General features: G+C 65.3%; 58 protein-coding genes (1 of these 58 only partly in view). 22 read left to right on the top strand and 36 right to left on the bottom strand.

All coding sequences use genetic code 11. The features are described from left to right. A protein-coding gene (locus KF707C_RS00290; RefSeq protein ID WP_003458119.1) for a methionine ABC transporter permease crosses the window boundary here: on the top strand, positions 1-420 show its 3' portion. It extends 246 nt beyond the left edge of the window; only the last 420 of its 666 coding nucleotides appear in the window; its start codon lies off the left edge, out of view; it ends in the stop codon at positions 418-420. 55 nt (positions 421-475) lie between these two features. Beyond that, a complete protein-coding gene (locus tag KF707C_RS00285) occupies positions 476-1,252 on the top strand; it encodes a MetQ/NlpA family ABC transporter substrate-binding protein (protein ID WP_003458118.1) in 777 nt (258 codons plus the stop codon). 68 nt (positions 1,253-1,320) lie between these two features. Here the strand turns inward: KF707C_RS00285 and KF707C_RS00280 are convergent, their stop codons facing one another. The 5 genes from KF707C_RS00280 to KF707C_RS00260 are packed head-to-tail and all read right to left on the bottom strand — an operon-like array spanning position 1,321 to position 5,274. Next, complete coding sequence (locus KF707C_RS00280; protein ID WP_036994653.1) at positions 1,321-1,956, bottom strand: SCO family protein; 636 nt, start codon at positions 1,954-1,956, stop codon at positions 1,321-1,323. After that, a complete protein-coding gene (gene cyoE, locus KF707C_RS00275; protein ID WP_003458116.1) occupies positions 1,953-2,858 on the bottom strand; it encodes a heme o synthase in 906 nt (301 codons plus the stop codon). The genes KF707C_RS00280 and cyoE overlap by 4 nt, the downstream gene beginning before the upstream one ends. A gap of 11 nt (positions 2,859-2,869) precedes the next feature. Next, complete coding sequence (locus KF707C_RS00270; protein WP_003458115.1) at positions 2,870-3,955, bottom strand: COX15/CtaA family protein; 1,086 nt, start codon at positions 3,953-3,955, stop codon at positions 2,870-2,872. Positions 3,956-3,992: 37 nt separating this feature from the next. Next, a complete protein-coding gene (locus KF707C_RS00265; protein WP_003458114.1) occupies positions 3,993-4,574 on the bottom strand; it encodes a hypothetical protein in 582 nt (193 codons plus the stop codon). Next, positions 4,549-5,274, bottom strand: a complete 726-nt coding sequence (locus tag KF707C_RS00260) for an SURF1 family protein (RefSeq protein ID WP_003458113.1) — start codon at positions 5,272-5,274, stop codon at positions 4,549-4,551. The genes KF707C_RS00265 and KF707C_RS00260 overlap by 26 nt, the downstream gene beginning before the upstream one ends. Positions 5,275-5,343: 69 nt before the next feature. Between KF707C_RS00260 and KF707C_RS00255 the strand changes: the two genes are divergently transcribed. Next, a complete protein-coding gene (locus KF707C_RS00255) occupies positions 5,344-5,547 on the top strand; it encodes a twin transmembrane helix small protein (RefSeq protein WP_003458112.1) in 204 nt (67 codons plus the stop codon). Between the two features lie 50 nt (positions 5,548-5,597). Here KF707C_RS00255 and KF707C_RS00250 read toward each other — a convergent pair whose 3' ends face one another. The 4 genes from KF707C_RS00250 to coxB are packed head-to-tail and all read right to left on the bottom strand — an operon-like array spanning position 5,598 to position 9,821. Further along, positions 5,598-6,485 carry a cytochrome c oxidase subunit 3 gene (locus KF707C_RS00250; protein ID WP_003458111.1) on the bottom strand — a complete coding sequence of 296 codons (888 nt, stop codon included), beginning with the start codon at positions 6,483-6,485 and terminating at the stop codon, positions 5,598-5,600. A 25-nt stretch (positions 6,486-6,510) separates the two neighbouring features. Next, entirely contained in the window at positions 6,511-7,056 is a 546-nt protein-coding gene (locus tag KF707C_RS00245) for a cytochrome c oxidase assembly protein (protein ID WP_003458110.1), read from the bottom strand. An 18-nt stretch (positions 7,057-7,074) separates the two neighbouring features. Further along, positions 7,075-8,664 (bottom strand): cytochrome c oxidase subunit I, encoded by a 1,590-nt coding sequence (ctaD, locus tag KF707C_RS00240; RefSeq protein WP_003458109.1) that lies wholly within the window; start codon positions 8,662-8,664, stop codon positions 7,075-7,077. A 29-nt stretch (positions 8,665-8,693) separates the two neighbouring features. Then, positions 8,694-9,821, bottom strand: a complete 1,128-nt coding sequence (gene coxB, locus KF707C_RS00235; protein WP_162497248.1) for a cytochrome c oxidase subunit II — start codon at positions 9,819-9,821, stop codon at positions 8,694-8,696. Between the two features lie 375 nt (positions 9,822-10,196). On the opposite strand from coxB, the gene KF707C_RS00230 reads away from it, so the two are divergent. Further along, positions 10,197-10,856, top strand: coding sequence for a hypothetical protein (locus KF707C_RS00230; protein WP_003458106.1), 660 nt, complete (start codon positions 10,197-10,199; stop codon positions 10,854-10,856). A 53-nt stretch (positions 10,857-10,909) separates the two neighbouring features. Here the strand turns inward: KF707C_RS00230 and KF707C_RS00225 are convergent, their stop codons facing one another. The 6 genes from KF707C_RS00225 to KF707C_RS00200 form a co-directional block, all read right to left on the bottom strand. Continuing rightward, positions 10,910-11,617 (bottom strand): carbonic anhydrase, encoded by a 708-nt coding sequence (locus KF707C_RS00225; protein ID WP_003458105.1) that lies wholly within the window; start codon positions 11,615-11,617, stop codon positions 10,910-10,912. A gap of 111 nt (positions 11,618-11,728) precedes the next feature. Next, positions 11,729-12,787 (bottom strand): PA0069 family radical SAM protein, encoded by a 1,059-nt coding sequence (locus tag KF707C_RS00220; RefSeq protein WP_003458104.1) that lies wholly within the window; start codon positions 12,785-12,787, stop codon positions 11,729-11,731. A 96-nt stretch (positions 12,788-12,883) separates the two neighbouring features. Continuing rightward, positions 12,884-13,663: a DUF3658 domain-containing protein gene (locus KF707C_RS00215; RefSeq protein WP_003458103.1), complete on the bottom strand. Its 780-nt coding sequence runs from the start codon at positions 13,661-13,663 to the stop codon at positions 12,884-12,886. Between the two features lie 21 nt (positions 13,664-13,684). Continuing rightward, the gene (locus KF707C_RS00210; protein WP_003458102.1) at positions 13,685-13,951 is read right to left on the bottom strand and encodes a YheV family putative zinc ribbon protein; all 267 of its coding nucleotides are present in this window, start codon (positions 13,949-13,951) and stop codon (positions 13,685-13,687) included. Continuing rightward, on the bottom strand, positions 13,948-15,996 hold the full coding sequence (prlC, locus tag KF707C_RS00205; protein WP_003458101.1) for an oligopeptidase A: 2,049 nt from the start codon (positions 15,994-15,996) through the stop codon (positions 13,948-13,950). The genes KF707C_RS00210 and prlC overlap by 4 nt, the downstream gene beginning before the upstream one ends. Before the next feature lie 91 nt (positions 15,997-16,087). Beyond that, complete coding sequence (locus tag KF707C_RS00200; RefSeq protein ID WP_036994647.1) at positions 16,088-16,282, bottom strand: hypothetical protein; 195 nt, start codon at positions 16,280-16,282, stop codon at positions 16,088-16,090. Positions 16,283-16,447: 165 nt separating this feature from the next. Between KF707C_RS00200 and KF707C_RS00195 the strand changes: the two genes are divergently transcribed. Then, the gene (locus tag KF707C_RS00195) at positions 16,448-16,993 is read left to right on the top strand and encodes a gamma carbonic anhydrase family protein (protein WP_003458099.1); all 546 of its coding nucleotides are present in this window, start codon (positions 16,448-16,450) and stop codon (positions 16,991-16,993) included. A gap of 7 nt (positions 16,994-17,000) precedes the next feature. Then, positions 17,001-17,645, top strand: coding sequence for an HAD family hydrolase (locus tag KF707C_RS00190; RefSeq protein WP_003458098.1), 645 nt, complete (start codon positions 17,001-17,003; stop codon positions 17,643-17,645). Between the two features lie 12 nt (positions 17,646-17,657). Here KF707C_RS00190 and KF707C_RS00185 read toward each other — a convergent pair whose 3' ends face one another. Both KF707C_RS00185 and KF707C_RS00180 read right to left on the bottom strand, forming a co-directional pair. Next, positions 17,658-17,891, bottom strand: a complete 234-nt coding sequence (locus KF707C_RS00185) for a DUF1161 domain-containing protein (RefSeq protein ID WP_003458096.1) — start codon at positions 17,889-17,891, stop codon at positions 17,658-17,660. Between the two features lie 58 nt (positions 17,892-17,949). Further along, positions 17,950-19,026, bottom strand: a complete 1,077-nt coding sequence (locus KF707C_RS00180; RefSeq protein WP_003458094.1) for an aminopeptidase — start codon at positions 19,024-19,026, stop codon at positions 17,950-17,952. Between the two features lie 52 nt (positions 19,027-19,078). Between KF707C_RS00180 and KF707C_RS00175 the strand changes: the two genes are divergently transcribed. Next, positions 19,079-19,495, top strand: coding sequence for a PA0061/PA0062 family lipoprotein (locus KF707C_RS00175; RefSeq protein ID WP_003458092.1), 417 nt, complete (start codon positions 19,079-19,081; stop codon positions 19,493-19,495). A gap of 54 nt (positions 19,496-19,549) precedes the next feature. Continuing rightward, positions 19,550-19,978 (top strand): PA0061/PA0062 family lipoprotein, encoded by a 429-nt coding sequence (locus KF707C_RS00170; RefSeq protein WP_003458090.1) that lies wholly within the window; start codon positions 19,550-19,552, stop codon positions 19,976-19,978. 9 nt (positions 19,979-19,987) lie between these two features. Here KF707C_RS00170 and KF707C_RS00165 read toward each other — a convergent pair whose 3' ends face one another. The 4 genes from KF707C_RS00165 to KF707C_RS00150 all read right to left on the bottom strand — a co-directional run bounded on the left by KF707C_RS00165 (position 19,988) and on the right by KF707C_RS00150 (position 22,670). After that, positions 19,988-20,986, bottom strand: coding sequence for an LLM class flavin-dependent oxidoreductase (locus KF707C_RS00165; RefSeq protein WP_003458088.1), 999 nt, complete (start codon positions 20,984-20,986; stop codon positions 19,988-19,990). Positions 20,987-21,154: 168 nt separating this feature from the next. Continuing rightward, entirely contained in the window at positions 21,155-21,379 is a 225-nt protein-coding gene (locus tag KF707C_RS00160; protein ID WP_003458087.1) for a DUF1161 domain-containing protein, read from the bottom strand. Positions 21,380-21,502: 123 nt separating this feature from the next. Then, the gene (locus KF707C_RS00155; protein ID WP_003458084.1) at positions 21,503-21,718 is read right to left on the bottom strand and encodes a dodecin; all 216 of its coding nucleotides are present in this window, start codon (positions 21,716-21,718) and stop codon (positions 21,503-21,505) included. A 64-nt stretch (positions 21,719-21,782) separates the two neighbouring features. Continuing rightward, positions 21,783-22,670 (bottom strand): LysR family transcriptional regulator, encoded by an 888-nt coding sequence (locus tag KF707C_RS00150; protein ID WP_003458077.1) that lies wholly within the window; start codon positions 22,668-22,670, stop codon positions 21,783-21,785. 108 nt (positions 22,671-22,778) lie between these two features. On the opposite strand from KF707C_RS00150, the gene trpB reads away from it, so the two are divergent. After that, the gene (gene trpB / locus KF707C_RS00145) at positions 22,779-23,990 is read left to right on the top strand and encodes a tryptophan synthase subunit beta (RefSeq protein WP_003458076.1); all 1,212 of its coding nucleotides are present in this window, start codon (positions 22,779-22,781) and stop codon (positions 23,988-23,990) included. After that, positions 23,987-24,796 (top strand): tryptophan synthase subunit alpha, encoded by an 810-nt coding sequence (trpA, locus tag KF707C_RS00140; RefSeq protein WP_003458075.1) that lies wholly within the window; start codon positions 23,987-23,989, stop codon positions 24,794-24,796. Before trpB ends, trpA begins: the two co-directional genes overlap by 4 nt. A 135-nt stretch (positions 24,797-24,931) precedes the next feature. On the opposite strand, the gene KF707C_RS00135 is transcribed toward trpA, so the two are convergent. Both KF707C_RS00135 and KF707C_RS00130 read right to left on the bottom strand, forming a co-directional pair. After that, entirely contained in the window at positions 24,932-25,300 is a 369-nt protein-coding gene (locus KF707C_RS00135) for a DOPA 4,5-dioxygenase family protein (RefSeq protein WP_003458073.1), read from the bottom strand. Further along, entirely contained in the window at positions 25,297-26,250 is a 954-nt protein-coding gene (locus KF707C_RS00130; protein ID WP_003458071.1) for a choline sulfate utilization transcriptional regulator, read from the bottom strand. The genes KF707C_RS00135 and KF707C_RS00130 overlap by 4 nt, the downstream gene beginning before the upstream one ends. Positions 26,251-26,361: 111 nt before the next feature. Here KF707C_RS00130 and betC point away from each other — a divergent pair, with 111 nt between their 5' ends. Next, the gene (gene betC / locus KF707C_RS00125) at positions 26,362-27,867 is read left to right on the top strand and encodes a choline-sulfatase (protein WP_003458069.1); all 1,506 of its coding nucleotides are present in this window, start codon (positions 26,362-26,364) and stop codon (positions 27,865-27,867) included. Between the two features lie 107 nt (positions 27,868-27,974). Next, complete coding sequence (gene choX / locus KF707C_RS00120; protein ID WP_003458067.1) at positions 27,975-28,904, top strand: choline ABC transporter substrate-binding protein; 930 nt, start codon at positions 27,975-27,977, stop codon at positions 28,902-28,904. A gap of 48 nt (positions 28,905-28,952) precedes the next feature. Here the strand turns inward: choX and aroE are convergent, their stop codons facing one another. Together aroE and hemF are read right to left on the bottom strand one after the other, a co-directional pair. After that, positions 28,953-29,777: a shikimate dehydrogenase gene (aroE, locus tag KF707C_RS00115; protein ID WP_003458065.1), complete on the bottom strand. Its 825-nt coding sequence runs from the start codon at positions 29,775-29,777 to the stop codon at positions 28,953-28,955. Then, positions 29,777-30,697, bottom strand: coding sequence for an oxygen-dependent coproporphyrinogen oxidase (gene hemF, locus KF707C_RS00110; protein WP_003458063.1), 921 nt, complete (start codon positions 30,695-30,697; stop codon positions 29,777-29,779). Before hemF ends, aroE begins: the two co-directional genes overlap by 1 nt. 130 nt (positions 30,698-30,827) lie before the next feature. On the opposite strand from hemF, the gene KF707C_RS00105 reads away from it, so the two are divergent. Then, a complete protein-coding gene (locus KF707C_RS00105) occupies positions 30,828-31,805 on the top strand; it encodes an NADPH:quinone reductase (RefSeq protein WP_003458061.1) in 978 nt (325 codons plus the stop codon). Here KF707C_RS00105 and KF707C_RS00100 read toward each other — a convergent pair. From KF707C_RS00100 to KF707C_RS00090, 3 genes are all read right to left on the bottom strand, one after another. Continuing rightward, positions 31,795-32,349: an L-threonylcarbamoyladenylate synthase gene (locus KF707C_RS00100; protein WP_003458060.1), complete on the bottom strand. Its 555-nt coding sequence runs from the start codon at positions 32,347-32,349 to the stop codon at positions 31,795-31,797. The genes KF707C_RS00105 and KF707C_RS00100 overlap by 11 nt on opposite strands. 41 nt (positions 32,350-32,390) lie before the next feature. Then, complete coding sequence (gene dprA, locus KF707C_RS00095; protein ID WP_003458059.1) at positions 32,391-33,485, bottom strand: DNA-processing protein DprA; 1,095 nt, start codon at positions 33,483-33,485, stop codon at positions 32,391-32,393. 83 nt (positions 33,486-33,568) lie between these two features. Beyond that, positions 33,569-34,594: a LysM peptidoglycan-binding domain-containing protein gene (locus tag KF707C_RS00090; RefSeq protein WP_003458058.1), complete on the bottom strand. Its 1,026-nt coding sequence runs from the start codon at positions 34,592-34,594 to the stop codon at positions 33,569-33,571. Positions 34,595-34,735: 141 nt separating this feature from the next. Between KF707C_RS00090 and def the strand changes: the two genes are divergently transcribed. From def to KF707C_RS00065, 5 genes are read left to right on the top strand one after another with little or no spacing between them, the layout of a single operon-like run. After that, a complete protein-coding gene (gene def / locus KF707C_RS00085; RefSeq protein WP_003458057.1) occupies positions 34,736-35,242 on the top strand; it encodes a peptide deformylase in 507 nt (168 codons plus the stop codon). Positions 35,243-35,298: 56 nt separating this feature from the next. Next, positions 35,299-36,243, top strand: a complete 945-nt coding sequence (gene fmt / locus KF707C_RS00080) for a methionyl-tRNA formyltransferase (protein ID WP_003458056.1) — start codon at positions 35,299-35,301, stop codon at positions 36,241-36,243. Continuing rightward, positions 36,240-37,553 (top strand): 16S rRNA (cytosine(967)-C(5))-methyltransferase RsmB, encoded by a 1,314-nt coding sequence (gene rsmB / locus KF707C_RS00075; protein WP_003458055.1) that lies wholly within the window; start codon positions 36,240-36,242, stop codon positions 37,551-37,553. The genes fmt and rsmB overlap by 4 nt, the downstream gene beginning before the upstream one ends. A gap of 11 nt (positions 37,554-37,564) precedes the next feature. Then, positions 37,565-38,938, top strand: coding sequence for a Trk system potassium transporter TrkA (trkA, locus tag KF707C_RS00070; protein ID WP_003458054.1), 1,374 nt, complete (start codon positions 37,565-37,567; stop codon positions 38,936-38,938). 12 nt (positions 38,939-38,950) lie between these two features. Next, a complete protein-coding gene (locus KF707C_RS00065; protein ID WP_003458053.1) occupies positions 38,951-39,274 on the top strand; it encodes a tetratricopeptide repeat protein in 324 nt (107 codons plus the stop codon). A gap of 91 nt (positions 39,275-39,365) precedes the next feature. Here KF707C_RS00065 and KF707C_RS00060 read toward each other — a convergent pair whose 3' ends face one another. From KF707C_RS00060 to KF707C_RS00050, 3 genes are all read right to left on the bottom strand, one after another. Beyond that, entirely contained in the window at positions 39,366-39,632 is a 267-nt protein-coding gene (locus KF707C_RS00060; protein WP_036994641.1) for a PilZ domain-containing protein, read from the bottom strand. Between the two features lie 108 nt (positions 39,633-39,740). Continuing rightward, positions 39,741-40,628 (bottom strand): lysophospholipid acyltransferase, encoded by an 888-nt coding sequence (locus KF707C_RS00055; RefSeq protein WP_003458051.1) that lies wholly within the window; start codon positions 40,626-40,628, stop codon positions 39,741-39,743. Positions 40,629-40,684: 56 nt separating this feature from the next. Next, positions 40,685-41,236, bottom strand: a complete 552-nt coding sequence (locus KF707C_RS00050; protein WP_003458049.1) for a DNA-3-methyladenine glycosylase I — start codon at positions 41,234-41,236, stop codon at positions 40,685-40,687. Positions 41,237-41,467: 231 nt separating this feature from the next. Between KF707C_RS00050 and glyQ the strand changes: the two genes are divergently transcribed. The 4 genes from glyQ to KF707C_RS00030 are packed head-to-tail and all read left to right on the top strand — an operon-like array spanning position 41,468 to position 45,870. Next, on the top strand, positions 41,468-42,415 hold the full coding sequence (glyQ, locus tag KF707C_RS00045; RefSeq protein WP_003458047.1) for a glycine--tRNA ligase subunit alpha: 948 nt from the start codon (positions 41,468-41,470) through the stop codon (positions 42,413-42,415). Further along, positions 42,412-44,457 carry a glycine--tRNA ligase subunit beta gene (gene glyS, locus KF707C_RS00040; protein ID WP_003458045.1) on the top strand — a complete coding sequence of 682 codons (2,046 nt, stop codon included), beginning with the start codon at positions 42,412-42,414 and terminating at the stop codon, positions 44,455-44,457. Before glyQ ends, glyS begins: the two co-directional genes overlap by 4 nt. Positions 44,458-44,500: 43 nt before the next feature. Then, positions 44,501-45,073, top strand: a complete 573-nt coding sequence (gmhB, locus tag KF707C_RS00035; RefSeq protein ID WP_108703085.1) for a D-glycero-beta-D-manno-heptose 1,7-bisphosphate 7-phosphatase — start codon at positions 44,501-44,503, stop codon at positions 45,071-45,073. A gap of 14 nt (positions 45,074-45,087) precedes the next feature. Then, complete coding sequence (locus tag KF707C_RS00030) at positions 45,088-45,870, top strand: lysophospholipid acyltransferase family protein (RefSeq protein WP_036994639.1); 783 nt, start codon at positions 45,088-45,090, stop codon at positions 45,868-45,870. A gap of 116 nt (positions 45,871-45,986) precedes the next feature. On the opposite strand, the gene KF707C_RS00025 is transcribed toward KF707C_RS00030, so the two are convergent. From KF707C_RS00025 to dnaA, 5 genes are all read right to left on the bottom strand, one after another. After that, positions 45,987-46,178, bottom strand: a complete 192-nt coding sequence (locus tag KF707C_RS00025) for a hypothetical protein (protein ID WP_003458040.1) — start codon at positions 46,176-46,178, stop codon at positions 45,987-45,989. 1,480 nt (positions 46,179-47,658) lie between these two features. Next, the gene (gyrB, locus tag KF707C_RS00020) at positions 47,659-50,079 is read right to left on the bottom strand and encodes a DNA topoisomerase (ATP-hydrolyzing) subunit B (protein ID WP_003458036.1); all 2,421 of its coding nucleotides are present in this window, start codon (positions 50,077-50,079) and stop codon (positions 47,659-47,661) included. Further along, positions 50,076-51,182 (bottom strand): DNA replication/repair protein RecF, encoded by a 1,107-nt coding sequence (recF, locus tag KF707C_RS00015; RefSeq protein ID WP_003458034.1) that lies wholly within the window; start codon positions 51,180-51,182, stop codon positions 50,076-50,078. Before recF ends, gyrB begins: the two co-directional genes overlap by 4 nt. Positions 51,183-51,189: 7 nt before the next feature. Continuing rightward, positions 51,190-52,293: a DNA polymerase III subunit beta gene (dnaN, locus tag KF707C_RS00010; RefSeq protein WP_003458032.1), complete on the bottom strand. Its 1,104-nt coding sequence runs from the start codon at positions 52,291-52,293 to the stop codon at positions 51,190-51,192. Between the two features lie 29 nt (positions 52,294-52,322). Then, positions 52,323-53,783, bottom strand: coding sequence for a chromosomal replication initiator protein DnaA (gene dnaA / locus KF707C_RS00005; protein ID WP_036994635.1), 1,461 nt, complete (start codon positions 53,781-53,783; stop codon positions 52,323-52,325). Positions 53,784-54,309: the final 526 nt, after the last annotated feature.

Raw genomic sequence — 54,309 nt, 5'->3', positions numbered from 1 at the left:
ACGGTGCTCATCACCGGCACCTCCCTCGGGGTCGCCGGCGCCATCCCGCCGCTGGTGGTGGGGGCCACGCCCTTCTTCGCGCGCCTGGTGGAAACCGCGCTGCGGGAAGTGGATCGCGGCATCCTCGAAGCCACCCAGGCCATGGGCGCCACCACCGGCCAGATCATCTGGAACGCCCTGCTGCCGGAGGCCCGTCCGGGCATCTTCGCCGCCATCACCGTCACCGCCATCACCCTCGTGTCCTACACCGCCATGGCCGGTGTGGTGGGAGCCGGCGGGCTCGGCGACCTGGCCATCCGCTTCGGCTACCAGCGCTTCCAGACCGACGTGATGGTGGTCACCGTGGTCCTGCTGCTGGTACTCGTACAGATCCTGCAGACCGTCGGCGACCGGCTGGTGGTCCACTTCTCCCGTAAATGACCCGGGGTCGGCGCCATCCGCGCCGCCCCACAAGACTGCCCACAAGGAGCCGAACATGAAGAAACTGCTGGTGGCCTTCGCCGCTTTCTCCGCCCTCACCGCCCAGGCCGGCACCCTCAAGGTCGCCGCCACCCCGGTGCCCCACGCCGAGATCCTCGAGTTCATCAAGCCGCAGCTGGCCAAGGAAGGCGTGGACCTCCAGGTGAAGGTCTTCACCGACTACGTCCAGCCCAACGTGCAGGTGGCCGAAAAGCGCCTGGACGCCAACTTCTTCCAGCACCAGCCCTACCTGGACGAGTTCAACAAGGCCCGCCAGACCCAGGTCAAGCTGGTCTCCGTCACCGGCGTGCACGTGGAGCCCTTCGGCGCCTACTCCAGCAAGGTGAAGTCCCTGGCGGAACTGCCGGAAGGCGCCCAGGTGGTGATCCCCAACGACGCCACCAACGGCGGCCGCGCCCTGCTGCTGCTGGACAAGGCCGGCGTGATCAAGCTGAAGGCCGACGCCGGCATCACCGCCACGCCGAAGGACATCGCCGAGAACGCCAAGGGCCTGAAGATCCGCGAACTGGAAGCCGCCACCCTGCCGCGCGTGCTGAACCAGGTCGACCTCGCCCTGATCAACACCAACTACGCCCTGGAAGCCAAGCTGAACCCCACCCAGGACGCCCTGGTGATCGAAGGCTCCGATTCGCCCTACGTGAACATCCTGGTGTCCCGCGAGGACAACAAGGCCAGCGAGGACATGCAGAAACTGGCCAAGGCCCTGCACAGCCCCGAGGTGAAGAAGTTCATCGAGGAGAAGTACAAGGGTGCCGTGGTACCGGCGTTCTGATCGCTGCCCGCTGAATGAAAAATCCCGCTCACTCGAGCGGGATTTTTTTTGTGGCTCCGGCGCGCCGGTCAGGCCTTGGGCGCCAGCAAGGCGGGCAACTGCTCCTTGAGCTTCTGGTTGTTCAACGGCGCACGGATGAAACCGCGCTGGGTGCCGTCGGGGCCCAGGATCACGAGGTTGCCACTGTGGTCGACGGTGTAGTTGGGCTTGCTGGTGTCCGCCGGAATGAAGGGGATGCTCACGGCGTTGGACAGTTTCTGCAGTGTGGGCAGGTCGGCGGTGAGGCCGACGAAGGCCGGGTCGAAGTAGCCCAGGTACTGTTTGAGCTTCTCGGGCGTGTCGCGGTTGGGGTCGACGCTGACCAGGATCACCCGCAGGTTGTTGCGTGCGGCCTCCGGCAGCAGGCCCTTGAGCTCGCGCATCTGCGCCAGGGTGGTCGGGCAGATGTCGGGGCAGAAGGTGTAGCCGAAGAACACCAGGCTCCATTGGTCCTTGAACTGGTCGACCGGTACGGGCTGGCCGTCCTGGTTGGTCATTTCCAGGCTGGGCAGGGTGCGCGGCTGCGGCAGCAGGACGATGCCCGCATCCAGCAGCTTGGTGGGGTCTGCCTGGCCCTGGCCGGACAGCACGCGGTGCACGGTGAGGCCGAGCACCACGGCGACGAGGGCGACGAGGACGAAGACGGTTTTCTGCACTCTGGTCATAGGTTCAGCATCAGGTAATGGTCCATCAGGAGGGCGATGAACAGCAGGAAAAGGTAGGCGATAGAGTACTTGAAGGTCCTGATCGCCGCGTGTGGTCTGCTGTCACGGTACAGCACCCAGGCCCACTGCAGGAAGCGGCCGCCGAGCGCCAGCGCGGCCACCAGGTAGAGCGGGCCGCTCATGTGGATGGCGTAGGGCAGCAGGCTCACGGCGAACATCACCAGGGTGTAGAGCAGGATATGCACCTTGGTGTACTGCTCGCCATGGGTCACCGGCAGCATGGGGATGTCCGCCTTGGCGTACTCGGCCTTCCGATGGATGGCCAGGGCCCAGAAGTGCGGCGGGGTCCAGGCGAAGATGATCAGCACCAGCAGCAGCGGCTCGGCGGACAGGTGGCCGGTCACTGCCACCCAGCCCAGCAGCGGCGGCGCGGCGCCGGCCAGGCCGCCGATGACGATGTTCTGCGGCGTGGCGCGTTTGAGAAAGCCCGTGTAGAGCACCGCGTAGCCCACCAGGGACGCCAGGGTCAGCCAGGCGGTCAGCTCGTTGGTGAAGGCCAGCAGCAGGGCCTGGCCGGCGACCGCGAGGACGAAGGCGAAGGCCAGGGCCGCCGCCGGCGAGACCCGGCCGTTCACCACCGGACGCTTGAGGGTACGGGCCATGATGGAGTCGATGCGCCGATCCACCACGTGGTTGACCGCCGCCGCCGCACCGGCACACAGGCCGATGCCGAGGTTGCCGAAGAGCAGCACCTGCCAGGGCACCCCGGCGCGGGTGGCGAGGAACATGCCCACCAGGGAGGTGATGAGCATCAGCACCACCACCTTGGGCTTGGTCAGTTCCAGGTAGTCCCGCCAGCTGGCGTGGGCCTGGCTGTGTCCCTGGCTGAGTGGAATGGCCATGGCGTCTCTCCTTATTTGCTGTGCGAGGTCAGAACCGCAGGAGCGAGCCCTGCTCGCGAACCATCGCTGCCGGCCCTATCGCGAGCGGCGCTCGCTCCTACCGGGCGACTGGCAGCGCGCACCCGGTAGTTCACTGAAACCAGCACCAGCAGCAGCAGGGCGCCGCCGCCGTTATGGGCCACCGCCACCGGCAGCGGCAGGTGGAAGACCACGTTGCTGATGCCCAGCCCCACCTGCAGGCAGAGAGCGGCCAGGACCACTCCGGCCAGGCCCTTGAGGCCGACGCTGCGCAACTGCCAGGCCAGGGCCAGCAGCGCCAGGGTCACCAGCACGGCGCCCAGGCGATGGGTCATGTGGATGGCGGTGCGGGCGTCGCTGTCCAGCTGGCCACCGAGGTAGTTGGGGCCGATGTGCTGGGTGAGGTGGAAGCCGTTGGCGAAATCCATCTGCGGCCACCACTGGCCATGGCAGGTGGGCAGGTCGACGCAGGCCACCGCCGCGTAGTTGGAGCTGACCCAGCCGCCCAGGGCGACCTGCCCGATCACCAGTGCCAGGCCCAGCGCCGCCCAGCGCCGGACCCTCGCGGGCAGGGCGAGGGGCGCGAAGGCACCGGACAGCCGCAGGCAGAGCAGCCAGAGCAGGGACAGGGTGGTGAAGCCCCCCAGCAGGTGCGCCGTCACCACCTGGGGCCAGAGCTGCAGGGTCACCGTCCACATGCCGAAGGCCGCCTGGGCCACCACCACCGCCACCAGCAGGAGCGGCAGCTTCACCGGCTGTCCCGGCTCGTGGCGACGACGCAGGGCGTGGAGGGCGAGCCCGAGGATCACCAGGCCCAGGGTGCCGGCGAAGTAACGATGGACCATTTCATTCCAGCCCTTCTCCGCCTCCACCGGGGCATGGGGGAAGAGGGCCTCGGCATGGGCCAGCTGGGCTTCCGTCTTGGGCACGCCGATGAAGCCGTAGCAGCCCGGCCAGTCGGGACAGCCCAGGCCAGCGTGGGTCAGGCGGGTGTAGGCGCCCAGCAGGACCACCACCACCGCCAGCAGGGTGGCGAACAGCGCGAGGCGGAATCCGGGCCGGTTCTTGTCGTTATCCACAGCAACCGCTCCTCACCTTTCCGGGGAAAGGGGTCGTTCAACCAATGTTGGAAAGCTTCAGCAGGTGGCGCAGGTCGTTGAGTATCTGCTTGCCCCTGGTGGCGCCGTCGTAGCGCAGCACCAGGTTGCCGTGGGGGTCGACTATCCAGAGCTGAGCGCCCTCCGGTGCGGCGGCGGCCTTGTGGTAGGCGGCGGCGTCGAGGCCGAGCCGCCGCAGCTGCGGATACTCCTGGCGCAGGGTCTCGGCATAGTCCGCCGGCACGACCGTGGTCGCCAGGGAATGGCTGGCACGGGAGGCCTCCCGCCCCAGGCCGATATGGATCTGCCGGGCCAGGTAGACCAGTTGCTGGCAGTCGGCCTGGCAGCCGGCGGGGGCGGTGACCAGCAGTTGCCAGCCGCCTCCGGACACCGCGCCCCGGACGCCGATGTCGGCGCCGGTCAGGCCGTTGCCGACGAGCGTGCCATGGAAGCTGCGCCCCTCCGGCACCCAGAACTGGAACTTGTACATCGCGGAGGCGAGGACCATCGGCCCGATCACCACCATCAGGATCAGCAGCAATTGCAGGCGGCCCCGTCGGCGGGCGGGCGGGGCATCAGGCATGGCGAGTGCTGGGTTCATGGTCGTTCTCCCGTCCTTTGCGCAGTCCGTAATAGATGAAGAGGCCCAGCAGTGCGGTCGCCAGGGCGAACCATTGCACGGCATAGCCGAGGTGTTTTTCCGGCCCCATGGCCACCACCGCCCAGTCGGTGCGGTAGGCCGCCGGGCCACCTTCCAGGCGCAGCTCCAGGGGCAGCCCGGTGCGCGCCAGGTGCTGCCAGAGGGCGGCGGCATCCACCTGGTTGACCAGTTGCGGCCAGTCGCTGGCGGCCGATGGCTTGAGTTCGAACGCGGCCCCCGGTGGCACGTAGACCCAGGCGATCAGGCGCTGCGGGCCTTCGGGGGTCTGGAAGCGGGGTGGCTCGCGCCGATCCGGCCAGGGCAACCAGCCCCGATTGACCAGCACCCAGCGGCCACTGGCGTCCTGGAAGGGTTGCAGCAGTTCCACGCCGGCGCGGCCATCACGGATGCGGCTGTCCAGCAACAGGCTGTGGCGGGGGTCGAAATGGCCTTCGAGACGCACCCGAAGCCAGGCGGGATCGGCGCTGGACGCCAGGTTCTCGAGGTCGACGGGGGAGGCGACGCGGCGCAGTTCGGCAGCTGCCAGCAGGGCGCGCTTCTCCTCGGCGCGGGACAATTGCCAGAACCCGAGGCCGATCAGCACCGGCAGCAGGGCGAGGACCACCAGGGCAGGACCAAGTCCCGGCCTGAAGCCGTTCATGACCGCCCCCCGTGAACCTGAACAGGGCTGGCTATACTGCACGACATCCCCCTTCCCCCGGAGTCACGCATGCTCAAGGCCGCGATCGTCCTCCTGCTGCTTGCCACCCTGATCAGTCTTTTCAGCGGCCTGTTCTTCCTGGTCAAGGATGAGGGTCGCAGCTCCCGGGTGGTCAATGCGCTGACCGTTCGTGTTGTCCTGGCCGCCCTGACCCTGGCGCTCATCGCCTGGGGCTTCTACAGCGGCCAACTCGTGTCCCATGTCACCTGGTGATCCCTGAAGGCCGGACGATTCCCCCCGTCCGGCCGTCTCGTCCAGCCGCGCTAAAGCACATACACAAAGATGAACAGCCCGATCCACACCACGTCCACGAAGTGCCAGTACCAGCTGGCGGCCTCGAAGCCGAAGTGGTGGTCGGCGTTGAAGTGCCCCCGCAGGATGCGCACCAGCATCACCGTGAGGATGATCGCCCCCAGGGTCACGTGGGCGCCGTGGAAGCCGGTGAGCATGAAGAAGGTCGCGCCGTAGATGCCCGAGCCCAGGGTCAGCCCCAGCTCCTGGTAGGCATGCACGTATTCCTCGGCCTGGAAGAAGATGAACACCGCTCCCAGGAGGATGGTCAGGGCCAGCCAGATCTTCAGCGGCCCCCGCTTGTTCTTGCGCAAGGCGTGGTGGGCGAAGGTCACGGTGAAGCTGGAGGTGACCAGGAGGATGGTGTTGATCAGCGGCAGGTGCCAGGGATCGATCACCGCCTTGGGTGGCGGGAACAGCTTGGAGTCCGGGTTCTCCAGCAGCGGCCAGGCGTACTGGAAGCCGGGCCAGAGCATGTTGGTGACCCCCTTGTCACCCTCGCCCCCCAACCAGGGGCCGGCGAAATGGCGGATGTAGAAGAGGGCGCCGAAGAAGGCGGCGAAGAACATCACTTCGGAGAAGATGAACCAGCTCATGCCCCAGCGGAAGGAACGGTCCATCTGGGCGCTGTAGAGGCCGCCACGGCTCTCGCGGATGACGTTGCCGAACCAGCCGAAGAGCATGTAGGCCAGCAGCAGGCCGCCGACGAAGAAGATGATCGGCCCGTTGGACTCGGGGCGCCCGGCCTTGAGGTCGTTGAACCAGGTGCCCACGCCGTAGACGGTCACCAGGAGCCCCAGGGTGGCGATGATCGGCCACTTGCTCTGGGACGGGACGTAGTAGTGCTCGTGACTTGCCATCGTTGTTGTTCTCCTTATCGGCCCGTCAGCCGCCATTCCTGGCGACGGGTGGCTTGCGGGCGGTGATATCGAACAGCGTGTAAGCGAGGGTCAGGTGATGCACATCCGCCGGCAGGTCGCGGTCGACGATGAAACGCACCGGCATCTCGATGCGCTCGCCGGGTTGCAGGACCTGCTGGGTGAAGCAGAAGCATTCGGTCTTGTGGAAGAAGGCGGCGGCCTTAGACGGCGCCACGCTGGGAATGGCCTGGGCCGTCATCGGCTTGTCGCTGGGGTTGTAGGCGACGAACAGCATCTCGTTGCTGGCCCCCGGATGCACCACCAGGTCATCGGCCCTGGGGCGGAACTCCCAGCTCATCCCCGCCGCGTTGGTGGCGAGGAACTGCACCCGCACCTGGCGCTGCTGGTCCTCGCTCTGGACGCCCTGATAGGCCCCGGCGGTCTTGCCGTTGATGCCGAACGCCTGGCACATCACGTCATAGATGGGCACCAGGGCGAAGCCGAAGCCGAACATCGCCACCACCAGCAGCAGCAGGCGAACCACCAGGCGGCGCACAGGCATCTCACTCATGGCAGCAGCTCCAGGCCGTCATTTCACTTCCGGCGGCGTCGTGAAGGTGTGGTAGGGCGCCGGCGACGGCACGGTCCACTCCAGTCCCTCGGCGCCGTCCCAGGGCTTGGCCGGGGCAGGCTTGCCGCCGCGGATGCACTTGATGACGATGAAGAGGAAGAGGAACTGGGTCGCGCCGAAGGTGAAGGCGCCGAGCGACGAGATCATGTTGAAGTCGGCGAACTGCAGGTTGTAGTCCGGAATCCGCCGTGGCATGCCCGCCAGCCCCACGAAGTGCATGGGGAAGAACGCCAGGTTCATGCCGATGAAGCTCATCCAGAAATGCAGCTTGCCCAGGGTCTCGTCGTACATGTGGCCGGTCCATTTCGGCAGCCAGTAATAGGCCGAGGCGAAGATGCCGAAAATGGCGCCAGGCACCAGCACGTAGTGGAAGTGGGCCACCACGAAGTAGGTGTCGTGGTACTGGAAGTCCGCCGGGGCGATGGCCAGCATCAGCCCGGAAAAGCCGCCGATGGTGAAGAGGATGACGAAGGCCACGGCGAACAGCATGGGCGTCTCGAAGGTCATCGAGCCTTCCCACATGGTGGTCACCCAGTTGAACACCTTCACCCCGGTGGGCACGGCGATCAGCATGGTGGCGAACATGAAGAACAGCTCGCCGGTCAGCGGGATGCCCACGGTGAACATGTGGTGCGCCCAGACGATGAAGGACAGGAAGGCGATGGACGCGGTGGCGTAGACCATCGAGGTGTAGCCGAACAGCGGCTTGCGGGCGAAGGCCGGGATGATCGAGCTGACCGCGCCGAAGGCGGGCAGGATCATGATGTACACCTCGGGGTGGCCGAAGAACCAGAACACGTGCTGGAAGAGCACCGGGTCACCGCCACCGGCCGCGTTGAAGAAGCTGGTGCCGAAGTGGATGTCCATCAGCATCATGGTCACGCAGCCCGCCAGCACCGGCATCACCGCGATCAGCAGGAAGGCGGTGATCAGCCAGGTCCAGACGAACAGCGGCATCTTCATCAGGGTCATGCCCGGGGCACGCAGGTTGAGGATGGTGGCGATCACGTTGATCGCCCCCATGATCGAACTGATGCCCATCAGGTGGATGGCGAAGATGAAGAAGGTGACGCTTTCCGGCGCGTAGGTGGTGGACAGCGGGGCATAGAAGGTCCAGCCGAAGTTCGGCCCGCCCCCCTCGGAGAACAGGGTGCTCACCAGCAGGCCGAAGGCCGCCGGCAACAGCCAGAAGCTGAAGTTGTTCATCCTCGGCAGGGCCATGTCCGGCGCACCGATCATCAGCGGGATCATCCAGTTGGCCAGGCCGACGAAGGCCGGCATCACCGCGCCGAAGACCATGATCAGGCCGTGCATGGTGGTCATCTGGTTGAAGAACTCCGGCTGCACGATCTGCAGGCCCGGCTGGAACAGTTCGGCGCGGATCACCATCGCCATGGATCCGCCCAGCAGGAACATGGCGAAGCTGAACCACAGGTACAGCGAGCCGATGTCCTTGTGGTTGGTGGTCAGCACCCAACGCATCAGACCCTTGGCGGGGCCGTGGTGGTGATCATGTCCGGCATGATCCTGGTCGATCACTGCGCTCATGTCAGTCTCCCTATAGGCCGGTGTCGTCTTCATTGGCTTTCCGCCTGCTTCAGGGCCAGCACTTCCTTGGGCGTCACCATGTCGCCCGTGTTGTTGCCCCAGGCGTTGCGCTCGTAGGTGATGACAGCGGCGATATCGACTTCCGACAGTTGCTTGCCGAAGGCCGCCATGGAGGTGCCGGGCTTGCCGTGGAAGACGATGTTCAGGTGGTCGGCCTTCGGCCCGGTGGCGATCTTCGAACCCTTGAGCGCCGGGAACATGGGCGGCATGCCCTGGCCCTCGGGCTGGTGACAGGCGGCGCAGGAGGTGTGGTAGACCTTGTCGCCACGGGCCACCAGTTCATCCAGCGTCCACTCCTTGTCGGTCAGCTCCTTGAGCTTGGCGGTCTCTTCCTTGCGCGCGGCCAGCCACTTGGCGAAGTCCTCCTGGGACTTGGCCTCCACCACGATGGGCATGAAGCCATGGTCCTTGCCGCACAGCTCGGTGCACTGGCCACGGTAGAGGCCGGGCTTCTCGATGCGCGTCCAGGACTCGTTGACGAAGCCGGGAATGGCGTCCTTCTTCACCGCCAGGGCCGGCACCCACCAGGAGTGGATCACGTCGGCGGCGGTGATCAGGAAACGCACCTTGGTGCCCACGGGCACCACCAGCGGCTGGTCGACCTCCAGCAGGTAGTGCTCGTCCTTCGGCGCCTTGTTGTGGATCTGCTCGCTGGGCGTGGCCAGGTTGCTGAAGAACTCCACGTCCTGGCCCAGGTACTTGTAGTGCCATTTCCACTGGTAGCCGGTGATCTGCACATCCAACCCGGACTCGGAGGTGTCGTAGATGTCGATCAGGGTCTTGGTGGCGGGAATCGCCATCAACACCAGGATGACAAAGGGCACGACGGTCCAGAGGATTTCCACCGTGGTGCTTTCGTGGAAATGCGCCGGCTGCTGGCCGGTGGAGCGGCGGTGGATGATCATCGACCAGAACATGGCACCGAACACGATCACGCCGATGACGACGCAGATCCAGAAGATGGTCATGTGCAGATCGAAGACGGTGCGGCTGACCTCGGTGGCACCGGGCGTCATGTTGACAGTCCAGGCCGCCTGGGCCTGGGAGAGAACAGACCACAGCAGGAGTCCCATCCAGACTCGTGGATGTCGCATCATTGCGGGTTCCCCTTCTCGTTCTTGTTATCCCGCCGGCTGGGCCAACGGACTGGGGACGGCTGTCCAGACTACCAAGCTCGGACCGCCGACCTCGGCACGCAGGTGCACAGTCGGGTTCCATCAGGTACTGCCTTTCGAGTCGGAGTATAGACAGGGACCTTCACCGCGCAACGCGCCGGAGGAAATAGCTGAAAGGCCCTGGGGCTTGCCCTGGAGGTCGCCATTGGCGAGGGGGAGGCACCAGTGGCAAAGTGCCGTTATAGCTGCGCCGAATAACTGTGAAGGGATTATGACAATCCGGTCTTAGCAGTTCTTCAGGGCAAGCTAAGTTCTGTTCTTCACTTTCACAACGCCATGTCCTACCCGGGAGCAGTCATGAATACCGCCGCACTGCGTGAAGTCATCCAGCGCGCCCTCCAGAACGAAGCCGCCTCCACCCAGCTCAAGGCCATACTCGAACATCAGGTCGCCAGCCTCCACCCCGCCATCCGCCTGCCGGACGAAGATGCCGAAGGCGTGCTCGCCCGCTTTATCGCCGGCTATGTGGAACAGGTACCGGATGTCCTGGAGGCCGCGACCAACGTCGCCCGGGAGGCGGGCATCGAGGACGAAATCAGGCCGGTGCTGAAGGTAGCCGAGCAATTCTTCCTCCAGCCTCCCGCCCTGATGGCCGGGCACGAAGGCCTGGAAGGCCTGCTGGACGAGGCGTACCTGGCCCATCGCCTGGTGGAGGAGGTCAACGATCGCTACATCGTCCACTTCGGTCAGCCGCTGATCCCGCTGGACACCACGGTGGCCAACCTCATCGCCCACCAGCTGATCGGCGAGCCCTTCGCCAACGAACTGGACGAGGCCGTGCACCACGCCGTGGAAGGCCTGCTGGACGAGGAAGCGTTCGACCAGCCCTCGGCCCAGGCCTATCGCCAGCGCCTCAACGACCCGAAGGTGGACGCCGCCTGGAAGCGCTGGCCCTGCATGTCCCGGCAACTGGGTGTGGAACTGCAGCTGAACCAGGCCCCGCGCACCGCCGGCTGAGCGGGGATCGCGCAACGAAGAAGGGGCTGCACCTGCAGCCCCTTCCTCTTCGATCAGTCCACCTGGTAGCGCGGACGCGGCGTGGCCATGGGCAGCGGGCCATCGCCGATGGGGCGGAAGCGGCCCAGTTCGGCGTCGTAGGCCTTGATCACCGAGGTCTCGATATCGTAGACCCAGCCGTGGATGAACAACTGGCCGCTGGCCAGGCGTGCCGCCACCGAGGGGTGGGTCCGCAGGTGGTCGAGCTGGGCCACCACGTTCTCCTCGGTCAGCACCTCCAGGGACTCATGGTTGGCGCACCCGCAGTTTTCCTGCACCACCACCTTGGCCACTTCGGCGTGACGCAGCCAGGCCTTGACGGTGGGCATGCGCTCGAGGGTCTGGGGGTCCATCACCGCCTTCATGGCGCCGCAGTCGGAATGCCCGCAAATGATGATGTGGTGCACGCCCAGGGCCATCACCGCGAATTCGATGGCGGTGGATACGCCGCCGTTCATCTGGCCATAGGGTGGAACCACGTTGCCGACGTTACGGGTGACGAACAGGTCGCCCGGGGAGCTCTGGGTGATGAGCTCGGGCACGATCCGAGAATCCGCGCAGGTGATGAACATGGCGCGGGGCTTCTGTTCATGAGCCAGTTTCTTGAACAGCTCTTCCTGCTGGGGGAAGACCTCGTCGCGGAAGCGCTGGAAGCCCTCGACAATGGTCCGCAGCGCCTCTTCGGCGCTTTCACTCCGCTGCTTGTCGTGCTCGTTGCTCATGCTGACAACCTCTGTGATCGTAGGAAGATTCTTTTTATGCCGCGCATTATCCACGCTTCGCAGGCACTTGGATTCCTACAGGACAGCCAAAACCACCCCGCGAGTCACACCTCAAAGTAACGCCATCTGTCCGCCCGGCGGACAGAAGCGTGACCTGTCCAGTTCCTGGTCCATGCGCCGGTCCAGTCCGAGCTTGCGCAAGGCCACGGCGAAGCGCTGGGCCAGCAACTCCGCGAACGGGCCCTGGCCGCGAAAGCGGTGACCGAAGCGGCTGTCGTAGACCTCGCCGCCCCGGCACTGGCGGATGATGCTCATGACGTGGGCGGCGCGCTGGGGGTAGTGGGCCTCCAGCCACTCCTCGAACAACGGCGCCACTTCACGGGGCAGACGCAGCAGCATGTAGGACGCCTGCCGCGCACCGGCGTCCCGGGCCGCCTCCAGCAGGCTTTCCAGTTCCATGTCGTTGATCATCGGAATCATCGGCGAGCAGAGCACGCCCACCGGCACCCGGTTCTCCCGCAACACGCGGATCGCGCCCAATCGCGCCGAGGGCGCGGCGGCACGGGGTTCGAGCGTGCGCTTGAGTTCGTCGTCCAGGGTGGTGAGGCTGATCAGCACCTTCACCAGCTTCTGCTCCGCCAGTTGGGTGAGCAGGTCCAGGTCCCTCAAGACCAGCGAGCCCTTGGTGACTATGGTCAGGGGATGGCGGTAGCGCAGCAGCACCTCCAGGGTCTGGCGGGTCAGCCGGTGCTCCCGCTCGATGGGCTGGTAGGGATCGGTGTTGGACCCCAGGTTGATGGGCGCACACTGGTAGCCGGGCCTGGACAGCTGCTGTTCGAGCAGGGCGACGGCATTGGTCTTGGCGATCAGCCGGGTCTCGAAATCCAGGCCCGGGGACAGGTCCCAGTAGGCGTGGCTGGGACGTGCGTAGCAGTAGATGCAGCCGTGCTCGCAGCCGCGATAGGGATTCACCGAGCGATCGAACGGCAGGTCCGGCGACTGGTTGCGAGTGATGATGCTCTTGGCGGTTTCCAGTCGCACCTCGGTGGCGCGGCTGGGCGGGACTTCCTGGAACCAGCCGTCGTCCAGGGCCACAGAGGTGGTGGGTGCGAAGCGATTGAGGGGATTGCTGCCGGTACCGCGGCCACGGGGCGGGAGGATGACGGACATGACGGGACGCTCCGAATATACTGTATGAATAAACAGTATTCTCTTGCGACGTCCTGCGCCAGCCGGATTTCGTCGGAAATTCAGCCCTCGCGAGCGTCAGCCCGTCAGGCGCACCCGAAGGCCGCCGTAGCCGTTCGATGCCGGCTCACCGTCGATCTCGACCCGGCCCTGGGCGGCCAGCTCCCGCGCCCGCCAGAACAGGAAGAAATCGCTGGCGAAGAAGCCGTCGCAGCCGGCCATCACCCCAGCCATCACCCGGCCCAAAGGGCGCCATTCGGCGGTGCAGTGGCCCAGCAGGTCGGCATCGATGAGGCTGAAGTCCTCGCCATGGAAGGCGCCATCCCGCCAGCGACGAATGCCCGCGCCCTCCGCCAGTACGCCGCGCCATTGCGCCACCAGTTGCTGGCGGCGCTCCAGCCCTACCAGCTTCGGCAGATACAACCCGGCGAGTTCGGCCGGCCGATGCATGGCCACCGCGCGACGGTTGGCCACACGGCTGTCGCCGGTGCCGCAGGGCACCTCCCAGAGCGGCAGTTCGCTGTGTTCCAGCGCGGCGGCGACCCGCGCCAGCAGCAACTGCTCGGAAGCACTGTCGCCATGCCAGACGGTGACCGCCTGGCTCTGCCCGGCCAGGCCGGCGAGCCACCGCGCATCCTCGTCCAGGCCGGCTTCGAAGTCCGGCGCAGGCTGCACCGCCTCGGGCCAGACCGCGCGCCAGAACGCCGCGCGACGGGTGCAGGGCGGTTGCTCGATGCCCTTCAGCGGACCGACCGCAAGGTCGTCGAGCAGCACCCGCAAACACTCGAGGGGGACGGTTTCGCCGAGGGCGAACGCGACGCCCTCCACCGCGTTGTCACCACAGACCAGATGCCACATGCGCCCTCCTTGGCGACCACCTTACTCGGCGGGCTTCTTCAGCTTGGGGTTGGGGAAGAACTGTACCGCCTGCACCTTGGGGTCGGCTGCCTTGGGCTTCGCCTGGTTCACCCGGGTCCCCAGCTCCTTGGGTACCGATTGGCCCTGGGCATTGAGGGTGTCGGCGTAGCCGCAGTTGACGCACTGGCGGTGCGGCACGCCGTCCTCGTCCCACATCTGGATCTTGTCCATCTCGCTGCAGGCGGGGCACACGGCCCCGGCGATGAATCGCTTGGGCGTGGCGCTCATGCCGCGTCCTCCGTCAGGCCGCTGTGGCGCAGCAGGGCGTCGATGGAGGGCTCGCGACCGCGGAAGTCGACGAACAGCACCATAGGCTCCTGGGAGCCGCCACGGGCGAGGATGGCATCGCGGAAGGCGCGGCCGGTGGCCGGGTTGAGCACACCTTCCTCCTCGAAGCGGGAGAAGGCGTCGGCGGACAGCACCTCGGCCCACTTGTAGCTGTAGTAACCGGCGGCGTAACCGCCGGCGAAGATGTGGGCGAAGCTGTTGGCGAAGCGGTTGAACGCCGGCGGGCGCATCACCGCCACTTCGTCACGCACGGCTTCCAGCACATCCAGCACGCCGCGGCCGTCGCCGTGGGTGGCGTGCAGCTCGAAGTCGAACAGGGAGAACTCCAGCTGGCGCACCATCATCAGGCCGGACTGGAAGTTCTTCGCCGCCAGCATCTTGTCCAGCAGGTCCTGGGGCAGGGGCTCGCCGGTCTGGTAGTGGCCGGAGATCAGCGCCAGGCCTTCCGGCTCCCAGCACCAGTTCTCCATGAACTGGCTGGGCAGCTCCACCGCGTCCCAGGCCACGCCGTTGATGCCGGAGGCACCGGCGTGTTCGACGCGGGTCAGCAGGTGGTGCAGGCCGTGGCCGAACTCGTGGAACAGGGTGGTGACCTCATCGTGGGTCAGCAGCGCGGGCTTGTCGCCGACGGCGGGCGTGAAGTTGCACACCAGGTTGGCCACCGGCGCGATCAGTTCGCCACGGGCGTTGCGGCGCTTGTCGCGGGCGCCGTCCATCCAGGCGCCACCGCGCTTGTTGGCGCGGGCGTAGAGGTCGAAGAAGAAGCGGCCGACGTGCTGGCCGTCCTCGCTGATCTCGAACAGGCGCACGTCCGGGTGCCAGGTGTCGAAGCCGCTGAGCTCGCGGATCTCGATGCCGTAGAGCTTCTGCACGATGGCGAACAGGCCGGCGAGCACCTTGTCGACGGGGAAGTAGGCGCGCAGGACTTCCTGGGAAATGCTGTAGCGCTGCTCACGCAGTTTCTCGCTGAAATAACCGACGTCCCAGCTCTTCAGGTCGGCGACTCCGCGCTCGGCGGCGAAGGCCTTGAGCTCGTCCAGGTCCTTGGCGGCGAAAGGCTTGCTGCGCTGGGCCAGGTCGCGGAGGAAGCCGAGCACCTGCGGGGTGTTCTCGGCCATCTTGGTGGCCAGGGACAGCTCGGAGAAATGGGCGAAACCCAGCAGCCGCGCCAGCTCCTGGCGCAGGTCGAGGATCTCGGCCATCACCGGGCCGTTGTCGTTCTGCCCGGCGTTGGGGCCCTGGTCGGAAGCGCGGGTGCTGTAGGCGGTGTAGACCTCTTCGCGCAGGGCGCGGTCGTCGGCGTAGGTCATCACCGCGTAGTAGCTGGGGAACTCCAGGGTGATCAGCCAGCCGTCCAGTCCCTTGGCCTCGGCGGCCTGCTTCATCTGCGCCCTGGCCGAGTCGGTGAGGCCGGCGAGGGCGGCTTCGTCGGTGACCTGCTTGGTCCAGGCCTGGGTGGCGTCCAGCAACTGGTTGGAGAAGCGGCTGCCCAGCTCGGAGAGCTTCATCTGGATTTCGCCGTAGCGCTGCTGCTGGTCCGTCGGCAGGTCGATGCCGGACAGGCGGAAGTCACGCAGGGCATGGTCGAGGATGGTCTTCTGGGCCACATCGAAACCGGCGGCACCGGGGCTTGCGGCCAGGGCCTCGTAGGCCTGGAACAGGGCGCGGTTCTGGCCAATTTCCGTCCAGTATTCGGACAGTTTGGGCAGGCAGGCCTCATAGGCGCTGCGAAGCTCGGCGTTGTTGCACACGGCGTTGAGGTGGCTCACCGGGCTCCAGGCACGGCCCAGGCGCTCGCCCAGTTCGTCCAGCGCCAGCACCAGGCCCTGCCAGGTGGGGGTGCCATCCTGTTGCGCCAGCAGCGCGGCGATGGCGGCCCGGTTGTCGGCGAGGATCTGGTCCACCGCCGGCTCGACGTGCTCGGGCTTGATGGCGGAGTAGGGCGGCAGGTCGAAGTCCTGCAGGAGGGGATTGCTGGAACTCACGGCATTCACCTGTTGCGTCTGGAAAAGTTGATGGCTCGGAGGAAAGCTTTCGGGCGGAACGATGGAGGGGGCGCCAGGCCCCCTCGTTCAATCACTGTCTCTGTCTGGACCGGGACATGGACCAGGCACCATTCTTGGGCAGGCCGCTGACACCCCGGGCGACTTTCTCGATCTCGCCTCCGCGACGCAGGAAGGCGGCAACCTGGGCCGCGAGGGATTCGCGGGTTTCCAGCGCCGCTTCAGATTCGACCTGACGCGCGGAGGATCTGATTCGCAGGGTAGACATGACACTCTCCTTCTCCAAAGGCGGCCCGCCAGCATGCCCGATAAACGGTACCTCTGGCGGGAAAGAGAAAGTCAGCCCCAATGACCATCGCCGTAGGACGTTTCTCCGAGTCCTAGGCAGCCATCTTAATTACAATCGACGCCTGGCGCAGCCACAGGAAAAGCTATGAAACCGATAAGAACCTACCAGGGCATCACTCCAGAGCTGGGCGAGCGGGTCTTCGTCGATGCCTCCGCAGTGGTCATCGGCGATGTCCGACTGGGCGACGACAGCTCCGTCTGGCCCCTGGTGACCATTCGCGGCGACATGCACCGCATCCGCATCGGCGCCCGCACCAGCGTGCAGGATGGCAGCGTGCTGCACATCACCCATGCCGGCCCCTTCAACCCGGACGGCTACCCGCTGGAGATCGGCGACGACGTGACCATCGGCCACAAGGCGCTGCTGCATGGCTGCAGCGTGGGCAGCCGCGTGCTGATCGGCATGGGCAGCATCGTCATGGACGGCGCGGTGATCGAGGACGACGTGGTGCTCGGCGCCGGCAGCCTGGTCCCGCCGGGCAAGCGCCTGGAGAGCGGCTTCCTTTACGTGGGCAGCCCGGTGAAACAGGCCCGTCCCCTGACCGAGAAGGAAAAGGCCTTCTTCACCTACAGCGCCGCCAACTACGTGAAGCTGAAGGACCTGCATATCGCCGAGGGCCAGGGAGACTGATCACCCCATGAACTACCGCAACATCCTCTTCGACCTCGACGGCACCCTCACCGACCCTCGCGAGGGCATCACACGCTCGGTGCAGTACGCCCTGGCCAAGCTGGACATCCATGAGCCGGACCTGGCCAGCCTGGAGCACTTCATCGGCCCGCCGCTGCTGCAATGCTTCATGCAGACCTACCACCTCAGCGAGGCGCGGGCCTGGGAGGCGGTGAACCATTACCGCGACCGCTTCAAGGTCACCGGCCTTTACGAGAACCGCGTATTCGACGGTGTCGAGACGCTGCTGGCGCGACTGGGCGAACAGGGACGTACCCTCTACATCGCCACCAGCAAGCCGACGGTCTTCGCCCGGGAGATCGCCCGGCACTTCGGCTTCGACCGGCACTTCAGGCGGATCTACGGCAGCGAGCTGGACGGCACCCGCACCAACAAGGTCGACCTGATCGCCCACCTGCTGGAGGAGGAAGGGCTGGCCGCGGAGGACACGCTGATGATCGGCGACCGCAAGCACGACCTCATCGGCGCCAGCCGAAACGGGCTGCATGGCGCCGGGGTGGGTTATGGATTCGGCAGTCGCGAGGAACTGCTGGACGAGTCGCCGGACTACTACTTCGCCAGCCTGGACGAACTCACCCGGGCCTTCGGTTGAGGGCGCGGGGCATCAGTCGCCATTGCGCTGGTAGAGGATCTTCTTGGTGCCGTTCTCGCAGGACCCCACCACCATGCTCGGATCCTTCACCTCATCGTTGGGGACGATTTCCAGGGTGTAGGTGCTGACCCCGGCGGCCTGGATCTTCACCTCGATCTCCTGCTTCAGTTCCTCGCAAGGCTTGGGGGCCGCCAGGGCGGCGGCGCTCAACGCCGACAACATCAGGGCTACCGCAACTCGCTTCATCGCCTACTCCATTTCCGTGGTGTCCTGGTTGTTTGACTGACAGCCAGCGAGCCAAGTTCTAGCCGTTTGCCATCAAGCTTTCCAGTGCCCGGATACGCTCTTTCGCGGGCAAGGCGCTCAGCTCCTCGACGCGCCGGTAGAACGCCCGCCAATCGCCGCTCACCGCCCGATGAAGCGCCGCGAACGCCGGCACCCACTGATCGTAGAGGCCGAAGGGCAGCAGCTTGGCATTGTTCATGGGCCCGTCCACCCAGGTGTCGAAGCGCTTGCGGCCTCCCCATTCGCGATCCCGCAGCGCCCGGTAGTCGCGGCGCAGGCGCTCGAACTCGGCGGCCTTGGCTTCGCGCATCCGCTCGGGCGACAGACCGCTGGCATAGAGACGCTCCAGGCGCTCGCGAGTGTCGAGCACCAGCCGGGTGAAGGCCTCCCGACGGTGCGTATCGGCATCATCCGCCGGCGGCAACCCACGGCTGAGGCGCCACTGCCGCAGTCCCTCGCGCTCGACGAAACTGGCGTAGGACTCGTTGAAGGCGGTATCCCCGGGCAGGTAGAACCGCTGATGGGCCAGCTCGTGGAAGATCAGCGCCGCGAGACGGTCGTCATCCCAGCGCAGCATGGTGCCGAGCAGGGGGTCGTCGAACCAGCCGAGGGTGGAGTAGGCCTCCACGCCACCCACCCAGGTGTCCAGCCCCTCCTCGCGCAGCAAGGCGGCCGCGCCGCGAGCCCGTCCCTGCTGGTAGTAGCCGCGATAGGCCACACAGCCGGCGATGGGAAAGCAGTGGGTGATGGGCTGCAGGGAGAACTCCGGCGTGGCGAACAGGTTCCACACCACATAGGGCCGGTCGAGGTCCGCATAGACCCGGTAGCTGTCATTGTCCGGCAGCCCCAGATGGTCGCTGGCGAAGCTTCGCGCCTGCTGGGACAGGGCCAGGCGCTGGCGCAACCCGGGGGCCAGTCCCGGTTCGTCCAGGAGCCGCTGGACCGGTTCCCGCGCCTGCAGCAGCGAGAACTGTCCACGTGCCAGATGGCCGTAGTACTCCAGGCTGGAGCAACCGCTCAGCGCCAGGGCGCCCAGCAGGGGAACCCAGGGCCGGCGGATGCGGTCAAGCAAATCGACAAGAAGGAGGGTCGGCATGCGGCGAGCCTAGCGCATCGGAACCCACCACCACCATCGACGGAGTCCCCCCATGCGCCCTCTGCTGCTTTCCCTGCCGCTGCTCAGCCTCGGCGGCTGCGCCCTGCTGATGCCCAGCCACGACCCCAGCCAGGCCTGGATCGCTCTCGACGCGCGGGAGGGCCAATCAATGCAGGCCAGCCGTGTGGACGACAAACCGCTCTCCGACCCGCGCTTCTTCCAGGTCACCCCGGGACGCCATGAACTGGAGGTGCGTCTGGAGTTCGAGGTGGGCGCCGGGGATATCGGCCAGGGCAGCGACGGCTACCGTCGGACCTGCCTGCTGAAGCTGGCCTATGCCGACTTCACGGCGGGCGAACGCTACCAATTGCAGGCGGGCGGCATCGGCTTTCGGCCCTGGGTCCGGCTGTACGACGAACGTAACCGGGAAGTGGCCAAGGCCAGGGAAAGTCGCTGCGGCGATGTCTGAAAGGGCGTACGCGGCGTTATGCTGAAAGGCACCCGCTCCCAGAGGACTCCCATCATGCGCACGTTGTTGGCCCTGACGCTGCTGGCCAGCCTCGCCGCCTGCGCCAGCAAGCTGCCCGATCCCGATCCCCGCATGGCCTGGATCGACATCGCGCCCGACCCCAGCGACACCCTGATGGCCCATCGCCTGGACGGCAGGCGCTGGGACGATGGTCGCTACTTCCAGGTGATGCCGGGCCGCCATGAGCTGGAGCTTCGCTATCAGTTCGAAGTGGGTGGCGGAGGCGGCGGCGGTATGGGCATGAACACCGAGCCCACCCGCATCACCTGCTACATGGAGCTGCGCTATGACGGCTTCGAGGCCGGCAAGCGCTACCGGGTGGAAGCCCGCAACGCCGCCAACCAGCCCATGGCCTGGCTCTACGACCAGCAGCGACAAGTGCTGGCGCGACACCAGGTCTTGCCCCGCTGCGGCCCCTTCTGAAGGCCTCGCTCAGCCCTTCAGGCCGGCCAGGATGTCGAAAGCCCGCAGCCGGTGCTCGTGCTGGTAGAGGTCGCAGGTGAAGATCAGCTCATCGGCCTCGGTCTGGTCCAGCAGCACCTGCATCCGCGCGCGGATCTTCTCCGGCCCCCCGATCATCGCCAGGGCGAGGAAGCTGCCCACCGCATCCTTTTCGTGGGGCAGCCAGCGGCCTGCCATGCTTTCCACGGGCGGACGCAGTACCAGGCTTTCGCCACGCATCAGCGCCAGCACACGCTGGAACACCGTGGTGGCAAGGAACTCCGCTTCCTCGTCAGTGGGCGCCGCCACCAGGGGTACCCCCAGCATCACGTAGGGCTTGTCGAGTACCGCGGACGGCCGGAAATGATTGCGGTAGACCCGTATCGCCTCATGCAGGTAGCGCGGCGCAAAATGCGAGGCAAAGGCATAGGGCAAGCCCTTCTGGCCGGCGAGCTGGGCACTGAACAGGCTGGAACCCAGCAGCCAGATGGGAACATTGGTGTCCACGCCCGGCATGGCGATCACCTTCTGCTCCGGCTGGCGCGGTCCCAGCAGGGTTTCCAGTTCCTCGACGTCCTGCGGGAAGTCGTCGGCACTGCCCAGCCGGTCGCGGCGCAGGGCGCGGGCCGTGAGGTGATCGGCACCGGGCGCTCGCCCCAGCCCCAGCTCGATGCGTCCCGGGTAGAGCGTGGCCAGGGTGCCGAACTGCTCGGCCACCACCAGGGGAGCGTGGTTGGGCAGCATCACGCCACCGGAACCCAGGCGGATACGGGCGGTATTGGCGGCCAGGTAGCCCAGCAGCACGGCGGTGGCCGAGCTGGCGATGCCGTCCATGTTGTGGTGCTCGGCGACCCAGAATCGCGAGAAGCCCAGCGCCTCCACGTGACGCGCCAGCGCCAGGGAGTTGTGCAGGGCCTGGGCCGCGCCACCGTGGTCGCGGATAGGCGCCAGATCGAGGACGGACAGGGGCAGGTTCGACAGGGAGGACATGAGAAAGACCTTGGCAAGGGATGAGCGGACGCTTATCCGAGTGAATCAGTAGGTCTTACTCTAAGGATTGGCGGTGGTCACCGCCAGAAGGCACTTTCCGGTAACCAGGGCACCACCAGGTAAGTAAGGGGCCGGCCTGGCAGCCGGCCCGATCCGCTGAAGCGGCGATCAGCGACGCTGGTAGACGATCTCCCGGGTGCCGCCCTCGCAGGTGCCCACCACCTGCTTGCCGGCGGCGGCGCCTTTCTCCACCACCTCCAGGCTGTAGGACGCCACCCCCTTGGCCTTGAGCTTGGCGTCGATCTCGGCCTTGAGCGCTTCGCAGGGCTTCACGGCGGCGAAGGACGATCCCGCCAGGGTGAACAAACCCAGTGCCAACAGCAGTCTTTTCATGAACAACGCTCCCTCGTGATGAATGAGATGGCTCGGGCGAGCCGTTCGCGCCGGGCCCGGTTCCGGGAGCCGGGCGCGAACGACCGGAGCCTACCCCAAATTCACGACAGACGCTGAAGCCCCTCAGCTGTCGGTGATACGAAAACCCACCTTCAGGGTCACCTGGTAATGCCCGACCTGGCCGTTCTCTATATGTCCGCGAACGTCCACCATCTCGAACCATTCCAGGTTGCGGATCGTTCGCGAGGCCTCCGCCAGGGCGTTCCTGATGGCTTCGTCGATGCTGTTGCGAGAAGACCCGATGATCTCGACCTTCTTGTAGGTGTGATGATCAGACATGCTGTTTTCCTCTTCGGAGCAGGACAGGGCGTCCGTGACCAGCGACAGGTTTCAGCATAGACAGCTAACCGGCGAACGCCTGCCGCAGCCACTGCGCCAGGCGTTCGGCGCGAGGGTCCAGTTGCCGCGCCGGCACCCAGAGCGCCAGCCGCGCGCGCGTCTCGACGAACCCCCAGGGCGCCACCAGGCGCCCGGAGGCCAGCTCGTCGGCCACCAGTTGCTGGGGCGCGATGGCCACACCCAGCCCGGCCACGGCGGCCTCCAGCAAGTAGTAGAGATGCTCGAAACCCTGTCCCAACCGCAGCCGGCCGCTGTCCAGCCCCTGGGCGGCGGCCCACTGTGGCCAGGCCTGTGGGCGGGACACCGTGTGCAGCAACGACTCCGCCAGCACGCTTTCCGGGGCCCCGTGCGCCAGGGCGTCGAAGCGTCCGTAGCGCGGGCTCAGCACCGGGCCGATGGATTCCGCCGCCAGCTCGATCACGCGCATGTCCGCCGGCCAGGGCGGCTCGGCGAAGCACAGGGTGGCGTCGACCCCCGGGCGGCGCGGATCCAGTTCCCCCTCGCTGGCCGAAAGCTGCAGACGCAGCTCCGGCAGCTCGCGGTTTAGCCGGTCCAGTCGCGGGATGAACCAGCGCGCCAACAGGCTGCCGGGGCAACCGAGGACGAAGGGGGCGTCTTCCGCACGCTTCGCCAGATCGGCACAGACCCCGCGCAGGCGCTCGAAGGCATCCCCCGCCGCATCCCGCAGCCGCTGGCCGGCATCCGTGAGTTTTACGCCACGCCCATCCTTGCTGAACAAGGCCACCCCCAGCTCCTCTTCCAGCAGCCGCACCTGTCGGCTCACGGCGCCGTGGGTCACGTGCAGCTCGTCGGCGGCGCGGCTGATGCTCTGCAGCCGGGCGGCCGCTTCGAAGGCGCGCAGGGCGTTGAGGGGGGGCAGGTCACGGCTCATGGCTATTGGTGAGTTTTCCTGACAGGTGGAAGCAATCTAATCGCTTTTCCGGCGAGCGGCCAGCGTTAGAATGACTGCCATCGGACACCATTCCCCAGGAGTTCCACCATGACTTCACTGCGCACCGGCCCCGACGCCAAGGGCCTGTTCGGCTCCTTCGGCGGCCAATACGTCGCCGAAACCCTGATGCCGCTGATCCACGACCTGGCCCGTGAATACGAGAAAGCCAAGGATGATCCGGCCTTCATCGAAGAACTGGCCTATTTCCAGCGCGACTACGTCGGCCGCCCGAGCCCGCTGTACTACGCCGAGCGCCTGTCCGAGCACTTCGGCGGGGCGAAGATCTACCTCAAGCGCGAGGAGCTGAACCACACCGGCGCGCACAAGATCAACAACTGCATCGGCCAGATCCTGCTGGCCCGGCGCATGGGCAAGAAACGCATCATCGCCGAGACCGGCGCCGGCATGCACGGCGTGGCCACCGCCACCGTGGCCGCCCGCTTCGGCATGGAATGCGTGGTCTACATGGGCACCACCGACATCGACCGCCAGCAGGCCAACGTCTTCCGCATGAAGCTCCTGGGCGCCACCGTGATCCCGGTCACCGCCGGCACCGGCACCCTCAAGGACGCCATGAACGAAGCGCTGCGCGACTGGGTGACCAACGTCGACAGCACCTTCTACCTGATCGGCACCGTGGCCGGGCCGCATCCCTATCCGGCCATGGTCCGCGACTTCCAGGCGGTGATCGGCAAGGAAACCCGCGAGCAGCTGGCCGAGAAGGAAGGCCGCCTGCCCGATTCCCTGGTCGCCTGCATCGGCGGCGGCTCCAACGCCATGGGCCTGTTCCACCCCTTCCTCGATGATGACTCGGTGCGGATCGTCGGCGTGGAAGCCGCCGGCCACGGCATCGAGACCGGCAAGCATGCCGCCAGCCTGAACGGCGGCGTACCGGGCGTGCTGCACGGCAACCGCACCTTCCTGCTGCAGGACGAGGACGGCCAGATCATCGACGCCCACTCGATCTCCGCCGGCCTGGACTATCCCGGCATCGGCCCGGAACACGCCTGGCTGCATGACATCAAGCGTGTCGAGTACACCTCGATCACCGACCACGAGGCCCTGGAAGCCTTCCACACCTGCTGCCGCCTGGAAGGCATCATCCCGGCCCTGGAAAGCTCCCATGCCCTGGCCGAGGCCTTCAAGCGCGCCCCGAACCTGCCGAAGGACCACCTGATGGTGATCAACCTGTCCGGCCGTGGCGACAAGGACATGCAAACCGTCATGCACCACATGCAAGAGAAGGAGGCCAACGCATGAGCCGCCTGCAGACCCGCTTCGCCGAACTGAAACAGCAGAACCGCGCCGCCCTGGTGACCTTCGTCACCGCCGGCGACCCGGGCTACGACGCATCCCTGGCCATCCTCAAGGGCCTGCCGGAGGCCGGTGCCGACGTGATCGAGCTGGGCATGCCCTTCACCGACCCGATGGCCGACGGCCCCTCCATCCAGCTGGCCAACATCCGCGCCCTGGGCGCCAAGCAGAACCTGGCCAGGACGCTGCAGATGGTCCGCGAGTTCCGCACCGGCAACCAGAGCACGCCGCTGGTGCTGATGGGCTACTTCAACCCCATCCACTACTACGGCGTCGACCGCTTCATCAGTGACGCCAAGGACGCCGGCGTGGACGGCCTGATCGTGGTCGACCTGCCGCCGGAGCACAACGAAGACCTCTGCCACCCGGCCCAGGCCGCCGGCATCGACTTCATCCGCCTCACCACCCCGACCACCGACGACGCGCGCCTGCCCACGGTGCTCGCCGGTAGCTCCGGCTTCGTCTACTACGTCTCGGTGGCCGGCGTCACCGGCGCCGGCTCCGCCACCCTGGAGCACGTGCAGGAAGCCGTGGCCCGCCTGCGCCGCCACACCGACCTGCCGGTGGCCATCGGCTTCGGCATCCGCACCGCCGAGCACGCCGCCAACATCGCCCGCCTGGCGGACGGCGTGGTGGTGGGTTCCGCCCTGGTGGACCAGATCGCCAAGGCGGATACCGCGGAGCAGGCCGTCGACGGCGTACTGACCCTCTGCAAGACCCTGGCCGACGGCGTGCGCAACGCCCGCGCCTGATCCACCCCGGCCGCACAAGAAAGCCGCTGCCCCGATAGGGCAGCGGCTTTTTCATGTGCGAGCGCCGCACCCCGCAGGATGGGTTTCGCAGGCTCTACCCATCCTGCGGAGCGACCTCGATACCGCTGAAGGCCCTTAAAGGTCGTATTCGATCTCGCCGTCTTCCAGGCCCGACAGGTCCAGGGGCCGCACCGTGCCCATCCACAGGGGGTAGTCGCGGTGGTCCCGCAGGTCGCTGCCGGTAATGGGGTGGACCAGCACGTTGAGCCCATCGCGGTGCAGCGCCAGCCAGGGAATCACCTCCCCGAACAGCTCGGGCTTGAAGGCCAGCTGGCAGCTCCAGTCCGGATGGGGGCCGACGGGCTTCTCATGGACGCGCCCCATCTTCAGTGGAAAGCGCCGGGCCGCCTCCTCGCAGAGCTCACGGGCCTGCTGCAGGGTGCTCGCGTCGAAATAGACATGGGCATGGAAGCCCTTGATACGGGGCGCAGGGGTCTGGATCACAGGGCAATTCCCTCCCGATGCCGGATGAGTTGGGGTTGGCGTGCCTCGTCCCCCAGCTCCTGCTGGAGCCAGTCGACGAAGCACTTCATCAGCCGCGCACGTCGTTTGCGTTCGGGCTGTACCAGGTAATAACCGAAGTCGGAGGTGACGCTGCCGTCCAGCAGGCGCACCAGCAATCCCTGCTCCAGCAGGTCGTCCACCAGGTAGCGCCAGCCGATGGCCACGCCCTGGCCGGCGATGGCCGCCTGGATCAGCAGGGTGTAGTTGTCGAACCGCAGCATCCCCGCGCCCGGCGCCTGGGTGATGCCCAGCTCGCGGAACAGCGTGGCCCAGTCGAACCAGCGCGTGCGCACCTCCGGCTTCAGGTGCAGAAGGGGCAGGTCGAGCAGGGCGCCAGCGGCCAATGGCAGCGCCTGTCCCGCCAGAAGACGCGGGCTGGCGATGGGGAACACCTCCTCGCGGAACAGCAGCAGGGCGTCGCCGTGCTTGAAGCGCCCGTCACCGAAGGCGATGGCGATATCCACCTCCGAGCGCAGCATGTTCATGGTCCGGTCGCTGGTGACGATGCTGACGTCGATGTCCGGGTTGGCCTCGTGGAAGCGGTGCAGGCGCGGCATCAGCCAGTAGGCGGCGAAGGCGAAATCGGTGGCCACCTGCAGCACCTCGTGCTGGGTACGCGAGCCGATGGCCTCCAGTCCGGTGGCGATGGCTTCCAGGCCTTCCTGGACATGGAGGAAGAGCAGCCGACCGGCGTCGGTGAGCTCGATGCCCCGGTAGACCCGGTCGAACAGGCGCGTCGCCAGTTGCTTCTCCAGTCGCTGGATCTGCTGGCTGACCGCCGGCTGGGTGGTGCCCAGCTCCACCGCCGCCGCCGTGAAGCTGAGGTGCCGGGCGGCGGACTCGAAGACCCGCAACAGGTCGAGGGAAAGGTCGGGGAGAAACTCTGCCATAAGCCCTACTTATCCGAGTCATGTTCCCCCGTGCGGTTTACCAGGGGATTGGCTGGCGCAATCATCATCCCCAGCACTTTCGCATAATTCGAAGGTATGGATAAGCGTACGATGAAAGCTCCCAATATTCTCTTCATCATGGCCGATCAGATGGCCGCCCCGATGCTGCCGTTCTATGCCCCCTCGCCCCTCAAGGTGCCGAACCTGGCGCGGCTCGCCGCCGAGGGCGTGGTGTTCGAGTCGGCCTACTGCAACAGCCCGCTGTGCGCACCGTCGCGCTTCACCCTGGTGAGCGGACAGCTGCCGTCGAAGATCGGTGCCTACGACAATGCCGCCGACTTCCCCGCCGACGTACCCACCTACGCCCACTACCTGCGTCGCCTGGGCTACCGCACGGCGCTGTCGGGCAAGATGCACTTCTGCGGCCCGGACCAGCTCCACGGCTACGAGGAGCGGCTGACCAGCGACATCTACCCCGCCGACTACGGCTGGGCGGTTAACTGGGACGAGCCGGACGTGCGCCCGAGCTGGTACCACAACATGTCCTCGGTGTTGCAGGCCGGCCCCAGCGTGCGCACCAACCAGCTGGATTTCGACGAGGAAGTGGTATTCAAGGCGCGCCAGTATCTCTACGACCATGTGCGCCAGAGTGCGGACCAGCCGTTCTGCCTGACGGTGTCCCTGACCCATCCCCACGATCCCTACACCATCCCGGAGGAATACTGGTCGCGCCACGACGAGGCCGAGATTCCACTGCCCCGGGTGCGCTTCGCCGATACCGAGCAGGACCCCCACAGCCAGCGCCTGCTCAAGGTCATCGACCTCTGGGGCAAGCCGTTGCCGGAAGCCAAGGTGCGTGACGCACGGCGCGCCTACTTCGGCGCCTGCAGCTACGTCGACGACCAGGTCGGCGCGTTGCTCAAGACCCTCGCCGACTGCGGCCTGGCCGAAGACACCATCGTCGTGTTCTCCGGCGACCACGGCGACATGCTTGGCGAGCGGGGCCTCTGGTACAAGATGCACTGGTTCGAGATGGCCGCCCGCGTGCCCCTGCTGGTGCACGCCCCCAGCCGCTTCGCCGCCGCGCGGGTCAGGGCCTCGGTGTCCACCGTCGACCTGCTGCCGACCCTGGTGGAGCTGGCCGGCGGCACCCTGGACGCCAGGCTGCCGCTGGACGGGCGCTCGCTGCTGCCGCACCTGGAGGGCCGCGAGGGCCACGACGAGGTGCTGGGCGAATACATGGCCGAAGGCACCACCAGCCCGCTGATGATGATTCGCCGGGGGCCCTGGAAGTTCATCTACTCGGAAGAAGACCCCTGCCTGCTCTTCGACCTGGCCAACGACCCGCAGGAGCTGGAGAACCTGGCCGGTTCCGCCGACCACCAGGCCCTGCTGGCCGCCTTCCTCGAGGAGGCCCGGGCACGCTGGGATGTCGCAGCCATCGCCGAGGAAACCCTGGCCAGCCAGCGCCGTCGCCGCTTCGTCGCCGGGGCCCTGTCCCGTGGCAAGCTGGCGAGCTGGGATCACCAGCCCTTCGCCGACGCGAGCCAGCAGTACATGCGCAACCATATCGACCTGGACGATCTGGAACGCCGCGCGCGCTTCCCCCAACCCTGAAGAAGCTGGTAGGAGCCGGCTCTGCCGGCGAAAGGACGGACACAGGTGCTTTCGCGGACAAGCCCGCTCCTGCGGACGAACAATCAGAATCGACGAGGAACCAAGGCATGAAGACGATCAATGCGGCGCTTGCCAGCGCCTTGCTGCTGACCACCACCCTGACCCTCAACGCCCAGGCCGAGGACGCCAGCTGCGCCACGGTGAAACTGGGCGATCCGGGCTGGAGCGACATCGCCGTCACCAACGGCGTGGCGCGCATCCTCCTGAACGGGCTGGGCTACCGCACCGAGACGCCGACCCTGGCCGTGCCGATCATCTTCGCCGGCCTGCACAAGGGCCAGATCGACGCCTTCCTCGGCAACTGGATGCCGGCCCAGCAGAGCAACTACGACAAGTTCGTCGCCGCCGGCAGCGTCGACAAGGTGACGCAGAACCTGGCCGGAACCGAGTACACCCTGGCGGTGCCGCGCTATGCCTACGACGCCGGTGTGAAGACCTTCGCCGACCTGGACAGGCATGCCGACAAGTTCAAGCACACCCTCTACGGCATCGCCGCCGGCTCGCCGGCCAACGTCTCCATCCAGCAGATGATCCAGTCGGACGAATTCGGCCTGGGCGACTGGAAGCTGGTGGAGTCCAGCGAGCAGGCGATGCTGGTCCAGGTGGGCCGCGCGGTGAAGCGCAAGGACTTCGTGGTCTTCCTCGGCTGGACCCCGCACCCGATGAACGTGCAGTACGACATGGTCTACCTGAAGGGCGGCGAGAAGTACTTCGGCGAAAGCGGCAGCGTGAACACCCTGGCGCGCAAGGGTTACGCCCAGCAGTGCCCGAACGTGGGCCGGCTGCTGGCCAACCTGCAATTCACCCAGGAGATGGAGAACAGCATCATGGACCAGGTGCTCAACGGCAACACCAGCAACGACGCGGCGGTGAAGGCCTGGCTCAAGGCCAACCCGGCCACCCTGGAAGGCTGGCTGCAGGGGGTGAACACCCGTGACGGCGGCGATGCCCTGGCAGCGGTGAAGGCCAGGCTCTGAGTCACCCCGGCCGGCGCGCGTCCGTTCGCCTGCCGGGGGAGGGAAGGATCAGCCCTCGGCCAGCTGGCGGCGCAGCTCCGCCAGCACCGGTGCACTGTCGGGCAACACGCCGCGCCACAACAGGAAGGCCTCGGCCGCCTGCTCCACCAGCATGCCCAGGCCATCCAGCGTACGCGCCGCGCCGTGACTGGCGGCCCAACGGTTGAAGGCGGTCGGCTCCTTGCCATACATCATGTCGTAGCAGAAGGTGTGGCCGGGCTGGATCAGCCTCGGCGAGATGGGCGGCAGGTCACCGGCCAGGCTCGCGGAGGTGCCGTTGACTATCAGGTCGACAGGCTCCTCCAGCCAATCGAAACCGCTGGCGGACACCGGCCCCAGTTCGGCGAACAGCCGGGCCAGGTTCTCGGCCTTCTCCAGGGTGCGGTTGGCGATCACCAGGGCCGCCGGCTTCTCGGCCAGCAGGGGCTCGATCACCCCGCGCGCGGCGCCCCCGGCGCCCAGCAGCAGGATGCGCTTGCCGGCGAGCGCCAGCCCGGCGTTGCGGGTGAGGTCACGGACAAGGCCCGCGCCGTCGGTGTTGTCGCCCAGCAGGCGGCCGTCGTCGAGCTTCTTCAGGGTGTTCACCGCGCCGGCGCGCTCGGCGCGGGCGCTGAGCTGGTCGGCCAGCTCGAAGGCCTGCTCCTTGAAGGGCACGGTGACGTTACCGCCGCGCCCGGTGGCGAAGAAGGCGCGGGCACAGCCGGGGAAGTCATCCAGGGGCGCCAGCACGGCGTCATAGGTCAGCGCCTGGCCGGTCTGTTCGGCGAACAGGCGGTGGATCAGCGGCGACTTGCTGTGGCCGATGGGGTTGCCGAATACGCAATAGCGGTCCATCAACGTCCGGCCTCCCCGAGCCAGTTCCGATCCTGGAGGAAGTACTCGGTCAGGCGCGCTTCCTCGCTGCCCGGCTCCGGTTTCCAGTCATAGCCCCAGCGTACCTGCGGCGGCAGGGACATGAGGATGGACTCGGTACGGCCGCCGGACTGCAGGCCGAACAGGGTGCCCCGGTCGAACACCAGGTTGAACTCCACGTAGCGGCCCCGGCGATAGGCCTGGAATTCACGCTGTCGTTCGGTGAAGGGGGTGTCGCGACGACGGCGGATGATGGGCAGGTAGGCTTCCAGGTAGGCGTCGCCGATAGCGCGGAGGAAAGCGAAGCTGGTGTCGAAGTCCCACTGGTTCAGGTCGTCGAAGAACAGGCCGCCGATGCCCCGTGGCTCGTTGCGGTGCTTGAGGTGGAAATAGCGGTCGCACCACTCCTTGTAGCGCGGGTAGACATCGGCGCCGAAGGGCGCGCAGGCGTCACGGGCCACCTGGTGCCAGTGCACGCAGTCTTCCTCGTTGCCGTAGTAGGGGGTCAGGTCGAAGCCGCCGCCGAACCACCAGACCGCCTCCTCGCCTTCCTTTTCGGCGATGAAGAAGCGCACGTTGGCGTGGGAGGTGGGGACGTGGGGGTTCTCCGGGTGGATCACCAGGGACACGCCCATGGCCTGGAAACCACGGCCAGCCAGCTCGGGACGATGGGCGCTGGCCGAGGGCGGCAGGCTGTTGCCGAACACATGGGAGAAGTTGACCCCGCCTTTCTCGATCAGTGCGCCGTTCTCGATGACCCGGGTACGACCGCCGCCGCCTGCGGGACGGTCCCAGGCGTCTTCGAAGAAGTCGGCCTTGCCATCTTCCGCCGCGAGCGCGGCGCAGATGCGGTCTTGCAGATCGAGCAGGTAGGCCTTCACGGCCTCGATACGGTCAGTCACGTGGTCAACCTTGGCGGGGGATGGCGGAAAAATGAGCAGGCAAGCATACCACCGCCCGGGGCCGCTGGTGGCTTGACGGGCGTCAAGGCGAAGCGTTGGATTGGAGCTTTTCCAACAGGAGCTCGCAACCATGGCCAAACGCATCCAGTTCTCCGCCTACGGCGGCCCGGAGGTCCTCGAGTACGCGGACTATCAACCGACGACACCGGGTCCCCGGGAAGTGCGGGTGCGCAACCGCGCCATCGGCCTCAACTTCATCGACACCTATTACCGCAGCGGCCTCTACCCGGCGCCGGACTTCCCCACCAGCCTCGGCACCGAGGGAGCAGGGGAGGTGGAGGCCGTGGGTGACGAGGTGACGCAGTTCAAGGTGGGCGATCGCGTCGCCTACGCCACCGGACCGCTGGGCGCCTACAGCGAATTCCACGTGCTGCCGGCCGACAAGCTGATCCACCTGCCGGATTCGATAGGTTTCGAGCAGGCCGCAGCGGTGATGCTGAAGGGCCTCACGGTGCAGTACCTGCTGCGCCAGACCTACGAACTCAAGGGCGGCGAAACCATCCTCTTCCATGCCGCGGCCGGCGGTGTGGGGCTGATCGCCTGCCAGTGGGCGAGGGCGCTGGGGGTGAAGCTGATCGGTACCGTGGGCTCGCCGGAGAAAGCGGAGCTGGCGAGGGCCAACGGCGCCTGGGCCACCATCGACTACAACCGCGAGAACGTCGCGCAACGGGTACTGGAGCTGACCGACGGCGCCAAGTGCCCGGTGGTCTACGACTCGGTGGGCAAGGACACCTGGGAGACCTCGCTGGACTGCGTAGCCCCCCGTGGCCTGCTGGTGAGCTTCGGCAATGCTTCGGGGCCGGTGACCGGCGTGAACCTCGGCATCCTGGCGCAGAAGGGATCGCTGTTCGTCACCCGGCCGACCCTGTTCGGTTACGCCAGTACGCCGGAGCGCCTGCAGGCCATGGCCAACGAACTGTTCGGGCTGATCGCCGAGGGTCGCATCCAGGTGGAGATCAAGCAGCGCTTCGCCCTGGCCGACGCGGCCAAGGCGCACAGTGCCCTGGCCAGCCGCCAGACCACCGGTTCGACCGTGCTTATCCCCTGATCACGCGGCCACTGACCAGGTCGCGGATCACGCTGGGATTGCGGCGCCCGCCCAGGGCGCCACCCAGCACCGCGTCCAGGTCATCGCCGAAGTACTGCTGCACCCGCAGGCGCGAACAGGCAGCCGGGCGACCGGACGGGTTGGCGGAGGTGGAGATCAGCGGGCCGGTCAGGGCGCAGAGCTCGCGCACCAGCGGATGGGCGCTGACCCGCAGGGCGACGCTGTCGTGCTGGCCTGTGACCCACTCGGGCAGCAGGTCCTGGTGCGGCACCAGCCAGGTGTTGGGCCCCGGCCAACTGGCGAGCAACTGATCGATCCAGGCACCCGGCAGGCCTTCCAGGAGGAAGTCGAACTGCTGGATATCGTCGGCCACCAGGATCAGGCCCTTCTCCACCGGACGCTCCTTCAGCGCCAGCAGGCGGTACACCGCCTCCTCGTTCCAGGGATCGCAACCCAGCCCCCAGACCGCCTCGGTGGGGTAGGCGATCACGCCGCCCTCACGCACCACCCGCGCCACTTGCTGCACTCGCCACTTGCTGACCATCACAGGCTCCCACCAATCGAATGGCGGAAAGTGTACAGGGCTCAACCGACGCGATGCACCCAGCCACCCGCCTCCCGGGCGACGCGGCCCTGCAGCTCAAGATCGGTGAGCTCCGCCAGCACTCGCGGCAAGGCCCAGCCGCTGGCGGCCGCCAATCCTTCGCTGGTATGGGGTGCCGCCCGCAGCAGGGCCAGCAGCGGATGTGCTTCGGCGGCGGGAGAGGAATGCTCCTCGGCCGGGGGCAGCGCCTGCCAGCCGCGCAGGGTGTCGAGTATGTCCTCCACCCGCTCCACCAGCGCGGCCCCCTCGCGGATCAGCTGGTGGCAGCCCCGGGCGCCAGGGTGGTGAATGGAGCCGGGGATGGCGTAGACCTCGCGGCCCTGTTCGGCGGCCAGCCGCGCGGTGATCAGGGAGCCGCTGGAGGGACTGGCCTCCACCACCAGAACGCCCAGGGACAGGCCACTGATGATGCGGTTTCGCCTGGGGAAGTTGCCGGGCTGGGGCGGGCAGTCCAGAGGAAGCTCGGACACCAGGGCACCGCCTGCGTCGAGAATCTCCCGGGCCAGGCCGCGATGCCGGTTGGGGTAGAGGCGCTGCAAGCCGGTTCCGAGCACCGCCACCGTGGCGCCGGACACGTCCAGTGCGCCCCGATGGGCCGCGCCGTCGATGCCCAGGGCCAACCCGCTGGTGATGACGAAGCCACCGCCGGCCAGGCTGCGGGCGAAGGCCCGGGCCGTATCGAGGCCGGGCGCGCTGGCGCGTCGGCTGCCCACCAGGGCCAGTTGCGGACGCTCCAGCAAGGCGGGCTCACCGGCCACGTAGAGCAGCGGCGGAGCGTTGTTCAGCTCGGCCAGCAGTGCCGGGTAGGACGGGTGGTCCCAGCACAGCAGGTGGTGCCCGGGGCTTTCCAGCCAGGCGAGGGCCCTGGCGGCGGCTTCACGGATCTCCGGGCTGCGACGGGGTTCGGCGGAGCAGGCGGGAAGCCCCAGGGCGCGCCAGGCGGACGCGGGGGCGCTGAGGGCAGCGGAGGCCGAACCGAAGGCGTCCATCAGGCGACGGAAGCGGGCGGCGCCAAGTTCGGGGAGGTGGTGCAGGCGGAGCCGGGCTTCCAGCTCGGCGGGTGAGAGGGCGGTCATCCCGATCAATCCTTGATCGCGCCGCAATCGCGGCAGGACCGCCATCAATACAACAAGCCCCCGGAGGCGGGGGCTTGCAGGTGTTACGGGTTGTGTACCTTGTCCAACACCGCCAACTGGCGGGTGGCGGCCAGGACCAGGCCATAGCTCAGCTTGTCGTAGGTGCGGAACACCATGAGCAGGCCGGCGCGCTCGTCCGGGATCTTGATGAACTCGTCGGTCACGCGATCACGCACGGTCTCGCCGGTCTTGTAGACCGCCAGCACGTTGCCCTCCACCAGGCCGTCGCGCTTGCCCTTGTTGATGGTGACCACGTCGAACTGGCCGATCTGGGTCACGCCACGGGGCACATCGAGGATCACGCCGCTGACATCCCGGGCCGGCGCGCTGGGCATGAAGGTGGAATTGATCGCCCGCTCCTCGGTGGGGAACAGGCGGTCGCCCAGGCGTACTTCCTGGGTCGAGCGGGTCAACTGCAGGGTGCCGATATCGCCTTCGTCCGCCACCATCTCGCCGCCGCCGATGTCGTCGGCGTTGATGCCGAGGAATTCCTTGGTCTCGGGGTCGATGTAGGTCTTGCCCTGGCGGAAGATGCCGTAGGCCGGCTGCTCCTGGGAGAAGTTGCCACGGGCGTAGACCCGATCACCGGCACCGCTGACCACGCGTTCGGCATTGCCGGCGACGATATAGGGTGCGGCCTCGAACTCCTTGGGATCGTCGACGATGCGGTTGGTCAGCAGGAAGGCGTTGATGGCTTCCAGCGGAATGGTGGGAATCGCCTCCGCCATGGGCGTGCTGCGCACCTTGGGGGAGAGCTTGATGGTGCCGCGGGAGTCACCACGGTTGAGCATCAGGCGCGGCTGGCCATCGACGTAGACCAGGCTGAGGACATCGCCGGGATAGATGAGGTGCGGGTTCTCGATCTGGGGGTTGGCGTGCCAGATCTCCGGCCACTTCCACGGCTGGCGGAGGAACTTGCCGGAAATGTCCCAGAGCGTATCGCCCCGGACCACCGTGTAACGCTCCGGATGGCCCTCCTTGAGCTCCACCGCAGCCTGGGTCAGCCCACTGGCAGCCAGGAGCAGCAGGGCGAGTAGTGATTTCCTCATGCGGTGAATCCCTTTATTATGTTCATTCACATGAAACGCCCTGAGAGCCGCCCCAACCGGGCTCTGCAGCCGTTTTTCGATGCTGCTCACCATCTTAGCAGCGGATTTTCAACTTATTCCACAAGTGCATCACAAACGCATATGGCGATTCTGAACATTCTCGAATTCCCCGATCCGCGGCTGCGCACCATCGCCAAACCGGTGGATGTGGTGGACGACTCCATCCGCACGCTGATCGACGACATGTTCGAAACCATGTACGCCGCCCCGGGTATCGGCCTGGCCGCCACCCAGGTGAATGTGCACAAGCGCGTGGTGGTGATGGACCTGTCCGAGGACAAGTCCGAGCCCCGGGTCTTCATCAACCCGGAGTTCGAGCCCCTCACCGAGGAAATGGACCAGTACCAGGAAGGCTGCCTGTCGGTACCCGGCTTCTACGAGAACGTCGACCGCCCGCAAAAGGTGAAGATCAAGGCCCTGGACCGTGACGGCCAGCCTTACGAGCTGATCGCGGAAGGCCTGCTGGCCGTGTGCATCCAGCACGAATGCGACCACCTCAACGGCAAGCTCTTCGTCGACTACCTGTCGTCCCTCAAGCGCGACCGCATCAAGAAGAAGCTGGAAAAGCAGCATCGCCTCCAGGCTTGATGCCCACCTGTCCCAAAGGCTTGCCCCGGCAAGCCTTTTCTTTTTGGTAAGTACCCATGACCGAGCCACTGCGACTCATCTTTGCCGGCACCCCGGAATTCGCCGCCGAGCACCTCAAGGCCCTGCTGGGCTCCCGTCACCAGGTCATCGCCGTCTACACCCAGCCCGACCGGCCGGCCGGCCGTGGCCAGAAGCTGATGCCGAGCCCGGTCAAGCAACTGGCCGTGGAACACGGTATCCCGGTGCTGCAGCCGCCGACCCTGCGCGATGCCGCCGCCCAGGACGAACTCAGGGCCCTGGGCGCCGACCTGATGGTGGTCGTGGCCTACGGCCTGATCCTGCCCCAGGCGGTGCTGGACACCCCGCGCCTGGGCTGCATCAACAGCCACGCCTCGCTGCTGCCGCGCTGGCGCGGCGCTGCGCCCATCCAGCGGGCGGTGCAGGCGGGCGATGCCGAGAGCGGCGTGACCGTGATGCAGATGGAGGCCGGCCTGGACACCGGTCCCATGCTGCTCAAGGTCAGCACCCCGATCTCCGACTCCGACACCGGCGGCAGCCTCCATGACCGCCTCGCCCAGCTTGGGCCCCGGGCCGTGCTCGAGGCCATCGAGGGCCTGGCCGCCGGCACGCTGGTGGGCGAGGTGCAGGACGATGCCCTGGCCAACTATGCCCACAAGCTGAACAAGGACGAGGCGCGCCTCGACTGGAGCCGCCCGGCCGCCGAACTGGAACGCCTGGTGCGCGCCTTCAATCCCTGGCCCATCTGCCACACCCTCCTCGACGGCCAGCCGCTCAAGGTCCTCGCCGCCGCCCCGGGCGAAGGCCGGGGCCAGCCCGGGCAGGTACTGGCCGCCAGCAAGGATGGCCTCACCGTGGCCTGCGGCGATGGCGCCCTGTGCCTGACCCGCCTGCAATTGCCGGGCGGCAAGCCCCTGGGCTTCGCCGACCTGTACAACAGCCGCCGCGAGCAGTTCGCCGTCGGCAAGGTGCTGGGCGCATGAACCCTCGCCTCGCCGCCGCCCGCGCCCTGGCCGCCGTGCTCAACGGCAAGGCCTCCCTGGGTGGCAGCCTGCCGCCGCTGCTGGACAAGGTGGAGCCCCGCGACCGCGCCCTGGCGCAGGACCTGGCCTTCGGCACCGCCCGTTGGCAGCCACGCCTCTCGGCCCTGGCTGAGCGCCTCCTGCAGAAGCCGTTCAAGGCCACCGACAAGGACGTGGAAGCCCTGCTGCTGGTGGGCCTCTACCAGCTCTTCCACACCCGCATCCCGGCCCACGCGGCGCTCGGCGAGACCGTCGGCTGCGTCGACAAACTGAAGAAGCCCTGGGCCAAGGGCCTGCTCAACGCCGTGCTGCGCAACGCCCAGCGCCAGGGCGCGTCGATCCTCGACGAGTTGGCCCGCGACCCGATGGTGCGTACCGCCCACCCACGTTGGCTGCAGAAGGCCCTCAAGGCCGCCTGGCCCGAGCACTGGGAAGCGATCTGCGCCGCCAACAACGCCCACCCGCCGCTGATCCTGAGGGTCAACCGCCGCCATGGCAGCCGCGACGCCTACCTGGACGAACTGGCCGCCGCCGGCATCGCCGCCGAGGCGTGCCGCTATAGCCGCGACGGCATCCGCCTGGTGGAAGCTCGCGACGTGAAGACCCTGCCGGGCTTCGCCGAGGGTCGCGTCAGCGTGCAGGACGAAGCCGCGCAACTGGCCGCCGACCTCCTCGAACTGGCCCCCGGACAACGCGTGCTGGACGCCTGTTGCGCGCCCGGCGGCAAGACCTGCCACCTGCTGGAGGCCGAGCCCGGCCTCGCCGAGGTGGTCGCCGTCGACCTGGAGGAAAGCCGCCTGGTGCGGGTGCGCGAGAACCTCCAGCGCCTGGGGCTGGACGCCCGACTGATCGCCGCCGACGGTCGCGATACCGCGAGCTGGTGGGACGGCAAGCCCTTCCAGCGCATCCTGCTGGACGCCCCCTGCTCCGCCACCGGCGTGATCCGCCGCCACCCGGATATCAAGCTCACCCGCCAGGAAGCCGACATCGCCGCCCTGGCCCAGCTCCAGGGCGAGCTGCTGGACGCCCTCTGGCCCACGCTGGACGTGGGTGGCGTGCTGCTCTACGCCACCTGCTCGACCTTGCCCCGGGAAAACAGCGAGAACATCGCCGCCTTCCTCGCCCGCACCCCCGGCGCTCGCGAGTTGGACATCCCGGGACCCTACGGACTCAAGCAGCCCCATGGCCGCCAGTTGCTGGCGCAGGAAGACGGCCATGACGGGTTCTACTATGCCAAGCTGATCAAGATCGCCGCCTCAGTGCGCGGCTAACGGAGCGAGCAGTGAAGATCATCATTCTCGGTGCGGGCCAGGTCGGTGGAACCCTGGCGGAACACCTGTCCGGCGAAGCCAACGACATCACGGTGGTGGACACCGATGGCGATCGCCTGCGCGACCTGGGCGACCGCCTCGACATCCGCACCGTGCAGGGACGCGGCTCCTTTCCCACCGTGCTGCGCCAGGCCGGGGCCGACGATGCGGACATGCTGGTGGCGGTGACCAACAGCGACGAGGTGAACATGGTCGCCTGCCAGGTCGCCTACACGCTCTTCTCCACACCCACCAAGATCGCCCGGGTGCGGGAAGCCGCCTACCTGACCCGCGCCGGCCTGTTCGACAACGAAGCCATACCGGTGGACGTGCTGATCAGCCCCGAGCAGGTGGTCACCAACTACATCAAGCGCCTCATCGAGTACCCCGGCGCCCTGCAGGTGATCGACTTCGCCGAGGGCAAGGCCCAGCTGGTGGGGGTCAAGGCCTACTACGGCGGCCCGCTGGTGGGCCAGGAGCTGCGCCAGATCCGCGAGCACATGCCCAACGTGGACACCCGCGTGGCGGCCATCTTCCGCCGCAACCGGCCCATCCTGCCCAAGGGCGACACCGTGATCGAGGCCGATGACGAGGTCTTCTTCATCGCCGCCAAGGCCCATATCCGCGCAGTGATGAGCGAACTTCGACGCTTGGAGGACAGCTACAAGCGTGTCGTGATCGCCGGCGGCGGCCACATCGGCGAGCGCCTGGCCGAAGCCATCGAAAGCCGCTACCAGGTGAAGATCATCGAGATGAACCCGGCCCGCTGCCGGCATCTCTCCGAAGTCCTGGACAGCACCATCGTGCTGCAGGGCAGCGCCTCCGACCGCGACCTGCTGGTGGAGGAGAACATCAGCGACGCCGACATCTTCCTGTCGCTGACCAACGACGACGAAGCCAACATCATGTCCTCGCTGCTGGCCAAGCGCCTGGGCGCACGCAAGGTGATGACCCTCATCAACAACCCCGCCTACGTGGACCTGGTGCAGGGCGGCGACATCGACATCGCCATCAGCCCCCAACTGGCCACCATCGGCACCCTGCTGACCCACGTGCGCCGCGGCGACATCGTCAGCGTGCACTCCCTGCGCAGGGGCGCGGCCGAGGCCATCGAGGCCATCGCCCACGGCGACGCCAAGTCGAGCAAGGTGGTGGGCAAGCGCATCGAAGACATCGCACTGCCACCGGGCACGACCATCGGCGCCATCATCCGCGACGAGGAAGTGCTGATCGCCCACGACGACACGGTGATCGAGTCCGGCGACCACGTGATCCTCTTCCTGGTGGACAAGAAGTACATCCGCGATGCCGAGCGTCTGTTCCAGGTCGGTCTCACCTTCTTCTAAAGGAAGCTCGCCATGCTCGAAGGACTGGAAAAGATGCTGGCCAAGGGGGTGGACAACCCCCTGCTGCGCTTCGGACTGGGCAAGGGCTACCTGGACCAGGGGGACACCGCCACCGCGGCGATGCACCTGCGCCGCTGCGTGGAACAGGACCCGAAGTACTCCGCTGCCTGGAAACTGCTGGGCAAGGCGCTGGAAGCCCAGGGCGACCTCGGCGCAGCCCGCGACGCCTGGACCGAGGGCCTGGCGGCTGCCCGGGCCCATGGCGACAAGCAGGCGGAGAAGGAGATGACGGTCTTTCTGAAACGTCTGGAGAAGCGCGGCAGCTCGCCGGCCTGATGGCGAGCGCGCCTCCCGGCGGCCTCACGGGCGGGCCGACCACGCATCGGCGGGACCCGACGCCAATTAGGCGCATCTGCGCAGCGAAGGCTTAGTCGCGCTCGATGAAACGGAAGCCGGCGCCCTCGGCATCCACCCGCATCACTTCCATCTGCAGGATCGGCGCCTCGATCGGCAGGTCCTGCACCTGACCGGAAACGATGCTGCCCACGGACAGGGCGGCCAGGTCGGGGTGGCGGACATAGACGCCGCCATCGGACAGGTCACGGGTCTGGGCGATCAGGTCGCCGAAGCTGGGGTGGCTGATCTTGATCCTGCACTTCATCGGAGTTCGGGGATATTGCCGCTGGTTCGCCATGGGATCGCTGGGTCCTGAGCCGGTTCGCTGCAAGGTTAATACGGTCAATCGCGAAAGCGCACAAGCCCGCCGTTGGCATGAAGAAGGCGCCCTCGGGCGCCTTCTTCGTCAGTACCACTTCTTCTCGCCCTCGGGGCGCTTCTTGAAGCGCTTCATGCTCCACATGTACTGGGTCGGGTAAGCGCGCACGTACTTTTCCACCACCGCGCTCATGGCCGCCACGCCCTCTTCCACGTTCTCGCTGTACATGCCGTCCGGTGCCGCTTCCAGGATGACCTTGAAGCCGGAGCCATCAGGCAGGCGCAAGGCATGCAGGAAAACCCCCCGGGCCTTGCCGCCGGCCAGCATGCCGGGCACGAACTTGCTGGTGAGCGCCTGGGTGCCGAGGAAGGGTACGAAGACCCCGGCGGACAGGCTCGGCTCGGGGTCGGCGGGAATGCCGACGGCACCGCCCTTGCGTACTTCCTTGATGACGCTGAGGATCCCCTCCTTGGTGGAGGGCGCCACGCGGTTGCCCAGTTGGACGCGCTGCTTCTGCAGCAGCTCATCCACCGCCTTCAGCTTCGGCGGACGGTAGAAGATGATGGGTTTGCACTGGTCGCAGTAGAAGTGGTTCAGCACTTCCCAGTTGCCCAGGTGGCTGGTGATGCCGACCACACCCTTGCCACTGGCCAGGGCCTCGTGGAGCACATCAAGCCCTTCCACCTCACGCACCAGGGCGATGGACTTCTCCGCCGGCCAGATCCAGGCGCAGGCGCTCTCGGTGAAGGTACGACCGATGTCCATCAGGCTGCGTCCCACCCGCTCCTCCAGCTCCGCCGGCGACAGCTCGGGAAAACACTTGGACAGGTTGATCCGTACCACCTCGCGGGAACGGTTCGGCAGCTTCCACATCAGCCAGCCGATGGTGGCCCCCACGGCCTGCACGGCTCGCCAGGGGAGCAGGGCAAAGAGGCGCAGGAAGCCCACGACCAATGCGCCTTTGAGCTTATCCACAGGCATCTCCAGGTGATCGAAAAGCGCGCATTCTACCGCGATAGGCCGCCGGCGCCTCAGCCAACGAGCTCCCGGTAGCGATAACAGTCGGTGGTGTGGTCCATGACCATGCCGGAAGCCTGCATGAAGGCATAGCAGATGGTCGGGCCTACGAAGGTGAAGCCGGCCTTCTTCAGCGACTTGCTCATGGCCTCGGCTTCCGGGGTGATCGCAGGCACCTCGCCACGGCCGTTGAAGTGGTTGATCTTCGGCACGCCCCCCACGAAGGACCAGAGCAGCGCCACCGGGTCTTCCTGGCGCAACCAGGCCTGGGCGTTCTGCCGCGCGGCCCGGAGCTTGGCCAGATTGCGGATGATGCCGGGGTCCTGCATCCGCTGCTCGATCTCTTCGTCGCTCATCACCGCCAGGCGCTTGGGGTCGAAGCCGAACAGCACCTCGCGATAGCGCTCACGCTTCCGGAGGACGGTGATCCAGGACAGGCCGGCCTGGAACCCCTCCAGCAGGAGCAGTTCGAAGAGCGCGCCTGCGTCTCGCAGGGGCACGCCCCACTCGGTGTCGTGGTAGTCGATGTACAGCGGGTCATCGTTGCACCAGAAGCAGCGGGTCATGGCAATCCGTCCTGGAAAGTGGGGGAGCGCTACTATAGGCGTCCAACTGTATAAAAAAACAGTGCCCAGCAATGACCCAGCCGAACTGGCACCTCGTCCGCCACAAGGGATGCGCATTACGCAGAGCCGACGCGATGCCAGGCGCCGAAACGCCTGGCGTTGCTGGGTTCGGCAGGAGTCGATCAGGTATACTCCGTGATTTTCCGTCGAAGCCCAGCACAGGTAAATTTCGTGAGCCAGACTACGCCTGCCGTGCGCACCTTCCAAGACCTGATCCTCGCCCTGCAGCAGTACTGGGCCGAGCAGGGCTGCGTGGTGCTCCAGCCCTACGATATGGAAGTGGGCGCCGGTACCTTCCACACCGCCACCTTTCTCCGTGCCATCGGTCCGGAGACCTGGAACGCCGCCTACGTGCAGCCGTCCCGCCGCCCGACTGACGGCCGCTACGGCGAGAACCCGAACCGCCTGCAGCACTACTACCAGTTCCAGGTGGTCCTCAAGCCCAATCCGGAAAACTTCCAGGAGCTGTACCTGGGCTCGCTGAAGGCGATCGGCATCGATCCGCTGGTTCACGACATCCGCTTCGTCGAGGACAACTGGGAATCGCCGACCCTCGGCGCCTGGGGCCTGGGTTGGGAGATCTGGCTGAACGGCATGGAAGTCACCCAGTTCACCTATTTCCAGCAGGTGGGCGGCATCGAGTGCTACCCGGTGACCGGCGAGATCACCTATGGCCTGGAGCGCCTGGCCATGTACCTGCAAGGCGTCGACTCGGTCTACGACCTGATCTGGACCGACGGTCCCTTCGGCACCGTCACCTACGGCGACGTCTTCCACCAGAACGAAGTGGAGCAGTCCACCTTCAACTTCGAGCACGCCAACGTGCCGAAGCTGTTCGAGCTCTTCGATTTCTACGAGAGCGAGGCCAATCGCCTGATCGAACTGCAATTGCCGCTGCCGACCTACGAGATGGTCCTCAAGGCCTCCCACACCTTCAACCTGCTGGACGCCCGTCGCGCCATCTCGGTGACCGAGCGCCAGCGCTACATCCTGCGCGTGCGGACCCTGGCCCGCGCCGTGGCGCAGAGCTACCTGCAGGCGCGCGCCCGCCTCGGCTTCCCCATGGCCACCCCTGAACTGCGCGACGAAGTACTGGCCAAGCTGGAGGCTCAAGAATGAGTGCACAAGATTTCCTGGTAGAACTGGGCACCGAAGAGCTGCCTCCCAAAGCGCTGAAATCTCTGGGTGACGCCTTCCTCTCCGGCATCGAGCAAGGCCTCAAGGCCGCCGGCCTTGGATATGCCAAGGCCCAGGTATTCGCCGCACCACGCCGCCTGGCCGTATTGGTTGAACAGCTGGCGACCCAACAGCCGGACCGGACCGTCAACCTCGATGGTCCGCCGGTGCAGGCCGCCTTCGATGCCGAAGGCAAGCCGACCCAGGCGGCCCTGGGCTTCGCCCGCAAGTGTGGCGTCGACCTGGAGCTGATCGACAGGAGTGGCCCCAAGCTGAAGTTCAGCCAGAGCATTCCCGGACAGCCCGCTGCCGGCCTGCTGCCCGGCATCGTCGAAACCTCGCTGGCCGCCCTGCCCATTCCGAAACGCATGCGCTGGGCCGCGCGCCGCGAAGAGTTCGTCCGTCCGACCCAGTGGCTGGTGATGCTCTTCGGCGAAGAGGTGGTGGATTGCGAGATCCTCACCCGGAAGGCTGGCCGGGAGTCCCGTGGCCATCGCTTCCACAACCCGGACAATATCCGTATCAGCAAACCGTCCACCTATCTGGAAGACCTGCGCAGCGCCCACGTGCTGGCCGACTTCGCCGAGCGTCGCGAGATCATCGCCAAGCGCGTGGCTGAACTCGCAGCCGAGCAGAAGGGCACCGCGGTGGTTCCCGCCGACCTGCTGGACGAGGTCACCGCGCTGGTCGAGTGGCCGGTGCCGCTGGTCTGCGCCTTCGAGGAGCGTTTCCTCGAGGTTCCCCAGGAAGCCCTGATCGCCACCATGCAGGACAACCAGAAGTACTTCTGCCTGCTGGACGCCAACGGCAAGCTGCTGCCGCGCTTCATCACGGTGGCGAACGTCGAGAGCAAGGACCCCGCGCAGATCATCTCCGGAAACGAGAAGGTGGTGCGGCCGCGTCTCACCGACGCCGAGTTCTTCTTCAAGCAGGACAAGAAGCAGAAGCTGGAAACCTTCAACGAGCGCCTGAAGAACGTGGTGTTCCAGGCCCAGCTCGGCACCGTCTACGAAAAGGCCGAACGGGTATCCCGCCTGGCCGGCTTCGTTGCCACCCAGATAGGCGCCGATGCGGCCCGCGCCGAGCGCGCCGGCATCCTCGCCAAATGCGACCTGGCTACCGAGATGGTCGGGGAGTTCCCCGAGATGCAGGGCATCGCGGGCTACTACTACGCGAAGAACGATGGCGAGGCCGACGACGTCGCCCTGGCGCTGAACGAGCAATACATGCCCCGTGGTGCTGGCGCCGAACTGCCGCAGACCCTCACCGGTGCCGCCCTGGCCATAGCCGACAAGCTCGACACCCTGGTGGGCATCTTCGGCATCGGCATGCTGCCCACCGGCAGCAAGGACCCCTTCGCCCTGCGTCGCCAGGCCCTGGGCGTGCTGCGCATCCTGATCGAGAAGCAGCTGAACCTCGACCTGGCTGCCGCCGTGGCCTTCGCCGTCGAACTGTTTGGCGCCAAGGTGAAGGCCGATGGCCTGGCCAGCCAGGTGCTGGACTTCATCTTCGACCGCCTGCGCGCACGCTATGAAGACGAAGGTGTCGACGTCGCCGTTTACCTGGCCGTCCGCGCCGTGCAGCCGGTGTCCGCACTGGACTTCGACCTGCGTGTGCAGGCCGTTCAGGCGTTCCGTGCCCTGGCGGGCGCCGAGGCCCTGGCTGCCGCCAACAAGCGCGTATCCAACCTGCTCGGCAAGGCTGAAGGCCAGGTCCCGGCGAACGTCGACGGCGCCTTGCTGCAGGAGCCGGCGGAGCAGGCCCTGGCCCGTGCCGTGGCCGCCGCCGAAACCGCAGTGGCCGCCGGTGGCAGCTACCGCGAGACCCTGGAGCGCCTGGCCGCCCTGCGCGAGCCGGTGGACGCCTTCTTCGACAGCGTGCTGGTGAATGCCGAGGACGCCGCCGTCCGTGGCAACCGCTACGCGCTGTTGGCGAAGCTGCGCGGCCTGTTCCTCGGCGTGGCCGACATCTCGGCACTGGGCTAAGGCGGTTGCGGGCCACAGGCAGCCAGCGGCAGGACTCGATCCGATGCACGCACGCTGCTTGTGGCTCGCCGCTCAGGACGCATCAATGAAACTACTGATTCTCGACCGTGACGGCGTCATCAACGAAGACTCCGACGCATACATCAAGTGCCTCGAGGAATGGATCCCCATTCCCGGCGCCATCGCTGCCATCGCACGCCTGAGCCGGGCGGGCTGGACAGTGGCCGTGGCCACCAACCAGTCCGGTATCGCTCGTGGTTACTACGACCTGGCGACCCTCGACGCCATGCACGCACGCCTGCGCGAAATGGTGGAGGAGCAGGGCGGTGAACTGGGCATCATCCAGTACTGCCCCCACGGGCCGGACGAGGGCTGCGATTGCCGCAAGCCACGCCCGGGCATGCTCAGGCGCATCGCCGAGCACTATGGCGTGGAGCTTGCTGGAGTCTGGTTCGTTGGCGACAGCAGTGGTGACCTGGACGCCGCACTCGCCGTCGATTGTCAGCCCGTGCTGGTAAAAACCGGCAAGGGCGAGCGGACGCTGGCCAAGGCATTGCCGGCAAGCACCCTGGTATTCGACGATCTAGCGGCAGTCGCCGCGCATCTCCTTCAGTAAGGTCCCAAGCTCCCATGACGACTGTGCAGGCCATCAGAACCTTCCTCTTCTACCTGCTGCTGTCGCTGAGCGCCTTTATCTGGGGCACGCTGAGCCTCTTTTTCGCGCCCTTCATGCCATTTCGAGCCCGTTACAACTTCGTGGTGCGCAGCTGGTGCCGATTCGCCGTCTGGTTGACCCAGGCGGTAGTGGGCGTCCGCTACGAAGTGCAGGGCCTGGAGAATGTGCCACAGCAACCCTGCGTGATCCTTGCCAAGCACCAAAGCACCTGGGAGACCTTCTACCTCTCGGGAGCCTTCGAGCCGCTGAGCCAGGTTGTGAAGCGCGAGCTGCTGCGGGTGCCGTTCTTCGGCTGGGCGATGGCCCTCATGAAGCCCATCGCCATCGATCGCAGCAACCCCAAGGCCGCACTCAAGCAACTGGCCGCACAAGGCGACGAACGCCTGAAGCAGGGCGCCTGGGTCTTGATATTCCCGGAAGGGACCCGCGTTCCCGTCGGCCAGATGGGCAAGTTCTCTCGTGGTGGCGCCGCCCTCGCGGTGAACGCCGGCCTTCCCGTGCTCCCGGTGGCCCACAACGCCGGACACTACTGGCCCAAGGAAGGCTGGGCGAAGCACCCGGGTACCATCCAGGTCGTCTTCGGTCCGGTGATGTACGCTGAAGGCGAGGGGCCCAGGGCCATCGCCGAGCTGAACGATCGCGCCTTCGCCTGGGTCGAGGCGACTCAGCTCGAGATCGAAGGTGACAGGCCGGGCGTGTCCACGGAAGCCGTCAGCCATTCTGTGGATAAGCTGTGAACAATATTTTGGCAACTCGCCGGATTCATCACGCAAGCCCTTGAATTACAAGGCTTGGCGTTTTGCGCTAAACCTTAGCGAGAAAGTGCATAACACTTTCTCGCTTCCCCCTCTGTTCATCCCTTCAAATAACCCGAATCCAGGGCGTTGAAGCAACGAATGATCCGCTCGCGGTCCACGTCGGGAAAGTTCTTCTCGGTGAGCACCACCAGTACGGCCGGCTTCACACGACCCGAGCGCAACTGCCGAATCATGTAGTCACTGATTTCCTCGTCGGAGGTGCTCGACTGTGGTTTCTCGTCACTCATGGCATCGCTCCTGCGAGCTTTTCAGGGCATTTGCACGCACGTGAAACCTCACCGACGTAACTGGTGCGAGACGAAAGGGGCTGGGGGCAAGGAAGGGAAACACCATTACTGAATACCAGAAAGCACTGAGGGGAGCCTGGGCTCCCCTCAAATGTTATTTCGATTTCTTGTTGTTGTTTTTATCGGTGTTCGTTGTTGTTTTTAGCTTTCGGTTACTAGCGAACCGAAGATGGCAGGTCCCAACATGGACCGAGGGCAAACGGATTTTTTTGGACGCTGATCATGCCATCGTCATTTCTGAACCAACCGGAGCGCCGCTACCTCAAGGTAGTTTTATTCTTCTGTTGCTCTGGTCACCGGGTATGGAACGACACACCCTGTCCAAAAAAATCGGTTTGCTTCTTCTCTGGGCTGTTGTTCTTGTTTTTTCAGAGTCGAAATATTCTTTTTGAAGCTTTTTATTGTTGTTGTGCCATATAGAAAGCATTTGCCGTGCCAGCTTCTTAAAACCCTTATAAATCAATAGCTTAATAAAAACACCTTCAGAAAGACGACAAACGAACGGGCAATCTGTTCCCTTACGACCCGCTTTAGGTCCATCCCGGACGTACGAGGTAACACTTGTCCAACACCGCTTCGTTACCCCTGATGTCCGTGTGGACACACAGCTTTCGTAGACCAGGACCGCTACTAGCGGACGCTCGCCTCCCTGAGCGTGGACTATCGTTGCCATCGTCGTGGGGAGCGCTTTCCTGCTCGCTCGGATCAAGCAATTACAAAGAGTACGACAGACCCGAAATGCGATAGCCGATGCGGATTCGCAACCTGCCCATCTGCAGCTCCTCAACGTCGCCGAGGTGATCAGTCCGCTCAGTCAGTCAGCCCCAGTAGGTACCTCGCAGCAGCGGCTTCCTGATTCGAGCGTAACTTGCCGGCGTAACGGACATCGACGGGTTCTCCAGCGAAGCCGTTCATCCGGCTGTACCAGCGCAATCCCTTTTCATCCAGGCCCCTTCGCGGGCCGGCAATGCGCTGTGGACAGCGCCCATGATCCGAGGCTTGTTCCAGACGGACTCTGCAACGCCGCCTACCGAATACGCGTGTTCACAAGAGGGTCGGGGAGTTCCGGCTTGATGCGGTAGGTCTGGTTGCCCAGGGTCACGCTCACTGATGCGGGTGGCAACCGCCCACTGGCTCGCAGAATCATCGGCGCAATGCCCACAACCATCATCGGACCGGGGTGACAGCCTGAGCTTGGCGTCCGAACGCATCAAGACAAGCCCCCCGCGGGAAGAACGGAAGCCCAGCACTCGTAATCGGTCAGTTCAGATGAAGGTGGGCATTGCTGCGCCTACAGACCGCGAATACGGTTGGTTGGACCGGTAGGGCGTCCCAAGAGAGCTGGCCGATCTTAAAGAAAAACCCCGGCGCAGAGGCCGGGGTTTTGAGCTTTAACGCGACTATAGCCGTTCAAACCACATCACACGTCCAGGTTGGAAACTGCCAGCGCGTTGCTTTCGATGAAGTCGCGGCGGGGCTCCACGGCGTCGCCCATCAAGGTATTGAAGATCTGGTCGGCCGCGATAGCGTCCTCGATGGTGACCTTCAGCATGCGACGGACGTTCGGGTCCATGGTCGTTTCCCAGAGCTGCTCGGGGTTCATCTCACCCAGTCCCTTGTATCGCTGGATGGTGTGACGCTTGGTGCTTTCGGTCATTAGCCAGTTCAAGGCGTCCTTGAAGCTGTTGACCGGCTTCTTGCGTTCACCCCGCTGAACATAGGCGCCTTCTTCCAACAGGCTATTGAGCTGGCCTCCCAGTTCGGTTACCTGGCGATAATCGTTGCTGGCAAAGAAGTCGCGGTTGAAGGTGATGTAGTGGGACAGGCCATGGGCGGTCTGCTCCACTTCAGGCAACCAGAGGTGGCGTTCGCGGTCTTCACGCAAGCTGGCACTGTAGGTGAGGCCGGACTTCTCGGCCGCTTTCAGGCGAACCTGGAAACCTTCCAGCCAGGACTCCATCAGGGCCTTGTCGGCCAGTTCCTCTTCCTTCACGCGAGGCAGATAGATCATGTGCTCGGTGAGTTCCTGAGGGTAGAGTCGCGACAGGCGCTTCAGGATACGCATTACATTGCGGTAGTCGTTTACCAGGCGCTCAAGTGCTTCCCCGGAAAGGCCAGGCGCATTCTCGTTCACGTGCAGACTGGCATCTTCCAGCGCCGACTGGGTCATGTACTCATCCATGGCCTCGTCGTCCTTGATGTATTGCTCCTGCTTACCCTTCTTGACCTTGTACAGCGGCGGCTGGGCGATGTAGACGTAGCCACGCTCGATAAGCTCCGGCATCTGACGGAAGAAGAAGGTCAGGAGCAGAGTACGGATGTGCGAGCCGTCCACGTCGGCGTCGGTCATGATGATGATGTTGTGGTAACGGAGCTTCTCGATGTTGTACTCCTCACGCCCGATACCGCAGCCCAATGCGGTAATCAGGGTGCCGACTTCCTGGGAGGACAGCATCTTGTCGAAGCGGGCCTTTTCCACGTTGAGGATCTTGCCCTTCAACGGGAGGATGGCCTGGGTCTTGCGGTTACGGCCCTGTTTGGCCGAGCCACCCGCGGAGTCACCCTCCACGATGTAGAGTTCGGAAAGGGCAGGATCCTTCTCCTGGCAGTCGGCGAGCTTGCCGGGCAGGCCGGCGATGTCCAGCGCGCCCTTGCGGCGGGTCATCTCACGCGCCTTGCGCGCAGCTTCACGGGCACGAGCGGCGTCGATCATCTTGCCGACGACGGCCTTCGCCTCGTTGGGATTTTCCAGCAGGAAGTCGGCGAAGTACTTGCCCATTTCCTGTTCCACCGCAGTCTTCACCTCGGAGGACACCAGCTTGTCCTTGGTCTGGGAGCTGAACTTGGGATCAGGCACCTTCACCGAGATGATTGCGGTCAGGCCTTCGCGCGCATCGTCACCAGTAGTGGCGATCTTGTACTTCTTGGCCAGACCTTCCTGCTCGATGTAGTTGTTCAGGTGACGGGTGAGGGCAGAGCGGAAACCTGCCAAATGGGTACCACCGTCACGCTGGGGAATGTTGTTGGTGAAGCAGAGGATGTTTTCGTTGAAGCTGTCGTTCCACTGCAGGGCGACTTCGACACCGACTCCATCTTCTTCACGCTGGATATTGAAGTGGAATACTTCGTTGACGATGGTCTTGTTGGTATTCAGGTATTCGACGAATGCCTTGAGGCCCCCCTCGTACTTGAACATCTCCTCTTTGCCACTGCGCTCGTCGCGCAGCAGGATGCCAACACCGGAGTTCAGGAACGACAGTTCCCGCAGGCGTTTTGCAAGGATGTCCCAGCTGAAGTGGATATTGGTAAAGGTCTCTGCCGATGCCTTGAAGTGGACCTCGGTACCGGTGCCATCAGTTTCGCCCACGGCACGGAGAGGGAACTGCGGAACGCCATGACGATAGATCTGCTCCCAGACCTGGCCGGCGCGGCGAATGGTGAGACGCAGCTCTTCGGAAAGGGCGTTTACAACCGACACGCCGACACCATGAAGGCCGCCGGACACCTTGTATGTGTTGTCGTCGAACTTACCGCCGGCGTGCAGCACGGTCATGATGACCTCAGCGGCGGAAACCCCTTCTTCCTTGTGGATATCCACCGGGATACCACGACCGTTATCGCGAACGGTGATGGACTCGTCCGTGTGGATGGTGATGCTGATTTCCGAGCAGTAGCCGGCCAGCGCTTCGTCGATCGAGTTGTCGACGACCTCGAACACCATGTGGTGCAGACCTGTCCCATCATCGGTGTCGCCGATGTACATACCGGGGCGTTTGCGTACGGCATCCAGCCCTTTCAGCACCTTGATGCTGGAAGAGTCGTACGTGTTGTTCTCGCTCATGCTTCACTCCCGATGATCGTGGGGCTGATACAGCCATGTTCCACGTGGAACATGGCGACCGGCGTATCCGTGCGCCAGCCGTCCCGCAGAAATTCATGGTCAACGCAGGTGATGAACACCTGGCAATCCAAATCTTCCAGCAACCGGCAAAGTGCCTGTCGATGCTGCTCGTCCAACTCCGACGGTAAGTCGTCGACTAGATAGATGCACTGGCCGCGCTTCGCCTGATTGACCAGATGGCCCTGGGCGATTCGCAGGGCACAGACGACAAGCTTCTGTTGTCCACGCGAAAGGATATCTGCGGCATTATGTGCACCTGATCGCAATCGCAGATCGGCTCGTTGCGGACCCGCCTGTGTGTGCCCGAGTTGCTGATCACGGAGAAGGGAAGTGGCGAGCACTTCGGACAACTCCCGATCCTTGTCCCAGCCTCGGTAGTAGCTGAGGGAAAGACTGTCGAGTTCTACCAGATCAGCAAGAGTCCGCTCGAAGACCGGTTTCAATGCCTGAATGTAAGCGCGTCGATACTGGTCGATTTCGTCGCTAGCCAGACACAGTTCGCGGTCCCAGGCCGCCTGCGAAGCGGCGTCCAGTGTACCATGCCGGAGCCACGAGTTCCGCTGCCTCAGGGCCTTCTGCAGCCTTTGCCAAGCTGGAAGAAAGCGAGGTTCCACGTGGAACACCCCCCAATCGAGGAACTGGCGACGAATCTTCGGAGCACCTTCCAGCAAACGAAAGCTGTCCGGGTTGATCAGTTGCAATGGGAGCACTTCGGCCAGCTGAGCAGTGCTCTTCGCATTCTGCCCGTCGATACGAATCTGGAACTCCCCCTGCCGATCTCTTGAAATGCCGAGGTTGCTGTAGCCACCCTCCATAAGCCCAATCTGTCCGAACACCGTGCAAGCAGGCTGTTCATACTGGATCACGGGTTGAAGTCGAGTGCTGCGAAAGGAGCGGGCGAGGCCCAACAGGTGTATGGCTTCCAGCAGGCTTGTTTTGCCGCTGCCATTGGCGCCGTAGAGGATATTGATGCGGGGAGAAGGGGAGAGGGTCACCGGCTGCAGGTTGCGCACGCCGGTGACCGAGATACGGCTGAGTGACATCGAGTCGTTACAGACGCATCGGCATTACGACATAGGAAGAGTCGTCATTGTCGGCTTCCTGAAGCAGGGCGCTGCTATTGGCGTCCGACAGGATCAGGCGCACCTGCTCAGTGGACATGACGCCCAGCACGTCGAGGAGATAGCTGACATTGAAACCGATCTCGAGGTTGCCGCCGTTGTAGTCAACAGCCACCTCCTCTTCGGCCTCTTCCTGCTCCGGGTTGTTGGCCTGGATCTTCAGCTGGCCGGACGCAAGGGTCAGGCGAATACCGCGATACTTCTCGTTGGAGAGAATGGCAGTTCGACTGAAGGCCTCACGCAGCACCTGGCGATCTCCCACAACCAGTTTGTCGCCGCCACGGGGCAGCACCCGCTCGTAATCGGGGAACTTGCCGTCGACCAGCTTCGAGGTGAAGGTGAATTCACCCGTGGTAGCGCGAATATGGTGCTGACCCAGAACGATGCGAACCTCGCCATCCTGCTCGGTCAGAAGCCGCGCCAGTTCCAGGATGCCTTTGCGGGGAACGATTACCTGATGGCGATCCAGTCCCTCGATGCCAGTCTGCATGGAACACATGGCCAGGCGGTGGCCGTCTGTGGAGACAGCGCGCAGAACGCCACCATTCACTTCCAGCAGCATGCCGTTCAGGTAGTAACGCACGTCCTGTTGAGCCATGGCGAAGCTGGTGCGTTCGATCAGTCGACGCAGTTTGCTCTGCACCAGGCTGAAATTCAGCGAGCCAGGACCTTCCTCGACGGTGGGGAAATCATTGGCGGGAAGTGTGGAAAGGGTGAATTTGCTGCGACCTGCCTTGATCAGCAGCTTCTGCTCATCGACCCGGATATCGATCAGGGCGTCGCTCGGCAGGCTCTTGCAGATATCCATCAGCTTGCGAGCCGGTACCGTGATCTCACCAGGTTCAGCCGGTTCTTCCAGGGCAACGCGGCCAACCAGTTCGACCTCGAGGTCGGTACCCGTCAGCGACAACTGCTGGCCTTCGACCACCAGCAGCACGTTGGAGAGGACCGGCAAGGTCTGGCGGCGCTCGACGACGCCGGCGACCAGTTGCAGGGGTTTCAACAGGGCTTCGCGTTGAATTGTGAAATGCATGGTCTAGTCCCTTGCCTCTTGGGCTGCGGTCAGGTGGTGAGTGTACGCAGCAGATTCTTGTAATCCTCGCGGATGTCCGCGTCGGATTCCCTTAATTGCGCAATCTTACGACAGGCATGAAGCACCGTGGTGTGGTCTCGTCCGCCGAAGGCATCGCCGATTTCCGGAAGGCTATGGTTGGTCAGTTCCTTGGACAGGGCCATGGCCACCTGCCGTGGGCGAGCCACCGAGCGCGAACGGCGCTTGGAGAGCATGTCGGACATCTTGATCTTGTAGTACTCGACTACAGTGCGCTGAATGTTGTCGATGCTGACCAGCTTGTCCTGGAGGGCGAGAAGATCCTTCAGCGACTCGCGAATCAGCTCGATGGTGATCTCCCGTCCCATGAAGTGGGCATGCGCGATCACGCGCTTCAGCGCCCCCTCCAGCTCCCGCACGTTCGAGCGGATGCGCTGCGCGATGAAGAACGCAGCATCGTGGGGAAGATCCACCTTCGCCTGCTCGGCCTTCTTCATCAGGATCGCAACACGGGTTTCCAGCTCGGGAGGTTCCACAGCGACGGTAAGACCCCAACCGAAGCGGGACTTCAGGCGCTCCTCGAGACCTTCGATCTCCTTTGGATAGCGGTCGCTGGTGAGAATCACCTGCTGTCCACCTTCGAGTAGCGCGTTGAAGGTGTGGAAAAACTCTTCCTGCGAGCGCTCCTTACGTGCGAAGAACTGGATATCGTCGATCAATAGCGCATCGACCGAGCGATAGAAGCGCTTGAACTCGTTTATGGCATTGAGCTGGAGGGCCTTGACCATATCCGCGACGAAGCGCTCGGAATGCAGGTAGACCACCTTGGCATTCGGATTCTTCTTCAGCAGATGGTTACCCACAGCATGCATCAGGTGCGTCTTGCCGAGACCCACGCCGCCATAGAGGAACAGCGGGTTGTAACCGTGCTTCGGATTATCCGCCACCTGCCAGGCCGCCGCGCGCGCGAGCTGGTTGGACTTGCCTTCGACGAAGTTCTCGAAAGTGAAGGTGCGATTCAGGTAACTGGTGTGCTTCAAGGCACCTTCCACCTGCACCGAGCGCTCAGTACGAACGACAGGAGCAGGCACCACCGAAGCCAATGGATCGAGATTGTCGCGGTGTTCTTCCACGGTCTCGACACGCAGCTGCGATGGGGCAGGCGCGACGGGTGGTGGTGCCATCACAGGCGGTGGCGGTGGTGGAGCCTTGCGGGGAGCCGGGCTGCGCTTGCTGCCTATTAATAAGGAAAGGGCGGGTGCCAGGCCATTGCCTCGTTCGCCAAGCAATTCCAGGAGGCGGCCCATGTACTTCTCGTTGACCCAATCGAGCACGAACCGGTTCGGCGCATAGACGCGCAGTTCGTCCCCATCGGCTTCAACCTGCAAAGGGCGGATCCAGGTGTTGAATTGCTGGGCAGGCAGCTCATCGCGCAGGAGCTCAACGCACTGCTGCCAAAGTTCCACTGACACGGATATCCCCCAAGTCGGAAAGGTGCCGGACGCAAAAAAACAGGCCCCATTGTACCCAGCGTCCAGGGAGTTATCCACATGTAAAGGCGTGAATGGTTGAATAAAATCAAGATGTTATTCACCGCACAAGCTGAGCTGCGCATTGGCACGAATCTTGTGGATAACCCTTAGGTAACCCCCCTTTCCTGCCTGGGGAAAAGCCCATGCATAACTCCCCTGTGGGTAACTTGCCCTTCCACACCCAGCTTCCTACCAGTTACCCCACAACCAGGACACCTGTTGTGGACAGGGTTGTTATTGCGGTCCAGGCCACGGGGACCGTCGCTTTCTGAGAGTTTTCCACAGACGAGCGGCTTGCCAGCTTCTATAAACACATCAAGCCTTTCTTGAATATTTCCCTCTTTCTATATTCTGTTACCCAGCGGTGTTGGTTGGAAATTGACCTGCACTCGCCGTTTCACTAGAATTGCCGGTCTCTTTAAACGGGGGCCACTTCCGGCCCGTAGTGACCACCAGGTAAAGCATC

The organism is Pseudomonas furukawaii (genome assembly GCF_002355475.1).
GTDB lineage: Bacteria > Pseudomonadota > Gammaproteobacteria > Pseudomonadales > Pseudomonadaceae > Metapseudomonas > Metapseudomonas furukawaii.
This window is presented reverse-complemented; position numbering and strand designations above follow the sequence as displayed.

Excerpts from the sequence above, each read along its gene's own strand:
- KF707C_RS00285 (WP_003458118.1), top strand. The coding sequence starts at position 476 with ATGAAGAAACTGCTGGTGGCCTTCGCCGCTTTCTCCGCCCTCACCGCC.
- KF707C_RS00280 (WP_036994653.1), bottom strand. The coding sequence starts at position 1,956 with ATGACCAGAGTGCAGAAAACCGTCTTCGTCCTCGTCGCCCTCGTCGCC.
- cyoE (WP_003458116.1), bottom strand. The coding sequence starts at position 2,858 with ATGGCCATTCCACTCAGCCAGGGACACAGCCAGGCCCACGCCAGCTGG.
- KF707C_RS00265 (WP_003458114.1), bottom strand. The coding sequence starts at position 4,574 with ATGAACCCAGCACTCGCCATGCCTGATGCCCCGCCCGCCCGCCGACGG.
- KF707C_RS00260 (WP_003458113.1), bottom strand. The coding sequence starts at position 5,274 with ATGAACGGCTTCAGGCCGGGACTTGGTCCTGCCCTGGTGGTCCTCGCC.
- KF707C_RS00255 (WP_003458112.1), top strand. The coding sequence starts at position 5,344 with ATGCTCAAGGCCGCGATCGTCCTCCTGCTGCTTGCCACCCTGATCAGT.
- KF707C_RS00250 (WP_003458111.1), bottom strand. The coding sequence starts at position 6,485 with ATGGCAAGTCACGAGCACTACTACGTCCCGTCCCAGAGCAAGTGGCCG.
- KF707C_RS00245 (WP_003458110.1), bottom strand. The coding sequence starts at position 7,056 with ATGAGTGAGATGCCTGTGCGCCGCCTGGTGGTTCGCCTGCTGCTGCTG.
- ctaD (WP_003458109.1), bottom strand. The coding sequence starts at position 8,664 with ATGAGCGCAGTGATCGACCAGGATCATGCCGGACATGATCACCACCAC.
- coxB (WP_162497248.1), bottom strand. The coding sequence starts at position 9,821 with ATGATGCGACATCCACGAGTCTGGATGGGACTCCTGCTGTGGTCTGTT.
- KF707C_RS00230 (WP_003458106.1), top strand. The coding sequence starts at position 10,197 with ATGAATACCGCCGCACTGCGTGAAGTCATCCAGCGCGCCCTCCAGAAC.
- KF707C_RS00225 (WP_003458105.1), bottom strand. The coding sequence starts at position 11,617 with ATGAGCAACGAGCACGACAAGCAGCGGAGTGAAAGCGCCGAAGAGGCG.
- KF707C_RS00220 (WP_003458104.1), bottom strand. The coding sequence starts at position 12,787 with ATGTCCGTCATCCTCCCGCCCCGTGGCCGCGGTACCGGCAGCAATCCC.
- KF707C_RS00215 (WP_003458103.1), bottom strand. The coding sequence starts at position 13,663 with ATGTGGCATCTGGTCTGTGGTGACAACGCGGTGGAGGGCGTCGCGTTC.
- KF707C_RS00210 (WP_003458102.1), bottom strand. The coding sequence starts at position 13,951 with ATGAGCGCCACGCCCAAGCGATTCATCGCCGGGGCCGTGTGCCCCGCC.
- KF707C_RS00200 (WP_036994647.1), bottom strand. The coding sequence starts at position 16,282 with ATGTCTACCCTGCGAATCAGATCCTCCGCGCGTCAGGTCGAATCTGAA.
- KF707C_RS00195 (WP_003458099.1), top strand. The coding sequence starts at position 16,448 with ATGAAACCGATAAGAACCTACCAGGGCATCACTCCAGAGCTGGGCGAG.
- KF707C_RS00190 (WP_003458098.1), top strand. The coding sequence starts at position 17,001 with ATGAACTACCGCAACATCCTCTTCGACCTCGACGGCACCCTCACCGAC.
- KF707C_RS00185 (WP_003458096.1), bottom strand. The coding sequence starts at position 17,891 with ATGAAGCGAGTTGCGGTAGCCCTGATGTTGTCGGCGTTGAGCGCCGCC.
- KF707C_RS00180 (WP_003458094.1), bottom strand. The coding sequence starts at position 19,026 with ATGCCGACCCTCCTTCTTGTCGATTTGCTTGACCGCATCCGCCGGCCC.
- KF707C_RS00175 (WP_003458092.1), top strand. The coding sequence starts at position 19,079 with ATGCGCCCTCTGCTGCTTTCCCTGCCGCTGCTCAGCCTCGGCGGCTGC.
- KF707C_RS00170 (WP_003458090.1), top strand. The coding sequence starts at position 19,550 with ATGCGCACGTTGTTGGCCCTGACGCTGCTGGCCAGCCTCGCCGCCTGC.
- KF707C_RS00165 (WP_003458088.1), bottom strand. The coding sequence starts at position 20,986 with ATGTCCTCCCTGTCGAACCTGCCCCTGTCCGTCCTCGATCTGGCGCCT.
- KF707C_RS00160 (WP_003458087.1), bottom strand. The coding sequence starts at position 21,379 with ATGAAAAGACTGCTGTTGGCACTGGGTTTGTTCACCCTGGCGGGATCG.
- KF707C_RS00155 (WP_003458084.1), bottom strand. The coding sequence starts at position 21,718 with ATGTCTGATCATCACACCTACAAGAAGGTCGAGATCATCGGGTCTTCT.
- KF707C_RS00150 (WP_003458077.1), bottom strand. The coding sequence starts at position 22,670 with ATGAGCCGTGACCTGCCCCCCCTCAACGCCCTGCGCGCCTTCGAAGCG.
- trpB (WP_003458076.1), top strand. The coding sequence starts at position 22,779 with ATGACTTCACTGCGCACCGGCCCCGACGCCAAGGGCCTGTTCGGCTCC.
- trpA (WP_003458075.1), top strand. The coding sequence starts at position 23,987 with ATGAGCCGCCTGCAGACCCGCTTCGCCGAACTGAAACAGCAGAACCGC.
- KF707C_RS00130 (WP_003458071.1), bottom strand. The coding sequence starts at position 26,250 with ATGGCAGAGTTTCTCCCCGACCTTTCCCTCGACCTGTTGCGGGTCTTC.
- betC (WP_003458069.1), top strand. The coding sequence starts at position 26,362 with ATGAAAGCTCCCAATATTCTCTTCATCATGGCCGATCAGATGGCCGCC.
- choX (WP_003458067.1), top strand. The coding sequence starts at position 27,975 with ATGAAGACGATCAATGCGGCGCTTGCCAGCGCCTTGCTGCTGACCACC.
- aroE (WP_003458065.1), bottom strand. The coding sequence starts at position 29,777 with ATGGACCGCTATTGCGTATTCGGCAACCCCATCGGCCACAGCAAGTCG.
- KF707C_RS00105 (WP_003458061.1), top strand. The coding sequence starts at position 30,828 with ATGGCCAAACGCATCCAGTTCTCCGCCTACGGCGGCCCGGAGGTCCTC.
- KF707C_RS00100 (WP_003458060.1), bottom strand. The coding sequence starts at position 32,349 with ATGGTCAGCAAGTGGCGAGTGCAGCAAGTGGCGCGGGTGGTGCGTGAG.
- dprA (WP_003458059.1), bottom strand. The coding sequence starts at position 33,485 with ATGACCGCCCTCTCACCCGCCGAGCTGGAAGCCCGGCTCCGCCTGCAC.
- KF707C_RS00090 (WP_003458058.1), bottom strand. The coding sequence starts at position 34,594 with ATGAGGAAATCACTACTCGCCCTGCTGCTCCTGGCTGCCAGTGGGCTG.
- def (WP_003458057.1), top strand. The coding sequence starts at position 34,736 with ATGGCGATTCTGAACATTCTCGAATTCCCCGATCCGCGGCTGCGCACC.
- fmt (WP_003458056.1), top strand. The coding sequence starts at position 35,299 with ATGACCGAGCCACTGCGACTCATCTTTGCCGGCACCCCGGAATTCGCC.
- rsmB (WP_003458055.1), top strand. The coding sequence starts at position 36,240 with ATGAACCCTCGCCTCGCCGCCGCCCGCGCCCTGGCCGCCGTGCTCAAC.
- KF707C_RS00065 (WP_003458053.1), top strand. The coding sequence starts at position 38,951 with ATGCTCGAAGGACTGGAAAAGATGCTGGCCAAGGGGGTGGACAACCCC.
- KF707C_RS00060 (WP_036994641.1), bottom strand. The coding sequence starts at position 39,632 with ATGGCGAACCAGCGGCAATATCCCCGAACTCCGATGAAGTGCAGGATC.
- KF707C_RS00050 (WP_003458049.1), bottom strand. The coding sequence starts at position 41,236 with ATGACCCGCTGCTTCTGGTGCAACGATGACCCGCTGTACATCGACTAC.
- glyS (WP_003458045.1), top strand. The coding sequence starts at position 42,412 with ATGAGTGCACAAGATTTCCTGGTAGAACTGGGCACCGAAGAGCTGCCT.
- gmhB (WP_108703085.1), top strand. The coding sequence starts at position 44,501 with ATGCACGCACGCTGCTTGTGGCTCGCCGCTCAGGACGCATCAATGAAA.
- KF707C_RS00030 (WP_036994639.1), top strand. The coding sequence starts at position 45,088 with ATGACGACTGTGCAGGCCATCAGAACCTTCCTCTTCTACCTGCTGCTG.
- KF707C_RS00025 (WP_003458040.1), bottom strand. The coding sequence starts at position 46,178 with ATGAGTGACGAGAAACCACAGTCGAGCACCTCCGACGAGGAAATCAGT.
- gyrB (WP_003458036.1), bottom strand. The coding sequence starts at position 50,079 with ATGAGCGAGAACAACACGTACGACTCTTCCAGCATCAAGGTGCTGAAA.
- recF (WP_003458034.1), bottom strand. The coding sequence starts at position 51,182 with ATGTCACTCAGCCGTATCTCGGTCACCGGCGTGCGCAACCTGCAGCCG.
- dnaN (WP_003458032.1), bottom strand. The coding sequence starts at position 52,293 with ATGCATTTCACAATTCAACGCGAAGCCCTGTTGAAACCCCTGCAACTG.